A 57,143-nucleotide genomic window follows, 5' to 3' on the forward strand; every position below is an offset into this window, starting at 1 on the left:
GCCCCGTTGGTAATCTGGGCCGTCAGCACACCAGAGGACGCCACCACCAAGGTGGGTTTCTCGACCCGCTCCCGCGCAAACGAATCCACAATTTCCTGAAGCGGCAACCCCAGGCTGGCTGCGACGGCAATCCGGAGGGGTTGCGCCCCCACCGACAGGCAAACCGACCAGGCGCACACCAGCGGCGCAAACAGTCGAAAAAGCCTCATAGCATCTGGGGCAAAACCGCGAAGATCAGATGTACGCATCAGTCTTCATCTACGTCGATTACTTCGTCGAATAGCGCCAGCAGATCTTCGTTCGGCTGCTGGCCTTTCCGGGCCTGAAAATAGTCGCAGAACAGCGCTTTCAGATCCTTCGACAAATCGACTTTTTGCGTGGGCTCTTCTTCGCCTTCGGCCGTTTGTGTCCGCAGCTCGGGAATCAGGCTGACGATGCCGTCGTGCGAATCGTAGAGCGCTTTTTTGGTCGGGGCATCCAGGTAAGTATCGCTAACCAGCGTCAGTTCCAGAAAGGTGTCGGGGTTTTCGGGCAGCCACGCCAGCGCCGCTTCCGGCGACTCGAACCGCTTCCGCAGCAACTTTCGGCCTGCCTGCAACCGAATCGACTGGGTTTGCACCGGCCGACCAGGCTCAGCGTCGATCAGCACCACAAATTTGGGTTGATTGGCTTCGCTGAAACTGTAGGCCAGCGGGCTGCTGCTGTACACCACCGGGCAGGGCTGTTCGGCGACGGTCTGGTAGCGATGCAAATGCCCCAGCGCCACGTATTGCAACTGCGGCGGCAGGTTTTCGGTGTAGATGGCCTGGGCCCCTCCCAAATGCAAAATGGGCTTTTCGTCGTCGGGTTCTTCGGGGGCGGGGCCGTCTTTCTGCATAAAATACAGGTGCGCGACCATCATGTTGACCCCGTGTGCGTCGCAATAGGCATCGGCCAGCTGTTGCCAGGTGTCTTGCAATAGGGTACGCAATTCGCTTTCCTGATCTTCCGTTCCCAGAAAACGCCGCATCAGCGCTTCGTTGGCGTAGGGCGTCAGCAACAGGCGCAACGGATAGTCGAAATGCGGCAATTTCAGCTCGACAAAGCCGGGGGCAGAACGCACCACCGACACGCACCCGTCCCGCTCCGAGCACGTCACCGTGGTGGTGGGGCGACCGGCCAGCACAATGCCACAGGCCCGGGCCAGCGGATCGGGCGCCTGAATGCCATCAGCCGAATCGTGGTTGCCTGCAATGGCGACGACCGCGCGCTTCCCCCCCGCCGACAGCCGATGGATGGTGGCATAGAAGAGTTCGCTGGCCTCGTTCGAAGGCTTGAAGTTGTCGTACAGATCGCCGGCAATCAGCACGGCGTCGACCGCCTCGCGCTCGGCAAGCTGGCAGATTTCGTCCAGCACCGCCCGCTGCTCTTCCAGGCGGCTGTACTCGTTCAGCTTTTTTCCCAGGTGCCAGTCGGCGGTGTGGAGGATTTTCATGGGCTTTTGCAGATTCGTCTCCAACGAAAATACACAGCCTTTTGCGGATTTGCCCGAAAAATCCGTTCCGTGCCGGCCTCGGCCGAAACAGGAAAAATCCCGGCCATCGAACGACGACCGGGATTTCGATTGAGAAAACTAGCTTGCTTTGACTTATGAAGAAGTTGAGTTGAGAGAGCCTGGTTACGGAATCATGGCAATGTTGCCGATGGTGTGGATCACGCCGTTGCGCGAAGCAATGTTGCTGGTCAGGATCGGCGCACCGTTGATGTACACCTGATCGCCTTTGCGGCTGACGCGCAGCTTTTTGCCCTGCAACGTTTTGAGGTGTTGCCCGTCTTTCAGTTGGGCGACGTCGATCTGTCCGGGCACAATGTGGTAACGCAACAGGTCCGTCAGGATTTCGTTCCGGTCTTCCATCATTACGTTGAGGTAACGCTCCGGAATCATGTCGAACGCTTCGTCGATGGGCGCAAAGACCGTAAAGGGTCCATCCTGGTTGTTCAGGGTTTTGCCCAGGTCGGTGATCATCAGCGCTTCGCGGAAATAATTCAGATGTTCGTTGACGACTACATTAACGGTAATGGACTTGGTGGGCTCCATCACCATTTCTTTGATCGGCATATTTTCTTTGACGTATGGCATGCTGCTGGCAACAACTTGTGCACGGGCCGGAATGGTGGAAGCAGCGACTATACCTGTCAGCAACAGGGCGGAGATGGTTTTCTTAATCATGGTTGTCATCGTTTTGGTTCAGAAAGAGGGTTTCAAGTGCTTGTGGGGTGGGTTATCCCCGAAAGCATGAACCAAAGGTATACGACGTTTTTGGGCGTTCCTGGGGGTTTGGGATAAATGGGAACGCCTTCATATGAACGGAACCTGCCCGTGCCGACGTGATGAGTGGTAACCTGAGTACACAGGTTGTTAAGAGCGCTAAAACGCTGACCAGAGGAATAGGATATGGAGGAACGGCGGGCCTCCCCCGTCTGCTCCCCCACATTCCGGCCGTAATGGCTCAGTAATAGCCGCGGTACTCGTGATCGAGGCGTTTCATCGGCGGAACTTTCAGCGGGATTTGCATACCGTCGGTAGTCTCCAGCCAGTTCCACAAGTCCTGCTTTAGCCCCAGGGCAATGTCCTGGTGTTGCGGGCTTTTGATCAGGTTGTTCACCTCGTCCGGGTCGGTCTGCAGGTCATACAGTTCGTTCGGGTCCCACACGCCCCAGTTGTAGATGTACTTGTACCGCCCCGTCCGCACGGCAAAGATGGTCGGCGTCTGCGGGAAAGCGCTCTCCCAGTAATATTCGTAGTACATCTGATTGGGCCAGTGGGCTGTGTCGCCCTGCAGCACCGACAGAAACGATTGTCCGTTCATGTTCTCGGGTGTCGACAGGCCCGCCGCAGACAGGATCGTCGGCCCGACATCTACCCCCTGAACTACCGACTCGACAGTGGTGCCGGGCTGGATCAGGTCAGGACAGCGCGCCAGCATCGGTACGCGCATGGACGCTTCGTAAGCCGTACGCTTGTCGATGATGCCGTGCTCGCCGAACTGGAAGCCGTTGTCGCCCATGTAAATGACCAGGGTCGATTCCGCCAGCCCCTCCTGATCCAGGTAATCCAACACCCGCCCGATGCTGCGGTCCATGCTGTAGAGCGTTTCGCAGTAGCGGTAGAGGATGGTATCCATGTTGAACTGACCGTGGTAGGCGTAATCGACGCCGTGCCAGCTGTAGCGCTGCCGCTTGAGCCACTCGGGCATGTCATCGTAATTGACCCCCTCTTCGTCCTGAATGTGGCCCGGCTTGGTGTAATTGATCGAGGCGGGATAGTCGATGTCGTTGCCGTGGTACTTGTAGTGATCCTGTTGCGCCGGATCGAACTCAGCATGAACGGCTTTGTGCGACAGGTAGACGAAAAACGGCTTGTCCTTGTCGCGCTGTTTCAGGAAATCGAGGGCGTAATCGGTCAGAACTTCCGAGATATAAGCGCTGTCGCCGTGCTGCACTTCCGAGCCATCGACGTTGATGGTCGGGTTGTAGTACACGCCCTGGCCCCGGAAACTCACCCACCGGTCGAAACCCGGCCGCGGTTCGTTCCGGTCTTCGCCCATGTGCCACTTTCCGAAAAAGCCCGTCTGGTAGTTGGCCTTTTGCAGATACTGCGGAAAGAACGTGAGGCCGTCCGGCACGGGCGCGGAGTTGTCGACCACCGTATGGACGTGCGCATACTGCCCGGTCAGGATCGACGCGCGACTCGGCGAGCAAAGCGCCGTCGACACGAACGCGTTTTTCAGGTGCGCGCCTTCGCGGGCGATGCGGTCCAGGTTCGGCGTCTCCAGCCACGGCACCATGTTGTTCATGAAACTCATGAAATCGTACCGATGGTCGTCGCTCAGGATGAAGATGACGTTGCGGGGCGCACCGGCGCTGGTCAGCGGAGCGAGTTGTAGCGAATCTGTTTCACCGGCCGCAGCGCCGCCCGACTCCGATTGGCAGCCACTCAGCCAGCCAACGGATAAGAGCAGAAAGAAAAGCGGCAATGGGAAACGGGACGGAAGAGAGGGGTAGAGAGGTTGCATACGAAAAAGGTGAAGCGGAACATGGGGCAGCGGCACCCCTGCAGGTTGCTCAATATTAGAGATTCTGCCCCGAAATGTGCGACCGCCGCCCAAGAAATTCCGTCGGCGAGGGCGCTGCCGGAATCTTTTCCGCTTTGCAAAGCGCATGGGGCTGTCCGTTCTGGGAACAGGGCTTAACTTTGGCCATGCTTACACGATCTGCTCGCTTCTGTTGTTTTTGGCTGCTCTGCCTCGCCCCCCTTTCCCTGCGGGCTCAGGCTTCTTTGCTTCAATCCGGCCCGATGGTCGGCTACTCCGAAATGCGCGAAGTGGCCCTGTGGGTACAGACCACCACGGCTGCCGACGTCCGCTTCGAGTACTTCGATCAGGCGGAGCCGAAAACCCGCTACCGCACGCCGACCCAACGCACAGAACCGCAAGTGGCCTACGCCGCCACGCTGATTGCCGACCGGGTGCTGCCCGGCAAAACCTATACGTACGAACTGTTCATCAACAACCGGAAGGTGACGCGCCCCTATCCATTGACGTTTCAGTCACAGCCGTTGTGGCAGTGGCGTACCGATCCGCCCGATTTCACGTTTGCGACCGGCAGTTGTGCGTACATCAACGAACCCGCCTTTGACCGCCCCGGCACGCCCTACGGAAGCGACTACGAGATTTTCCAGGCGATGTACGAGACCCACCCGGCGTTTATGCTCTGGCTGGGCGACAACACCTACCTGCGCGAACCCGACTGGAACACACGCACGGGCGTACTGCACCGCTACACACACACCCGTTCGTTGCCCGAGATGCAGCCGTTCCTGGGTTCGGTCCACCAGTACGCCATCTGGGACGACCACGATTACGGCCCCAACGACGCTGACCGCAGCTTTGCCTACAAAGACCTGACGAGCGAGGTATTCCGTGCCTTCTGGCCCAACCCGAACTACGACGTCATCAACGAAGGCGGCATTACGGGCACGTTCGAGTGGGGCGATGTTCAGTTCTTTCTGCTGGACGACCGCTACTTCCGCACGCCGAACGACCGTTACGTGGGCGAACGTCACATGCTGGGCAAGGCGCAGATCGACTGGCTCATCGACGCGCTGGTGGGGAGCCGCGCCCCGTTTAAATTCATTGCCGTGGGGGGCCAGGTGCTGAACCCCGCGCCCATGTTCGAGACGATGGCGATTTATCCGGAAGAGCGCGAGGAACTGTTGCGCCGCCTCCGGGAGGTAAACGTACCCGGCGTGATTTTCCTGACCGGCGACCGCCACCATACGGAAATGAGCAAGCTGGAACGTCCCGGCACGTATCCACTCTACGACCTGACCACCTCGTCGCTGACCGCCGGCGTGGCCCCGCCTGCCAAGGATGAAAACAACTACCTGCGCGACCCCGAAAGCCTGCTGGTGGAACACAACTTCGCGCTGCTGTCCGTCACCGGGCCGCGCACCGACCGGATGCTGACCATCCGCATCCTCGACAAAGAAGGAAAGGAACGTTGGAAGAAAGAGATCAAAGCCAGCGAACTGCGTCCGTAGCGCCGCTCGTCACCGTCGTTTGCCTCTGCCACAACCACGCTCCCTTTGTCAAAGAGGCGCTGCGTTCGGTGTGGGCCCAGAGCTACGCCGCCATCGAACTGATTGTGGTCGACGACGGCAGCCGGGACGAGAGCGTGCGGGTGATCGAAAAAGAACTGCGCGACGAACCCTACGCTCATTTTCTGCACTGGAAAGAAGGCATCGGGAACTGCCGAGCCTTTAACAAAGCGTTGGCTCTTTCGACTGGCAACTATGTGATCGATCTGGCCGCCGACGATGTGCTGCTGCCCGACCGGGTAGAAAAACAGGTGGCGGCCTTCGAAGCGCTGGACCCGAACTGGGGCATTGTATTTTCGGACGCGGTCCTGATCGACGAACGCTCGCGGGTTACCGGCTACCAGTACGCCCGCGACAAACAGGGCAACCTGAAAAAACCGGTGCCGCAGGGCGATGTCTATCAGGCACTGCTGGGGCCGTTTTTCCTCCTCTCCCCGACCGTGATGTACCGCCGCGATATTTTGGAAGAGCTGGGTGGGTACGACGAAACGCTGCACTACGAAGATTTCGACATCCTGATCCGCACCGCGCGTCGCTATCTTTTCTATTACCTCGACGAGCCTACGACGATGAAGCGGCGTGTCAAACACTCGCTGTCGTCCCGTTTCTACCACCGCCGCCGTAACGATCTGCTGGAGTCGACGCTGCGGATTTGTGAGAAAGTGTACGCGATGAACCACACGCCCGACGAGCACGCCGCGCTGGCCTACACCGTCCGCTATCACCTCCGGCAAGCGTTTTACACCGAAAACTTCGCGTTGGTGGAAGGCTACTTTGCTTTGTTGGAACGCACCGGCCACGTCGATCCGCTCAGCCGCCGCCTGAGGCAACTGGCACGCTGGCGACTGCCCGTCTGGCCGCTCTACCGGCAGTACTTACGGCTGCGCAAACAGCTCTGATCAAACCCGATCCCGTCGGTTTTCCTACTTTTGCCGCCATTCTTTTGCCCTATGCTCTATTCGTTCATCATCCCCGTTTACAACCGCCCCGACGAACTCCTCGAACTGCTGGAGTCGATTACGCAACAGACGCACCAAAATTTCGAAGTCGTCATCATTGAAGACGGCTCCGAACAATCGTCGGAAGCGGTCGTGCGGTCGTTTCAGGACCGGCTGGACATTGCGTGGTATCCGACGACGGGTCGCATCGGGCAGGGCTTTTCGCGGAACCTGGGGTTCACCAAAGCCAAAGGCGACTACTTCATCATCCTCGATTCGGACACCACCATCGACCCCGATTACCTGGAAAACCTGGATCGGCACCTGAACGAACACGAACTGGATGCCTTCGGCGGGCCGGACCGGTCGCCCCGCGTCGCCACGCCGGTGCAACAGGCCATCGACTACTGCATGACGTCGCCCTTCACCACGGGCGGCATTCGCGGCCGGAAAAATCAGGTCGACAAATTCTACCCCCGGAGTTTCAACATGGGCTTTTCGCGCGAAGTGTACGAGGCAACGCAGGGCTTCAACCTCCCCTACCTGGGCGAAGACATTGAGTTGAGCACGCGCATCATGGAAAAGGGATTCAGCACCGGCCTCGTGCCCGATTCGCCCGTTTACCACAAGCGCAAAACGTCGTTTTTGAATTTCTACAAACAGATTCACTTTTTCGGGCGGGCGCGGGTCAACCTCTACAAGCTGTTTCCCCACACGCTGAAACTGCCGCACTTGTTCCCGGCTGTCTACCTATGCTACTTCGGCACGGCGGCGGTGGGCACGGTTATTCTGACGCGCAAGGGCCACCGGAAGGGCGCGCTTCTGCTGGCGCCCTGGGCACTGTACCAACTCCTCATCTTCACGCACGCGACGATGACGAAGAAAAGCCTCAAGGTCGGCCTCCTGAGTACCATCGGCGTCAATGTTCAGATGATCGGTTACGGGGCCGGTTTTATTCAGGACTTTGTGAAGCGGGTGGTGCTGAAAAAGAAGTAGCGTAGCTTTTCCTTCACTTTTTCCTCTCCCACTCATCCGGCTGTTTCGCCGCTCTTCCCATTAGGTGTGCAAAAGTGAATAATATCCATTTCTTTCACTTTTGCACATCATACGTTCGCGCCATGTCCCGCATTTATTTAGGAGAACTCGAAGAACTGATTCTGCTCATCGTCGCCATGTTGCAGGGCGAGGCCTACGGCGTCGCGGTGCAGACGGAAGTAAAAGAGCAAACCGGTCGCGCGGTCAATATCAGCGCGATTCATGCGGCCCTGCGGCGACTCGAAGCCAAAGGCTACCTGCGTTCCGAATGGGGCGACGCCACGGCCCAACGCGGCGGGCGACGCAAGCGCCTCTTCGTGGTGACCCAGGGGGGTGTCCATGCGCTGCAAACCCTGCGCGACATGCGCGTGCAGTTGTGGAACCAGATTCCCGGTCTTTCGCCCAACCTTTCCATCTCATGAAACGCGTACCCAACCAACCCAAGCCGGCCGCACCGCAGCCGGCTGCACCCCGCTGGGCCGACCGTTTTCTGTCGTGGTACTGCCGCCCCGAACTGCTGGAAGAGATTCAGGGCGATGTGTACGAACTCTTCGATCAGCGCCTCGAGACCACAGGCCTCGCGGCTGCCCGGCGTGGGTTTGTGTGGGACGTGCTGCGTTCCTTTCGCCTTTCTACCATTCGTCATCCCCTTCCCTCTTTCTCTCCTGCCATGTTCAGAAATCACCTCCAAGTCACCGTGCGCCACCTGCGCAAACAGAAATTCTACACCGGCATCAAAGTGGTGGGCTTCGCCCTCGGCCTGGCGTGTTGTCTGCTGATCCTGCTGTTCATCCGGCACGAACTGGGATACGACCGCTTTTACCCCGATGCGGACCGCCTCTACCGGGTGATCGCCGAGTACCGACAGGGCGACCGAAGCGGCATTGCCGCCTTTACCACCACGCCCCTGGCCGAAACACTGGAGCGCGACTATCCGGAAGTAGAACGAGCGGTGCGCGTCGCGCCCGGTTTTTACGATGCGGGCAGCAGCCTGATTCACCTGGAGGGCGAAACGCAGAATGTCTACGAAGAAGGATTTATGTACGCCGATCCGGCTTTTCTCGACGTCTTTAGCTTTCGGATGCAACAGGGCAACGCCGCTACCGCGCTCACCGAACCCTACTCGGTGGTGCTGACCGAACAGATGGCCGAGAAATACTTTCCTGACAAAAATCCGGTCGGGCAGGTGCTGATCCTCAACAATAACGCCGAACGGCCCTACCGGATCACGGGCGTGATGGAAAACGTGCCGGAGCAATCGCATTTCCGTTTCCAGTTCGTGCTCTCGATGAACAGCGTGGGCGACAGTCAGTTGCCGAACTGGGGCTACTCAAATTTCTTCACCTATGTGCGGCTGCAACCCGAAGCCGATGCAAAGGCACTGGAGGCCAAACTGCCGGAAATCGTGCACAAGTACATCGATCCCGACGGGGAAGCCGCCAAGGCCGGAAGATCGATGCGGTTTATGTTGCAACCTGTTCCGGAGGTGTACCTGTATTCCAGCGGTATTTTCGACAACGGCTACTTCAAGGTGGGGGACATTCAGTACGTCTGGCTGTTTGCGGCCGTGGCGCTCTTCGTGCTGCTCATCGCCAGCATCAACTTCATCAACCTCTCGACGGCCAAGTCGGCCAACCGCGCCCGCGAAGTCGGCATCCGCAAGGTGTTGGGCTCGGTGCGCGGCCAACTGGTTTCGCAGTTTCTAACCGAATCCGTCTTGCTGAGCGTCATCGCCTTTGCCGCGAGTCTGCTGCTGGCACAACTGGCGCTGCCCTTCTTCAACCGCCTTGCCGATCAACACCTGTCGCTACCGTTCGGGGAACTCTGGTTTATTCCTGGCTTGCTGCTGGCCGCCCTTGCGCTGGGCCTGCTGGCCGGGGCCTATCCTTCCCTCTTTCTCTCTTCTTTCCTTCCTGCACAGGTCCTGAAGGGCAAGCTCAGCCAGGGGGCCCGGAGCGGGCGGTTGCGTTCGGCGCTGGTGATCGTCCAGTTTACGACGTCCATCGTGCTGATCATCGCCACGTTGGTGGTGCAGCAGCAAATGCATTACATCCAGGACAAAAAGCTGGGCTTCGAGAAAGACCAGACCCTGATTCTGGAAGATACTTACGCGCTGGGCAACCAGATTCAGCCCTTCAAAGAAGCCCTGAAAAATCTTCCGAACGTCGCCCATGTCACCGTCACGGGGTTCCTGCCCGTCGCGGGATACGACCGCAACAATACCTCTGCCTGGCCCGAGGGGGGCCATCTACCCGAAGCGGAAGTGGGGCTGGCCAAGTGGTATGTCGATCACGACTACATTCCAACGCTGGGCATGCAGATGCTTGAAGGGCGCAACTTTTCGCTCGACTTCCCTTCGGATTCGCAGGCCATCATCCTCAACAAAAAAGCGGTGGCGATGTTGGGCTGGGATGACCCCATCGGCCAACGCGTCAGTTCGTACACTTACCTGGACGACAAAACCGGTGAGCTGCTGCACAAGACCTATACCGTGATCGGCGTGGTGGAAGATTTTCATTACGAATCGATGAAACAAGACATCGCCGGTCTGAGTCTGGTCCTTGGCGGTAACACCGGCGCGACGGCGCTCAAAGTCCACACCGAGGACATGGCGCAACTTCTTGAAGACGTGCAACAGGTCTGGCAGTCCTTCGCGCCCACCGAACCCTTCCGGTATCACTTCCTGGACGAACAATTTGCCAACATGTACCGGACGGAGCACCGGGTCGGGCAACTCTTCGCCATCTTCGCCGGGCTGGCCATTGCGGTGGCGTGCCTGGGGTTGTTTGCCCTGGCGGCGTTCATGGCCGAGCAGCGCACGAAAGAAATCAGTGTCCGGAAAGTGCTGGGCGCGTCTGTACACAGTCTCTTTTTCCTGCTGACCCGGAATTTTGTGGTGATGGTGCTGGTGGCGTTGGCTTGTGCCATCCCCCTGGCGTGGTACCTGATGCACCGGTGGCTCCAGGACTTCGTCTACCGCACCACCATCGGCTGGGAAGTATTCGCCGTGGCCGGGCTGGCTGCACTGGGCGTTACCCTCCTGACGATCAGCTACCAAGCCATTCGGGCGGCGTTCCTGAACCCGGCCGATACGTTGCGGTCGGAATAGTCGGTTTTTACGGCGTTCCGGCTTTCGCCTGACGGGCGATTTCCACGTCGTGGGCGACGGCGGGGCGCAAATTGGCCCAGTGGAACCGCAGGTGGTCGTTTTCCTGCCACGGCCGGTTGTCCTGTTCGCTGAAGTGGACCAGCGGCATGTCCTGGTAGAGAGGACGGGTGATGGCGATGACAACATCCCAGTAGCCCAACGCTTTTTCCAGGTGTTGAATGGCGGTCTGTTGGTTCTTCGCACCGCCCTGCATGCGGTACGTCTGCAACGCCACCGCGCCTCGTAATTTCTCCGCGAAGTACAGCCCCAGGTTGGCCCAGGCCTTCACGTCGGCGACTTCCTGCACAAACGCGGGATTATCGGTACCGTTCAGGCCTTTCACCTGCGCCAACGCCTGTCGGCAGTCGCGTTCCAAGTCATCGGCCAATTGCGGCGGCGTCACCCGTTCGTTCGAAAATACGCCCCCGGCCGTCAGCGTATCCACGTACGCCTGCACCGACACGTAGGCCGGGTCGAGCGGCGGTTGCCGGATCTGCCAGTCGACCGAGATGTACTCTTCACGGTGCGCTTCCTGGTTCAGGGCCATGAACCCTTCGCTGTAGAGCGTAAAATCCCACGTGCAGTCGAACGACGCGGCGAGGCGGAGCGGCGTTTTTCCGGCCAGGGCACTCGCCTCGAACAAGGCGTTGCCGGGCTTGCCGTACCGCCGGACAAACGCGGCGCGGAACACCGCATCGGGCGTGTCGTCGTTGTAAAGGAGTCGTCCCCAGAGCTGGTAATACAGCCACTGCCGCTCGAAGGCGTACCGCCAGTTGGTCTTCACCCCGGGTCGGGTAAAGTAGTCTTTGGCCGGAATGTAAGTTTCGGAACCGATGAAGTAGCCCCCGACGTAAGGCGGGGAGTTTTGCCGGATGTGGGTACGGATGAAGTCGGGCACGCCCCAGCGTAGACAAAAGAAATCTTCGTTGCGGGCCGTCCAGGTGATTTTGTAATCGGTCGGCAAGGGGTCCCAGTACGTGCCGTAGATTTTGCCGCCGTGGACTTTGATCAGCTTGGGCGTCGAGAGTGGGTGTGACCAGTTGAATTTCAGGTCGGCCCAGACCGGCCCTTCGATGCAGGGCAGTTGCGACTCACGCTCGACGCTGCGGCGGGTGATCTGTTCCATTTCGACCGTCGTCGCGCCCAGCGAACCCGTATTGCCCGAAAACGGAATCCGGTGAATCAGTTTCGAGGTACGGTTGGCGTCGCACATCCCCGCGATGATCGTTTCGGTGATCCAGTCTTCTCGTTCCTGCGGCGTCATGCCGCCCATGCCCTCGCCCAGCGTCAGCCCCATGCCCGTCAGGTCCGGGTACTCTTCCAGCAGTTGCGTCACGCACGCGCGGGTGTAGCGTTTGATGATGTCGGACGTGTCGCCCCGCACAAAAAAGTGGTGCTCCAGGTTGTCCATCGCCACGTGATGCGCCTTGGCAAATTCCGGCGTCACGAAGATGTTGAACGGCATCACGTACGTATCGATTCCCCGCTCCCGCGCCATGCGAAAAATACCGCCGAACAGTGTTTTCCAGTCGGCCATCTCCACCTCGGTCCAGGGACTCGCCTCCGGAAAATCCTTGGGTCGGATCATGAACGTGTAGGGGTGTAGGTTCCAGACCGTGAGAGCATTCAGCCGGTTTTCCGCCATCATGTCGAGAAAAGCTTCCCAGAATGCCAGGTCGCGGCAGGTTTCCTGGTGCTGCGTCAGTGCATAGCTGTGCCGGTAGGTATCCCAGGGCAGGTCGAACTTGACGGCGCGGAACGGCAGCTTCGCCGTTTCGGAATGCGCTGCCACATCGCCCAGGGCCATGCCGTTCTGCAACGCTTCCACCAGCGACAGGCATCCGTAGACCAGCCCACGGCCATCGCCGCCGGTGATCTCTAGTTGATTCCGGTCCGGACGCAGCACAAACGCTTCCGGAGCCAATTGTGTGGAATCGACCTGTAAGGTGATGGCGAACGCACCTGACACCTCAACCGCATGTCCATTGGCTTGTAGGGCCTCTTGTACACGGCGCGCCGCATACTCCGCCTGCAACACGTCCGTGGCGCGGTGAATCACGACCGATTGCGCGTGCAACGCCTGGGCAAACAGGAAACAAAGCAGGAGCGTGGGATTACGTAGGCGGCACATAGAGGGTAAGTCGTCGTTTCCGGCTTCAGCCCCGGCATCCGGCACCGGAGGCTTTCTTAGCAAGAGAGGAAACGCGAACCGAAGTTACTAGGCCCCCGCCCAATTTTCATTCCGGTGGCCGCAACCTTACCGCTTGAACGGCTGCGCCGGATTGCCCAGCACCGTTTCTTTCGCGGCGACATCGGCCAGCACGACCGACCCGGCCCCGATGCGTGCGCCCTTGCCAACGGTTACGCCGGGCAAAATCACTGCTCCTGCCCCGACAAATACTTCGTTTTCCAGTTTGGCTCCGGCTCCGATGGTGCTACCCGCGCCGACCTGCACAAAATCGCCCAGCTCGACTTCGTAGTCGAGGGTGGCGTTGGCGTGAAGGATGCAGTGTTGTCCGACTTTGGCGAAGGCGTTGAGCGTGGTGCCGACACTAAGGAGATTGCCGTGCCCGAGGTAGGCCGAGGGGGCCACGTACGCGCGCTGGTGAATGGCGTTGGTCGGCATCACGTGCCGTTTGTCGTTCAGCATTTTCACGAGTCCTTTGCGCAGCGCGTTGTCGTCGACGGCCACGAAGGCTTCGCATTTGTGGCCGATCAGCTTCAGAAATCCCGCGTCGTCGGTCTTGCCCAACACGGAAACTTCGCCGATCTGCTGACCGTGCAAGGCCTTATCGTCGTCCAGAAAACCGTAGATGACAATACCGTTGCTTTCGAAAATTTCGAGGGCGACTTTGCCGAGGCCACTGGCCCCGAAAATGATGACGGGCTTTTCCATAGGCCGCAAAGGTAGGAAAAGGGATGTTGCTTCACGTAGTTGCGCTCATTACGAGCCGAACATCAGCGATAGCGCTAAAATAAGCCCACCCGGTTGTAGAAGGTCCATGATAAGGGCTGACTCGTACGAGAGCTGGCTGCCGTCCAGGGTTTCGTAGGCCCGATCTCGCAACGAAAAGGCGTAGCCGAATTCCACGCCCAGGCGGGTCGTCTTGCCTAAAGACCAAAAGTACAATCCCGACAAGTTGAAGGTAGCGGTGGGTTTCAGCCGCAAAGTCACCTCACTCCCCTGGCGGTAGGGCCCGTTGAGTGTATCCAGTTCTGTTTCGAATTTCGGAAGGCCGGTGCAGTACGAAACTCCGGCGTTGAACGCCAGTTTTGAGGGATACGACGGATAAAAACGTACGCCACCGGTCATTTTATATCCCCAACTGCCCAGCCCCAGGCCACCCGCCACAGTCAGTTTGTTGGCGAAGCGGTACTCGGCCTGCGGTCCGATCAACCCTACCGGCCCGTTAAAACCCGTTCCGAGTCCGAGGTAAAAGTCAGGGGCGGTGAAGAGCACGGTTTGGCTACGCGCTTCGTCATAATACTGCGCCTGCGCCGGATTGCTACACCACAGCGCGCATACACTCATCAGCAGCAACAAAGAATAATACGTCCGCATACGTTCCGAAATTTGGTGGCAAGGTAGAAGAAAGCGAGGCGTGGTTTTTTACCAAGTTATCGATTTTACCACATCCTTTCTACCCCCTCCTGAATTATTCGGATACCAGCCGGCCGCCCCGGATGCGCAAGACCTGCTGCGTCCGGTGGGCCAGGTCCACATCGTGCGTTACCAACACCAACGTGGTGCCCGCCTCGCGGTTCAGTTCGAACAAAAGTTCTTCTACGCGCTGGCCCGTTTCGGCATCCAGGTTGCCGGTCGGCTCGTCGGCGAAAAGAATCCGCGGCGCGTTGGCAAACGCCCGGGCGATGGAAACCCGCTGCTGCTCTCCACCCGACAGTTGGGTCGGATAATGGTGCCGCCGGTCCTGCAAGCCCACGCGTTCCAGCAACGCCACGGCACGCTTTTCCGCACCACGTTCGCCCCGCAGTTCGATGGGCACCATCACGTTTTCGAGGGCGGTCAGCGAGGGTAACAACTGAAAATTCTGGAACACGAAACCCACGTACCGGTTGCGCACGTCGGCGCGCTCGTCTTCAGTCAGGTCGTCGAGCTGAATGCCGTTGAGGTAGACCGACCCGGTCGAAGCGCGGTCCAGCCCGGCACAGAGTCCCAGCAGCGTGGTTTTGCCGCTACCCGACGGCCCGATGATGGCCGCAGAAGCGCCATCGGCCACCGAAAATGAAATATCTTGTAACACCGTGAGCTCCCGTTGGCCGGAGCGGTAGGTTTTTCCCAGTTGATTGACTTGTAGCATAAGGGTTGGTCAAACGTCCGTGCGCCGCGTTGCGTGGGCGCCCGGGCTAAATTACATATCCGAGCCGGTGTGCCGTGGCTTCTACTAGCGGGCGAACCTGTGCTATTTCTTCGGCCGTCAGGTTTTCCTGCCACCGCCCCACTTTAACGTGATGGTCGTTCCGCGAATACGGTCGCGACGTTTGCGCTTCCACAAACCGGTGGTTGTTCGTATTCTGCACCCGTTGCGCCCAGGCTTCCAGCGCTTCCAGATGGGCATCGGCCCGTAGGCCTACATCACGACACACTTCAGAAGCAAACGCAAGCGGGTCGGCAATCATCGCTTCGAATCGCATAATTTTGGCCCGATCGGCAACCCGGGCGTAGCCTTCGGAGTTGATATAATGCCAATGGTACGCGCAGCGTTCCAACAGCGGACGCGCCAGCCACGCCTGCCAGTCGGGTGGTTTCGGGTGGTGGCCCCATTTTTGGGCAATGCCCACACGCAGGGAACAGATGGCATCCAACGGATGGCGCACCTGCCAGTACAGTTGCTGCGGAGGCGGCACCAGCGCATCGAGCGCTTCGATCGGAAACGACAGGCCGGGTGAGGCGGGATACGTTGCATGTGTCCTGGGCACTTTGATCGCCTGCGGCGTCTGGAAGTCGAGGTGCGGCACCTGATCAACGAACGGTTCGCTGTGGTACGTGTAATAGGGCAAGTGCTCGAAAAGCTCTCCGAAAATGGAAGTGCCACTGCGGCCACAGCCCAGAATCAGAACGTGGCGGAGGGAAGTGGGCGAATGCACGTCAGAAGAAATTAGGAAGATGAACGTGAAAAATAGAGATAAAAAAAATAAGGTCGCGGGCTACGCGCCGCTAAGCTTTGCTTTTTTACTGGTCCTTTTGATGGCCTGCCAGTCGGAGTCGACGAGCGAGACCACCGCCGCCGAGGCGACAGCGCCTGCCTCGACCGAAACGGCTGCCGCGCCCACCGCTGCCCAGAAAACAATCGTGTTTTTCGGCAACAGCCTGACGGCGGGCTATGGACTGGAAGCCGATCAGTCGTACCCCAGCCTCATCCAGCAACGCATTGACTCGCTGGGCTGGCCGTACCGTGTGGTGAACGCCGGGTTGAGCGGAGAAACCACGGCGGCGGGTCTGAACCGCCTCGACTGGGTGTTGCAGGATTCGGTCGACATATTTGTGCTCGAACTGGGCGCAAACGATGGCCTGCGGGGCATTCCACTCACCGAGACCCGCAGCAACCTGAAGAACATCATCAACCAGGTGCAGCAGAAGCACCCGGATGCGCAGATCGTGCTGGCCGGGATGCAGATTCCCCCGAACATGGGACCGGAGTATACGGCGGAGTTTCGTCAGATTTTCCCCGCGTTGGCCGAAGCCGAAGGCGTGCACCTCATTCCGTTTCTGCTCGACGGCGTGGCGGGTGATCCGGGCCTGAACCTGCCCGACGGCATTCACCCCAACGCCACCGGTCAGTACCTTGTCCGCGAAAACGTTTGGTCGGTGTTGGAACCGCTGCTTCGCCCCACCGCTTAATTCTCTGCCTGTGTCTACTTCTGCTGAAACTTCTAGCGCTGGCCTGATGCGCTACTCTTCGCTGGCGCGCCCGGTCGACTTTCGAATCTGGACCAACGCGGTCGTTGTCGTGGCGGCCCTGGTGGCCGTTGTCGGCGGTACGCTCTACGAAGTCTGGCAGCACCAGCCTTTGCAGGACGGTTTGCAAAAAGGTATTGCGCTGGGCGGCAGCGTGTTTCTGGGTTGGGCGCTGGCCCGTGAACTGGACCCCGACCACGATGTGTCGGGGCTGGTGGCCGGGGGGCTGGCCGCAGTGGGGTATTTCGTGTGGGGAGGGCCGCACTTTGCCTGGCTCATTCTGCTGCTGCTCTGCCTGCGCATCATCAACCGCATCACCGGGCTGCCCATGCGCCGCACCGACGTGCTGCTCGCCGTGCTGGCGGGCCTCTGGGTACTGTACCGGGGCGAGTGGATGGCCGGACTTCTGCTGGCGCTGGCGTTCCAAAACAACAGCCGACTGCCCGATCCGCAGCCCGAACACCGCTGGTGGGCGATGGGAAGTGTGGCCCTGGGGCTGCTTTCCTTGTTTCTGTTTCCGCTGGTGGGGGGCATCAGCAACGATTTCCCGATGGGCACGATCCTGACGGCGGTGGTAGCGACCGTCTTGTTCGTCCCCCTGATCATGCGCAGTCGGGAGGTGATCAGCCGGTGCGACGCAACGGCCACACCATTGCACCCCGCGCGTCTGCGTGCAGCACGGACCTCGGCGCTACTTATCTGCATGTTGATGTTGATCTGGTACGGGCAGGCCGGTTTCGTGCATCTTTTGCCGACCTGGGCCGCCATGGCCGGCACGGGCCTGTGGGGAATTTTTACGGCTTATCGCCCCGACGCCGGCCATCTCGCACGCTAATCCTTTTTCCCCTAAATTCCGTATGCCCAAATGTTCCCCTCCCGGGGCAACATTCACATCGCATTACGACTTATGGCTATACTAGGATCTGTGATTAAAGGGGTGATCCAACTGCGCGATACCCTGACCGGCGAAGAAGCGCCCTTTGCGGAACGCCAACGCAAGAGTTTGACCAATCTTCTGGAAAAGGCGAAAGATACCGCCTTCGGCAAACATTATGATTTTGCCTCTATTTTAAAAAGCGACAACCTGACGCAGGCCTTTGCCGAACGTGTGCCGCTGCACGATTACGATAAACTGCACGACGCCTGGTGGCACCGCAGCCTGGAAGGCGAAACCGACGTGTGCTGGCCCGGCAAAATCGAGTACTTCGCGCTGACGTCGGGTACGTCGGGAAGCGTCAGCAAGCACATTCCCGTCACCCAGGACATGATCGACGCCATTCGCAACACCGGCATCCGGCAGGTCTGGACGCTGGCGCACTACGATCTTCCGGCCGATTTCTTCGAGAAAGGCATCCTGATGCTGGGCAGCAGCATTGATCTGGAAGAGAAAGACGGATACGCGCAGGGGGAAATCAGCGGCATCAGCGCCCGCAACATTCCGGCGTGGTTCGACGGCTTCTACAAACCGGGGAAAGAGATCGCGAAAATCGACGACTGGGAAGAGCGGCTGCAAAAAATTGCCGAGGAGGCACCCAACTGGGACATCGGAGCGCTGTCGGGCATTCCGGCCTGGATTCAATTGATGCTGGAGCGCGTCATCGAGCACCACAACCTGAACAACATTCACGACATCTGGCCGCACCTGAGCGTGTACACCACCGGGGGCATTGCGTTTGAACCCTACCGGAAAACGTTTGAGAAGCTGCTGGCCCGCCCGCTGATTTACCTCGACACGTACCTGGCGTCCGAAGGCTTCATGGCGTTTCAGAGCCGCCCGAACGACCGCATGGCGATGGAGTTGATTCCCGACGAAGGAATTTTCTTCGAATTTATCCCTTTTGGTTCCGACACGTTCGACGACGCGGGCCTGCCCCGCGAAGGTGTAAAACCCGTTCCGATCGAGGAAGTGGATACCGAAACCGATTATGCCCTGGTCATTTCGACCTGTGCGGGCACCTGGCGCTATCTGATTGGCGATACGATCAAATTTACCGATCCGGAACGTGCGGAAATCATCATCAGCGGGCGCACCAAGCATTATATGGACGTGGCCGGGTCGCACCTGTCGGTCGATAACATGAACGACGCCATGCGCCATCTTGAAGAAAAACACAACCTGACGATTCCTGAATTTGCCATCTCGGCCGAACCGTTCGAGGAGCATTTTGCCCACCGCTGGTTTGTCGGCACGGAACAGGACGTCGACAAAGAAACGCTGCGCGAATCGCTGGATGCGTTTCTAAGCGAGAAAAATAAAAACTACCGCATGGCCCGCGAAAAAGCCCTGAAACAGGTATACGTGGAGGTGGTGAAACCGGAGGTATTTTACGAGTGGCTGGAAAAGAACAAGAAGAAGGGGGGACAGATCAAAATGCCGCGCGTCCTCAAAGGCGACCAACTCGACGACTGGCGCGAATTTGCCGGTTTTACGGCCCCGGCAACGCAGCAATAACTTCCAATTTTGCTTTGCCTTGAACAGCGCGGAAAGAGAACGAACGTTTGCTTTCCGCGCTCGTTTTTTTAAAGCATTTCTCAATTCAAAGATTACGGGTTATACGATTTTCTGGCAATTGCAACGAATAGAACCAGCATGGCAAACGAAAAAATGATGTATGCTAGCACAAGCCTCTTCTCCCATGTCTTGATGTCGTCGCCATGCTTGCTGACGATGATTCGGTATCGTTTGCCGAACAGGAAAATGAAGTAGTTGACTGCATACACAGAAATGAAAATTGCAGCCCACGCTGAACCGACAAACTCTTTCTCAAGCGGATAAAAATACAAGCCTCCTACACCGGCAATGACAAGAAGGATGGTAAAAAAAGACATTACATGAACAGCCTGAAAAGCCGGGCTTTTTATTTTGATAGAGACACTATACTTGTAAATGATGCTAAATAGTCGGAAGTAGATACGTATAGGATTCATCGACGAGAATGACTTGAACACTTCTACCCAAAAGTAGCTTTCCTCCTAAAGAGATTTTCTTCCTATTCCCTCGCCTTCTTACACCATTTAGCTTCTTCTCTGCCGCAAGTTTAGCGGCGCGAAGCAGAGCGTAACCGCGGTAGCACGCCGCTTGCCATAGGTCGAACTTTAAGCTCTCAACTTTCAACTCTAAACTCTCTTCTCATTCATACGAAATGCGGAAGCGGCTGAGGTCCGGGGTGTGGGCACGGGGGCGGGTGCGCTCGTAGTCGTAGAGGGTGCGGCCGAGTTCGCCCAGGAAGGGAAAGCCGATGGTGTCGTAGGCATAGTCGCCGTCGTTGAAGATGCCATTTTCGTTCACCAGCACCACAGCCGACAACAGGAACTCGAGGTTGTTCTCAAAGTCGACGACGTAGGCGTTGTCAATCAGGAATCCGTAGGCATCCCCCACTTTATTGAAAACGCGGATTTGGCCGTCGAGCGGCGTTTTACGATCTCCAAACTGCAGGAACTTGACGTAGCTGTCGTGGTACGGTGGGTTCTCGTACTTCGGATACCGAGACTCGCGAGGAAACTCCGACATCGCTTGGTAGACGAACCGGTAATCGTCGTCGGTGAGTTGGAAACGCGCTTGTTCCGGAACTGACTCGGGAAACAACAATGCCCGGAGGAGTCGCTGTTGTTCCTCCAGGGGGTAAAAGTTCAGGCCGGAAAAATCTTTCGGTTCCATCACTACGTGGCCTTCGATCATCTCGCCTTTGCCTTTCAGGATCGGCGCGGGTGCTTCGTAGACGCGTTGGCTGGTCACGAGCGGTTGTTCGTAAAGCAACTGCTCATCGGCATCGTAAAAGCGCACCGGGTTGGTCTGGCGGCTCTGCTCCGGCGTGCGGGCCACTTCCAGCCGGTGGAAAATCCGCGTGTCGGTGTAGCCTTTCGCGTGGAGGCGTTCGTTGAGCGGTTCCTGTCCGATGAACTCGTAGAGGCGGTTGTAGGCGTCGTTGTCGCTCACCAGCAGAATTTTCCGGACGTAGTGCGCCACGGACGGCAACCCTGTCGCCGAGGTCGTGTCTTCGTAGACCGCCGTTTGCCCCACCGCCCCGCTGTCGGTTAGCATCGTGCTGTATTTGTCCAGACCGGGAATGGCGAGTTGGTTCAGCTTTTCGAGGGCGAGCAACGCGGTGGGCAGTTTCGCCGTGCTGGCAGGGTAGAAGTAGCGGGTGGAATCGACGTTCAGGCGGTATGACCTGAACGTCGGGCGGTTCGCTGCGTCGCGGTCGATCTGCGTGTAGAGGATCTGGTATTCAAAATGTTCGGGCTGGCGTAACACCCGCTCCAGGACGGGCGAGTGGCGATTGCGCAACAACCGGATTAACAGGTCATTGCCCGGCGTGTCGGCCCCCGATGCCGCATGGTACGAAGAAGAACAGGCAGAAAGTCCCACAAGCAAGAAGAGAAAGATTCGACTTAGTAGCACTATTTAAATAAAAAATATGTCATATATTAACCAAAAGTCGCCGGGATGTCTCTCACCCTTATCGCATCCGGTGGCGCAAGAAATGACGCGAAGAAGAAGCTGCGCGCCGGGTGGGGCTCCATCTTCACACAACCTTTCATAACTTTGTAAATCATCCACGGACCTACGCGCTTGGCGCAGCATCCGCTTTTTCAGACTGCCATGAAGTATCCTGAATATAAGAATCCTGATTACGCGCAGATCGGGCAAGATATCCTCCAATTCTGGAAGGAGAAAGACATTTTCGAGAAATCGGTTTCCAGTCGTGAGGGCAACGCGGCCTACACGTTTTACGAAGGACCGCCCTCGGCCAACGGAACGCCGGGCATTCACCACGTGATGGCCCGGACAGTGAAGGACCTGGTGTGTCGGTACCAGACGCTAAAGGGCTTTCAAGTAAAGCGCAAGGGCGGTTGGGACACCCACGGCCTGCCCATCGAAATTCAGGTGGAAAAAGAGCTGGGCATCACGAAAGAAGACATCGGCAAAACCATTTCGGTTGAAGAGTACAACGCCCGGTGCCGCGAGGCGGTGATGAAATACAAGGGCCAGTGGGACGACCTGACGGAGAAAATGGGCTACTGGGTCGACTTGCACGATCCGTACGTGACCTTCGAGTCCGATTACATGGAGACGTTGTGGAACCTGTTGAAGAAGCTGTACGACAAGCACCTGCTGTATAAAGGCTACACGATCCAGCCCTACTCCCCGGCGGCGGGGACGGGTCTGTCGTCGCACGAGCTGAACCAGCCCGGCACCTACCGCGACGTGAAGGATACGTCGGTGGTGGCGCAGTTCAAGGTGGTGCGGAACGAGAAATCGGACTTCCTCTTCGACGCCCCTTCAGAGTCGGTGTATTTCCTGGCTTGGACGACTACACCCTGGACCCTGCCAGCCAACTCGGCATTGGCCGTGGGCGACAGCATCGACTACGTTCGCGTCCGGACCTTCAATCCGTATACCTACGAGCCGGTCACCGTCATTCTGGCCGCCGCTCTCATGCCGCAGTACTTTTCTTCGAAAGCCGAAGGGCTGTCGCTGGAAGACTACAAGCCGGGCGACAAACAGATTCCGTACCTCGTGACCGGGACCTACAAAGGTCGCGAACTCCTGGGCGTGAAGTACGAACAACTGCTGCCTTACGTTACGCCCGAAAAACCTGCGTTCCGTGTCATTTCCGGCGATTACGTCAGTACAGACGACGGTACGGGCATTGTGCATATTTCGCCGACCTTCGGGGCGGACGACTACCGCGTCGCGCAACAGGCCGACATTCCGGCCATCCTGGTCGATTACCCTGACGGCAGCAAGGGGCCAATTGTAGACAAACAGGGCCGGTTTACGCCGGAAATCACGGACTGGGCCGGAAAATACGTGAAGAATTACGACGGCCAGGACGAAAACGACCCGAATTACAAGTCGACCGATGTACTGATCGCCATCAAACTCAAAGAAGAGAACAAGGCGTTTAAGGTCGAGAAATACGAACACAGCTACCCGCACTGCTGGCGGACCGACAAGCCCGTGTTGTATTACCCGCTCGATTCGTGGTTTATCCGCACGACGGCTTACAAAGACAAGCTCGTGAAGCTGAACCACACCATCAACTGGAAACCCGTTTCGACGGGCATCGGGCGGTTCGGCAACTGGCTGGAAAACCTTGTGGACTGGAACCTGTCGCGTTCGCGCTACTGGGGAACGCCCCTGCCGATCTGGCGCTCGGAAGACAACCAGGCGGAGGTCTGCATCGGTTCGTACAAAGAACTGCAAAAGCATCTCGAAGAGGCGTTAGCAAGCGAGGCACTTTCGGACACGCAACGGGCGAACAACGAGGCCGCACTGGAGCGACTCCGTGCCGGTGAATTCGACCCGCACCGCCCGTTTGTGGACGACATTACGCTGGTGAGCAAAGAAGGGACGCTGATGTTCCGCGAGCCGGACCTGATCGACGTGTGGTTCGATTCGGGTGCGATGCCTTACGCGCAGTGGCACTATCCGTTCGAGAACGTCGAGTCGTTCGCCCAGAACTTCCCGGCCGATTTCATCGCCGAAGGCGTCGATCAGACGCGCGGCTGGTTTTTCACGCTGCACGCGCTGGCGGGGATGCTGTTTGACTCCGTTGCCTTCAAAAACGTGATTTCGAACGGCCTGGTGCTCGACAAAAACGGCAACAAAATGTCGAAGCGGCATGGCAACGCGGTCGATCCCTTTCAGACGCTGGCTACCTACGGACCGGACGCCACGCGCTGGTACATGATTTCGAACGCCTCGCCGTGGGAAAACCTCAAATTCAACCCCGACGGCGTGCAGGAAGTGCAGCGTAAGTTCTTCGGCACGTTGCACAACACCTACGCGTTCTTCGCGCTCTACGCCAACCTCGACGGCTTCACCTTTGCCGAGCCGCCCGTGCCGTTGGCCAACCGTACGGAAAGCGACCGCTGGGTCATCTCGCGCCTTAACACGCTGATCAAAACGGTAGAACGGGCGATGGACGAGTACGAACCCACCCGGGCGGCCCGCGCCATTCAGGACTTCGTGAACGACGACCTGAGCAACTGGTACGTGCGCCTGAATCGGAAACGTTTCTGGAAACAGGACTACAATGAAGACAAACGAGCGGCCTACCAGACCCTCTACACGTGTCTGATGACGGTCGCGCAACTGGCCTCGCCCATCGCCCCTTTCTACGCGGAGCGGTTGTACCAGGACCTGAACGGTGAAGCGCGCTACGGTGCGGAGTCGGTGCACCTGACCCGTTTCCCGAAGGCCGACGAGAAGGCCATCGACCAGGCGCTGGAATTCCGCATGTCGCTGGCGCAACGCGCCTCGTCGCTGGTTCACTCCATCCGCAAGCAGCACAAGCTGAAGGTACGTCAGCCGCTGTCGCGCATTCTGATTCCGGTGCTGAACGAGCAGGTGAAAGAGCAGCTTTCGGCCGTGGCCGAACTGATCCTCTCAGAGGTAAACGTGAAGAAGCTAGAGTACATCGACGATACGTCGGGCGTGCTGGTAAAGCGGATCAAACCGAATTTCCGCAAGCTGGGCAAGCAGTTTGGTCCGAAGATGAAAGACGTGGCGGCGCTGATCAACGGCTTTAACCAAGACGACATCCGCGACTTCGAGCAAAACGGTGGCAAGGACATCGACGTGGACGGACAAGCGTATCGCCTCACCGAAGAGGACGTCGAGATCACGTCGGAGGACATTCCGGGCTGGATCGTCGCCAGTGAAGATGGACTGACCGTCGCGCTCGACCTGGCCCTGACCGACGAACTGAAACAGGAAGGGATCGCCCGCGACTTAGTCAACCGTGTACAGAACATGCGGAAGGACATGGGCCTCGACGTGCAGGACAAAATCCGCATCGCCATCGAAAAATCGGACGAGCTGGTCAACGCCGCCCTGACGGCCAACCAGGAATACATCTGCACCGAAACCCAGGCGTTGGAACTCAACCTCCTCGACCGGGTAGAAGGTGCACAGTCCGTCGACATGGACGACATTCAACTGCAAATGCGCATCGAGGGCGTGTAGTCTTTTTTAAACCTTTGTAAACACCCCGCTTTTGCGAAACTGCAAAAGCGGGGTGTTTTTGTTATGTCTAAAACAGACCTGTTCTCTGCAGCAAACAAGGCATTTCTTCTTTCAGGAGTATGAAAGGCAATTACGAACGTGCTAGCCGTACCACTTTTACTATGACGACGCCAACGTAACAGTGGTACGGCGACAAACTGAAATTCATCCCCGCAACACCCTTGCCGTCACCCACAACTGACCGACGTGCCGCTGGGTATGTTCCGCTGCATGAACCAGCAAACCGATCACCGTAGAAGGCAACTGCGCCCGCCCTACTCCGCGCGGTTCGGTCAAGGTCGACTCGTCCGTAGCACGGAGTTGCGCCAATGTTTTATCCACCTGCGTTTCAAAGTTGCTGACCAATTCTTCCACGCTGATCTCGGCCGGTACGCCTTCGTTGTGCAGATACGCTAGTTGTGTTTCGGTCAGCGCTTCGCCACGGGCGTAGGTCAGCAGACGATCCAGCACGCCCGTCAGATGCCGCAAATGAAAGCCGACCGATGCGACGCCCGCGAGCCGTTCCCACAATAAAGCGTCCGGAAATTCGTCCAGATAGCGTCGCACTTCCTCGCGCGATTGCAACAGGGCATGCGCCACGGGCTGGAGCAGCGCGGGTTGATCAGGTAAGGGGCCACGGAGCCATACCTCCGGAAGGGATGAAGTTGCCATAAACAATGCGTTTTAGGGGCGAACAATGGTTAAGAAAAACGAGCGCACTCACGTTGGGTAAGCAACCCTCGGATCTCAGACAACGAAGTTGGCAAGAAATGCGGTCAGCAGACAAGGGTGTTTCTTTCAGATCTTCCTAATTTGCCGTAAAATCCAACTAGCCCACCACCAATCTTTTAGAGAATTTGAAACGAATTGCATTACTCGGCTCGACCGGTTCCATTGGCACGCAGGCCCTGGAAGTTATTGCCGCGCACCCCGACCAGTTTTCGGTCGAGGTCCTGACGGCCGGGCACAACGCCGCGCTGCTGATTACCCAAAGCCAACAGTTTCGTCCCAACGCCGTGGTCATCGGCAACGAAGCGCACTATGCTACGGTACGCGAAGCGCTCGATCCGCTCGACATCAAGGTGTACGCTGGCGAAAAAGCGTTGGCCCAGGTGGTGGAGATGGATACGATCGATCTGGTGCTGACGGCGCTGGTGGGGTATGCAGGCCTGTTGCCGACGTTGCGCGCCATCGAGGCCGGAAAGAGCATCGCGCTGGCGAACAAAGAAACCCTGGTGGTAGCAGGGGAGCTGGTCACGGGCAAAGCGCGAGAAAAGGGCGTGAACCTCTACCCCATCGATTCCGAACATTCGGCCATTTTTCAGTGCCTCGCCGGGGAGTGGCACAATCCGATCGAAAAAGTGATCCTGACTGCTTCGGGAGGGCCGTTCCGGGGCAAATCGCGGGAAGAACTCGCCCGCGTGACCAAAGCCCAGGCGCTGAAGCACCCCAACTGGGACATGGGCGCGAAAATCACGATCGATTCGGCGACGCTGATGAACAAAGGGTTGGAAGTGATTGAGGCGCGGTGGCTGTTCGGGGTGCGTCCCGACCAGATCGACGTGGTGGTGCATCCGCAGTCGATCATCCACTCACTCGTGCAGTTCCGTGACGGCAGCATCAAAGCGCAGCTGGGGCTGCCCGACATGCGGTTGCCCATTCAATACGCGCTGGGGTATCCGGAACGGCTACCGGCCGAGTTTCCCCGCTTCAACTTCCTTGACTATCCGTCTCTTACTTTCGAAGCCCCTGACAAAACGGCATTTCCCAACCTGCAACTGGCTTACGAGGCACTCGCCAAGGGGGGTAACCTGGCCTGCATCGTCAATGCTGCCAACGAAATTGCGGTGGCCGAGTTTTTGCAGGAAAGGATTGGTTTTCTGGAGATTTCCGACATCATCGCTACCTGTATGGAGCGCGTCGCGTATATTGCTCACCCTTCGTTGGAAGATTATGTGCAGACAGACCAAGAAACACGTCGACAGGCACGCCAGTTAGCGATTCGGTCCATCTCCTCATAAAAATCGTGTGCAATCGAATCAACTACCGCCTTTGGGCGTTATCATCAGACGAGTTTAAGCATTAAGTTGTAGATGGAAATTCTTGTTATGGTCGGGCAGCTCTTGCTCGGCTTATCCATCCTAGTAGGATTACACGAACTGGGACACCTGCTGGCCGCCAAGTTGTTCGGCATGCGGGTCGAAAAATATTCTATTGGCTTTCCACCCAAAATTTTCGGATTCCAGTGGGGCGAGACCGAGTACTCGGTCGGGGCCATTCCGCTGGGCGGATTTGTGAAGATTTCGGGCATGATCGACGAATCGCTCGACATGGAACAGATGCGCGAGGAGCCCAAACCGTGGGAGTTCCGTGCCAAACCGGCCTGGCAACGCCTTATTGTTATGATGGGCGGCATCATCGTCAACATCATCACGGGCATCGTGATTTTTATCGCGCTGATTTATGCGAACGGCGATCGCTACCTGCCGACCAGTGAAGTCAAATACGGCATCTATGCCAGCGAATTAGCTCAGGAAATCGGGCTGCGTACGGGCGATCAGATCATCGCCATCAACGGTGAGTCGTTCGATCAGTTCGACGACGTGATGGGCCTGGATGTGCTGCTGGGAACGGACAGTTACTATACCGTCCGGCGCGATGGACGCGTGCTTGATATTCCGATTCCGAACGACCTGATCGAGAAGTTGTCGGACCGCAGTGCCCGCGAGGGACTGGTGGTGGCACGGGAGCCGTTCACGGCGCGGGAAGTCCCCCCCAATTCAGAAGCGGCCCGTGCGGGGCTTCAGGCGGGCGACCGCATCGTGCAGATCAACGAGCAGCCCATTCAGTTCTTCCACGAGTATTACATGATGGCCGATTCGTTGAAAGGCCAGCCGGTCAACCTCCGGGTTTTGCGCGGTAACGATACCATTCCGATGACCGCCAGTTTCTCGGAGAAAGGGCAACTCGGATTCATTGCGCAGCCCGAGTTCAAACGCGACACGATTTTCTACTCCCTCGCTGAAGCCATTCCGCTTGGCACCGAACGCGCGTTCAACGTGGTGTGGGCCAACATCAAAGGCTTCGCCAAGATTTTCCGCGGCGAAGTATCGCCTAGCAAAGCCATCAGCGGGCCGGTTGGCATGGCCGAGATCTACGGCAGCAGCTTCGACTGGACCAAGTTCTGGGGTATCACTGGCTTTATTTCGATGGTCTTGGCATTTATGAACTTCCTACCCATTCCGGCACTGGACGGTGGGCACGTGATGTTCCTGACTTACGAAATGATTTCAGGCCGGAAACCTTCGGATAAATTTCTGGAAAATTCCCAAAAAGTGGGCATTGTCCTCCTGCTGGGCCTCATGGCGTTTGCTATTGGAAACGACATCTTTAAGCTGGTCACCAATCCATGATGACCTTGGTTTCGCATCTGATCGGCTCACAGAGAACAGCTTCTTTTCTTTGTGGGCTGATCTTGTTTTTGGCCCTGTGGTCGCCTCCCCAAGCGTTTGCCCACGACTTCCATGCCACTCTGGCGGAAGTGCAGTACAATCCGCAGACGCGTTCGCTGGAAGTGTCGTTACGGCTTTTTACCGACGATCTGGAAAAGGCGCTGGACACCATGTATCCCAGCCAAGGGCCTTTCCGCCTGAACGAAGCGGACGTCTACCTGTCAGCGTATCTGAAAGAACACTTCCAGGCCTATACCTCGGGCAAACAACTGCTGGAACTGCAATACGTGGGACAGGAAGTAGCGGTGGACGTTACGTGGCTGTACTTCGAGTTTCCCTGTGGCGACCAGCCGCCAACTCGCGTCGTCAACTCAGTATTGACGGAGCTCTACGACGATCAGAAAAACCTGGTCAATCTCACTTACCAGGGCAACAAGCAAAGCTACGTGCTGACCAAAGGCGAAACGGTGGCTTCACTCCGGTAAAATCTGCGGGCAAAGGCGTGGCGGTCGCCTCCATTCCGTGTACCTTTGTTCTATGCGCTTTGCAGACATCATCGGATTCGACGACGTAAAATCGGCTCTTTTGCAGGCCATTCAACAGGGACACGTTGCACACGCCCAGTTGTTTGCCGGAAATGAAGGAAGTCCCAACCTGGCACTGGCGTTGGCCTATGCTACCTACCTCAACTGTGAGGACCGACAACCAGACGACTCCTGCGGACGTTGCCCCTCCTGCGTAAAATTCAATCACCTGGTCCATCCCGATCTGCATTTTGTGTTTCCGTCGGCTACATTGAAAGGTGTAGAAAAAGACCGGCAGGCCGCCGAAATCACGAAGCGCTGGCGCGAGTTTGCCAAAACTCATCTCTACGATTGCCTTTCCGACTGGTCGGAATTCATCGGATCGGACAACCGCCAACCCAACATCTCGGTCGAAGAAAGCCGCAACATTGTCCGCAGTCTGAGTTTAAAGGCTTTCGAAGCGGAATACAAAATCCTGCTGATGTGGTTGCCGGAATGCATGAACATCCAGTCGGCCAACGCCATTCTGAAAATCCTGGAAGAGCCTCCTGCCAAAACGTTGTTTCTGCTGGTCAGCCATAACCCTGAAAAGCTACTGATCACCATCCTATCGCGCACGCAAATGGTCCGCATCCGTCCGTTCGAAATGGATGAGTTGGTGGCGTATCTGGTACAGCATCAGTGGTGCGATGAGACGAAAGCGCAGCTGGTTGCCCCACTGGCCGAGGGCAACCTGAGTAAAGCCCTGCAACTCAGCCAGGAAAAAAGCAACAACTACCACGCCATGGTAACGCAATGGCTACGGCTGTGCTACGGACGGAAGTTCCAGGAATTGGTTGACTACACCGAAGAATTTCAGAAGCTGGGGCGGGAAGCGCAAAAGAGCTTCTTACATTACGGGCTGGCCTTATTGCGAGAGGTGTTTATCCAGCAACTGGCAGCCGAAGGCTTGCAGCGGGTGGGTGGCGAGGCGCTCGACTTTGCTCAGAAATTCTCCCGTACACTTGGACCTTCCGAAACCGAACAGGTCAGCAAATGGCTCAACGAGGCCTATTATCACATCGAACGCAACGCGAATCCCAAGATCGTGATGCTTGATACCTCATTGCAAATTTCCCACCTCATGTTTCAGGCCCGGCAGGAAAACAAAGAATCTGTGTAAGAAAAGGGACGATTTGGTAGGTCTTAACGGTGCGGGAGCACGATTTTCATCTCCGTACCCTGCCGAACCTTACTTTTGACCTTCAGTTGCCCGCCTAATTTCTCGACACTCGTCTTTACAATAAACAGTCCCAGCCCGCTCCCATTCGAGTCCTGGTTGCCGCGGTAAAACATATCAAACGCCCGCTTTAGCAGGTGTTTGTCCATTCCCTGGCCATTATCTTTCACTGTAATGACGACAGCACCTTTCTGCTGCCGCGCACTTACGTAAATGAGCGTACGGCAACAGCCTCGGTACTGCCGGTACTTGATGCTGTTTTCAACCAGGTTTTGTAGTACTGAGCGGACCAGTTTCTCGTTGGAGGTAAGCACCAGTTTGTCGTCGATCTGGAGGTTGAGAGTCACCTCTTCGCGACCCGGATACGTCTCTAATGCGCTAGTAACTTCCTGAACCAGTGCAGAAAGATTGAAGGTTTGTAGCGAAAGTTCTGCCTGGCTGGTCATACCAATTTCCAAAAGGCCCGACAGCGTGTTGTTCAACTTTTCCGCACTTTTCTTAATGAGCGACAGGTAGTACTGGAGGTTGGTCAGGTTGTCGGTTTCTTTCTCTACAATCTGGAACAACCCCAACATACTGGCCAGCGGTCCCTTCAAGTCATGAGAAGTGCGGTAAATTAGGGTTTGCAATTCCTCATTTCTTTGATTTAAGGCACTGGTTGTCAGCAACTTTTCTTTCAAGTCTTCGGCAATCATCAGGTAACCCGTCGGCTCCTGTTGGTTATTTTTGAGTACGAACAAAGAGAGCGTAACGGGCAGGTTCTCCTTGCTCAGCAACTTAAAAGAAGTCTCTATATCCTGTAGCGCTTCTTTGCTCTGTATCAGTGTTTTGAGGCGATGCACAAACCTGGCTTTTCGTCCATCAAATAAAACATTGATGGGTTGCCCAATCAGATCCGGCTCCGAACATTTGAGCAACTCGCATGCTTTGGGCGTAACCTGTTGAATCACAAAACTGTCGTCAAAAATGAAGAGCATGTCTACAATGCTTCGCAACACGCTATCCAGGTAGTTCTTAGAAATCGTAGTCGCCTGCAACTCTTCGCTCAACATGTTGATGCCCGAAGCGATCGCGTCAATTTCGTCGAACCTATTAGAAACAGGGGCTATATGCCGGAAGTTACCCTCGGCAAGGTGCAGCAAGACTTGATTGATTTGCTCAACCTGATACTGCTTAGCGAACTCGCGACTAATATTTTTGACCGCAGGGGTGAGTAGTTCCGGTTCCAGTTCCATAGTGTGTGGTGTCATTATACGTACTGTTTTAGCCAAGAAATGGCTTTGGCCTCTTCGGTAAACATCTTGTGGGGGATCGCAGGCCGGTGGTGGTGGAAAATGAAAGTAATAAGCAATTTGCTTACTACATTAGAACAGACAATGGCAATCGCTTTTATGTCTTTTAAGCCTCTTTCTTTACTAAAGAGATATTCTCGTGCAGGTTTATCAATCCCTTTTATTCTCGCATTTTTGATAAGCACAGGCACTTGAATATTCCCGTAAAATTTCTGTCGTTCGGAAACGATGCGTTGTGCGTCTTCAAGGCGGATATGAATATTAGGCTTATACTGAACGAAAATGATATCATCGCTTAATTCCGACACAAAGTATTCTGTCTCTAAATGCATATACTCTTGAGAGTTATCACGAATACGGTGCTGCTGCCACACCGTCTTTTTTGTTAGAATAAACCTAAATTCCTATTACCTAAAACGCACTGTCACAATGCTTTCAGAGGCATTGTGCTGCTTACTTATGGGGCTTTCGCGCCCATGAGCATGACACGTTGCGTCTAAAATAAAGTATATGCAAAAGAAGGTGGGTCAGAAATCTCCTGTGTATAAGAGCGTTACGAACCAACACGCCAGGTTAAGGTCCACCTCACTTTTTAAGAGATCTTTTTGATCCAATTGGTAGCATCCTGCACATTCCCAAACAGTTGAAAGGGATATTTAGGTGCATGAAATTTCAGAAAGAAATTCCCGATGGTGCGTGTCACCGGATTACTAATTACGACTGCCAAGGCGGTTAAATCTTCTCCGGCCTGGCCGGAAGAAAAGAACTCACGTGCCTCCTTAGGAATCTTCTTGACTGCAGAAATATCCGCAATTGCCGGCGTAGGCTGCCCACCTGTAAGCTGATGACGAAAGGCAGTCGCCGTTTTAGCAATCTCAAGACTTACCTCCTCTACCTTATAGCGCCCATATAAGATACCGTCTTTTAACTCAAAAGCGACAGTATCGTTCTCAAGTCTTAAATCATTCATAGGAGTTAAAATTATTACGTCAAAATTATTTTAAGTCTTCGAATATTTTTTTTATTCATCCCCGCAAAACTTACATGCTACAGAAGCATAGATCAAATCAACAAAATATGAAAATATCTATAAATAATATTGCCAAGATAGCAAGCAAAACCGAATTATCTCTATGGCTAAATCACGGCATAACCACATGCTCGATACGATTGGAAGTATCATATTAAACGCAAAAAAGGAAAAACTGCTCCATTTATACGCTGAAGGCGAGTATTTTGACGGTAGGCACATCCAGGTGCAGGGGAAACACCTCTTCCACTTTGGGACAACCGGCTACCTCGGTCTGGAACAAGACCAACGCCTGAAAGATGCTGCGATTGATGCCATCCAACGGTACGGTACCCAATTCCCCCTTTCCAAAACGTATATCTCCTTTCCGATTTATAAAGAGTTAGAGGAAAGCCTCCGTCAGATCTACCAACGCCCCATTGTAGTGACGAAGAACAGTACGCTGGCGCACATTGGTGTCATTCCGACGATTGTCCGCGATGAAGATGCCCTGATTCTGGATCAGCAGGTACACGCCAGTGTACAGAATGCAAGCCAACTTCTGAAGCCTCGTGGTATCCCCGTGCAGCTTGTGAAGCACAGCGACATTGGTATGCTGGAGGATACGATCAAGAGTTTGCGTGACAAGCACCAGAAAATCTGGTACGCAGCCGACGGCGTTTATTCGATGTACGGCGACGTAGTACCGCTGCACGAACTTCTTCCTCTTATGGAAAAGTATCCGCAGTTACACCTCTATATCGATGACGTGCACGGCATGAGCTGGGCAGGTCGTAACGGTGCCGGCTACGTAATGAGTCAGCTGGGCGAATTGCGCGAGCGTATAATTCTGGTAGGCACCCTCAGCAAATCGTTTGGTGCCAGTGGCAGTGTCGTGGCGTTTGGCGACGAAGATCTGTACGAAGCATTCCGGATTTTCGGAGGGCCGCAGACCTTCTCTGCCCAGCTGGAACCTTCGAGCGTAGCAGCGGCGCTGGCTTCCGCCAAGATTCACCTTTCGGACGAAATCTATGAATTGCAGCGCGATCTGGCCGAAAAGGTAGCGTATTGCAACGAATTGATCCGGGCTACCGACCTGCCGTTGATTCAGGAAAACGTATGTCCGGTCCACTTCATCGGAGGAGCCCTGCCCGCCGTTTCCTACAACTTTGCACGGCGCCTCATGGACGATGGTTTCTACATCAACGTGGCGACATTCCCGGCCGTTCCGGTTAAAAACACAGGCATTCGCTTCACCATCTCACGACACAACCAGAAGGAAGACATCCGGCAGCTGGTCGAAGCGATGACCCACCATTACCCCATCGCGCTGCAGGAAGAGGGATATTCTATGAATCAGGTACGTAAAGCGTTCCGACTCGCTCCCCTCAAGGCTGCGTCTGCCACACCGCAAACGCCTGCGCCAACGCTGCGTGTGCAGCTTGCTTCTTCCATCAACGAAATTGAACCGGCGGAGTGGAATGCTCTTCTGGGCGAGCGTGGTGCTTTCGACTGGAACGCACTGGCGTTTTACGAGCAGGCTTTTTCAAAGCAGCCTAACCCTCATCACAACTGGAAGTTTATCTACCTGTTGATCCGTGACAATACCCAAAAGGTCGTACTGGCTACGTTCTTTACGGTGGCGTGGTGGAAAGACGATATGCTCGCACCGGCCGCTGTTTCGGAACAAGTGGAGAAAATTCGCGCCGAGAATCCGGACTATCTGGTTTCACAAGTCCTAAGCATGGGTTCGCTCATTACGGATGGTGAACATCTGTATCTGGACAAGCGCCATCCGCAATACAAGGAAGCGCTAAAAACCATGAACCAGGAAATTGAGCAGCTGAGGCAGCAGTACAACTGCAGCACGGTTGCGCTCCGCGACTTAGACGCTGAGGACGAAGAGTTAAACACGGTTCTTCATGCCCAAGGTTACCTGCAAGTGGACATGCCGGAAGGAACGGTAGTTGAGTCGCTCGACTGGCAAGATCAGGAAGATTATCTGCAGCGTCTCTCCACAAAATCGCGTTCGCATGTGAAGAAAGACGTACTGAAGTACAAGAAATATTACAAAATTGAGGTAAAAAGCCAACTTACTGACGAGGAACTAACGTCTGCATACGATTTATATAAAAACGTAAGCGCCCACAATTACGCCTTAAATAACGTGGAATTTCCCTTGTCGCTGTTTCAGGACATGAACCAAAGTCCTCATTGGGAAGCCATTACGTTTCGACTCAAAGGTGAACACACGCTAGAAGGTCGGGATATGCTGATCGGCGTTTCGTTTAGCTATAAAACCTCTGAAGGATATTGTGGCGTACTCCTGGGCATGGATTATCGCTACTCAAAAGAGTACAAAGTTTACAAACAGATTCTGTTTGAGAACATTATGCGAGCGCAGGCATTGGGCAAAAAGCGCATCTACCTGGGTCTAACGTCTGCACAGGAGAAGCGCAAGTACGGCGCCACCCTGAAGCCACGCCTGGCCTACCTGCAAACGCAAGACAACTACAAGCTTGAGTTAATTGAGTCGCTGGCCACAGTGCAATAAGGCTGAGAACCAAGGTTATAAAAAGCGTCTTGAAGCATGAACTTCAAGACGCTTTTTTAGTTTACCAACGAACCCCTTCTGGCGCTTCAGCAAGATGTTTCAGCACCTGGTTGCGTTGCATTAATAAGCGCCGCATATACTGCTCCAAAAACAAACCATCTGCGAAGCGGCCTACCATGCCAAAGGGGGTGGTATAGTCGAACACATCGCGCATGCGAGTTCCACCTTTGTGCGCTTCAAAAAAATGGTCATGATCAAAACGATGAAAGGCACCTTGCTGCATCGAATCGCGAAAGTAATGAGGAGATTCATACTGCGTGATGCAGGAGGTCAGGTGCTGCCATATCCCCAAGTGCTTAGCACGCCAGGTCACACAGTCGTGCAACGCTAACAGTCCCGATGTTTTGCCCGCAACAGCTTGCTCTTTTCGGTTTTCCATTGAAGCGGTGTGTGCATCAACCGATCGGGCAAGGTCAAATACTTGCTGGCAAGGGGCCTGAATAAACGTCTCTAATCGAATGATCGGCATCCCCCTATGTTTACGTCATTGCTCCTACCATACGCCGAAACAAAGTACGCAGCTTAGGCTCCGCGTCTCTGGCCGCTTGTAACACCTCGGCAATGGATATTTTCTTGAGCTTGCCGGGTGCACACAGGTCGGTAATGACCGATACGGCCAATACGGGCAGGTCCATATGCCGCGCGACAATCACTTCAGGAACGGTCGACATACCGACGGCATCGGCGCCGATGGTGCGTAGAAACCGGTATTCCGCCGGTGTTTCCAAATTAGGTCCGGGCACACTCACATAGACACCTTCCTGCAAAGGAAATCCTTCTTCGTGGGCCACACGGTGCGCCAGTTTCCGTAAATCTTGATCGTATGCGTCGAGCATATCAGGGAAACGCACGCCCAAGGTGGTATCGTTGGGACCGCGAAGCGGATTATCCGGCTGAAGGTTGATGTGATCGCTGATGACCATCAAATCGCTCAACTCGTGGTCTGGGTGCAAACCACCCGCAGCGTTAGAAATGAGCAGCACACGTATGCCGAGGAGTTTCATAACCCGCACCGGGAACGTCACCTGCGGCATCGAATAGCCCTCGTAATAATGAAAGCGCCCCTGCATAGCGACCACAGGTTTTCCCGCCAGGTGGCCAAACAGCAAGCGCCCCGTGTGGGTTTCTACCGTAGAAACAGGGAAATGAGGAATCTGCTCGTAAGGAATGGTGGTGCTTATCTCAATATCATCGGCGAGGTGCGTAAGACCGGTCCCGAGGATGATCCCAACTGCAGGAACATGGGCAGTGTGTTGACGAATGTACTCTACCGCGGCGGCTAGTTCTGGTTGCATGCGTACCCTTTTAGTCCCCAAGGTACACAAGCCAATCCAGTGCAGGTTAGCGTTCGCGATCGGCTGCGATCATTTCCCGGTACTTCAGTAATTGTGACGACTCCCCGACGGCACCTTTCCGCACGCCAATGACAAAGCTACCATCGGGCGCAAAGTAAACGTACCGACGCAGCAAGGCCATTTTCCCTTCGCCAAACAGACGGGTTTCTCGCGCCACATCCCCATACACTTTGTCCAGTTCCCAGAGGCGTACATGGGCAAACGCGCCCTCTTCCGCCTCGGCAAACAAGAGGCGAACCGTTTCGGTCGTAGACACGTCGCTCACAAACGAAAGCGTATTTAAACCGTCGGCGGCACAACTCTGTTGGATTTTAGCAATAAATCGCTGCCAGTGGCTTCTCCCGGTTTGATCGACCGCGATGACCAATACACCCTCGGCAAGGGCCTGTAACTTTCCGGGCGCAACCCGATCAGGGCGTCGTATGCCGAGCCCCTCGTACGAAAGGCCGGGTCCTTCCACAAAGCGCTTTTCCAGCATTAGATAGCTGTCCCCATCCGCCTCGTGCTTCCACTCTACCAGTTCTACATGGCGCCAATCTTTCGTGCCGGCGTCTCGTTTCATTTCGTCCGACAAGGCCACAACGTTTTCCTGTATTTCGCGCGTTTCGAAGTTGAATCGTGCCAACGTAATTCCCGTCAGCTGATGCCGGTGGCGATTGACGGCAGCCACTTGTAGGGTACGGGCCTCGTCCAGATGAATCCGAAAGTCGTTTCGCTCCTCAGAGCTGGCCGCCAGTTGCATTGAATCAGCCGCAGTTCCATCGGCCGGAAAGTGCATAACCCATAACGCGCCTTTAGAGTCGGCATTCGCCATGAACATATCGCCTTCGTCATTTAACGCCAGTTCGTGATGAGTGAGTCCCGGTGCTACGGGCAATTCCACCTGTCGCAACGGGGCCAGCTTGCGGTCAAAGAGGGTACCAACAAAACGTAGCTCGGGCTGGCTATAATCGAATAGCCCCGTCAGCATCAGATGCTGATCTGGCGAAAAAAGGGTAGTAAACTGATAGGTAACGGGCGTGGTAAAATCCGGCTGACCCGATGCTGCACACAGTTCCTCAAAGCTTTCCCGTACGAAAGCGGTAGGATTTGCCCAGGCGCCGACCGCAGCCTGTACCAGTTCTTTACGCCACGCGATCTGCCCATACAAAGGCTCGAAGCCAATGGCTTTCAGACGCGCTTTGTGGTTGGGCAAATCATGTTCTGAAAGCAGAAGCACTACTTCTTTGTGATTGAAGAACAGACGATGTACTTCTTCTTGTCCAGATAGTTGCAAATCGGTAGCCCACATGAGTTGCAACGAAGAACCGTAGCACTCCAGGCGATAAGAAGAAGACCCGACGACACCCCCTTCTACCTTGGCCAGTGCCACCAATTCGCCATCGGGCAATCCGGCCACCAACGCAGGGGCTTCTGGCTCCAGATGGGGCGATCCTAACGAAAACGTGGCTGAGCGGTGTAAAAACTGCGCAGCAACCCGTTCGGAGGAAAGACCGGCCAGGGAGGTGAATAGCACGAGAAAAATGACGATGCGTGACATAATAGGCGACTGTTTATCAACTCAGTGATAAAGATATTCACTCGTAACAACAAAAAACCCGGACTTTTGGTCCGGGCTTGTAAGGTTGATGGGCGAATAGAATTCATCACAACAACATATCACCTGAGGCTCAATCTCTTACGCGATTATCCATTGAAAAATTCTTTCATCCGCTCGAAAAAGCCTTTGTCGCTCGCGTCGGGCGTAGGGTTGAAATTGGGCGCATCGCGCAGCTTTTCCAGAATCTCAGTTTCCTCACGCGTCAGTTGCTGTGGCGTCCAGACGTTAACGTGAATCAACTGATCGCCGCGACCGTAGCCGTTCAAATCACGAATACCCTTCCCTTTCAGGCGCAAAATCTTACCGCTCTGTGTACCGGGATCAATCTTGATGCGCACTTTGCCGTCGATCGTCGGCACTTCCATGCTCGTGCCTAACGCCGCGTCTACAAAGCTGACAAACAGGTCGTATACCACGTGGTTGCCATCCCGCTTCAGCACTTTATCTTCGATCTCCTCGATCAGAATCAGTAGATCGCCGGGAACGCCGCCGCCGGGGGCCATGTTGCCTTTACCGGACATCGAAAGTTGCATGCCATCGCTGACCCCGGCTGGGATCTTGATGGTCAACAGTTCCTCACGCGGCTCCAAGCCGGAGTTGTCCACCCCCGGAGGACGGCTGTCGATCACCTGACCACCACCGTGGCAGGTAGAGCATGTCGTAGCCGAGACCATCTGCCCCAGCATGGTGTTGACAACCTTCCGCACCTGGCCGGTACCCTGGCAGGTAGGACACGTTTTGAACGTAACCCCCTCGGCCGTCACCAGACGGTTTACTTTGATTTTCTTTTCAGTACCGTGCGCGATCTCTTCCAGTGTCAGCTTCAGTTTGATGCGCAGGTTCGAGCCCTTTTTACGTCTCGATCCGCGGCCACCTCCGCCAAAGAAAGCGTCGAACGGACTTCCACCTTCGCCAAAGATGTCACTGAACTGGCTGAAAATGTCGTCCATGCTCATGCCACCGGGGCCTCCCCCACCGTTGACGCCCTGATGCCCGAACCGGTCATAACGCTGGCGTTTTTCGGTATTGCTGAGCACTTCGTAGGCTTCGGCGGCTTCTTTGAACTTGTCTTCTGCCGTAGGATCGTCCGGATTTTTATCCGGGTGATACTGGATCGCGATTTTCCGGTACGCCTTCTTAATCTCGTCCGGCGCCGCGGTTTTGCTCACTCCCAGTACGTCGTAATAGTCTCGTTTCGCCATTTCTTATGAACCTGTCACCACTTTAGCAAATCGAATGGGCTTCTCGTTCAGCACGTAGCCTTGCTCGATTACGTCAATTATTTTTCCTTTCAACTCTTCCGAAGGGGCGGGGAATTGCGTAACAGCGTCGTGCAGCTCGGCATCGAACGTATCGCCCTGTTTCACGTCCATCGACTTCAATCCCTTCTGTTCCAGGGTCTTTTGCAACTTATGGAAGACCAATTGTACCCCTTCTTTCACGGCATCGAGATTCGAGGCCGCATCGGCCGCTTTCAGGGCGCGCCCGGCATCGTCCAACACAGGCAACAGAGCACTCATCAGACCCTCGTTGGCCGTCATGGTCAGGTCTAGCCGCTCACGAGCACTCCGCTTCCGGAAGTTCTCAAAGTCGGAATAGAGGCGCAGGTACTTATCTTTAAGCTCAGAAACTTCTTGCTTGAGCGATGCTACCTCAGACTGCTCGCCATGCGCTTCACTCGATTCCGACGCTTCCCGACTTTCTGTCGCGTTTGTGTCAGCCTCCTGTTGTGATGCTGTCGTAGGGGTTTCTTCTTCAGAAAGAAATTCTGCTTTTTCTTCAGCCATATAACTACAATCGGTTTTTGTCTCTATCAATTATCGTAACTCTATCAATGATGTTGCCACGCGAAAGCACTATGACAAAGTGACACGTTTGCTGTGCAGCGTTTGCCAGAGTAAGTCTTTTAGAGGCGTGAGTCCCTGTTGCGCCACCGACGAAATAAAGAGCGCAGGCACACCTTCCGGCAGTTCGGCTTCCATTTCTTCGCGCAGTTCGTCGTCCAGCATGTCCGACTTAGAAACCGCCAGGACGCGTGCCTTGTCCAGCATTTCAGGATTGTACTTTTCCAACTCTCCGAGCAAAATGCGGTATTCGGCGGCGATGTCGGGACTGTCGGCCGGAATCAGGAACAGCAGAATGGCGTTGCGTTCGATGTGGCGCAGGAAGCGAATGCCCAGCCCGCGCCCTTCGGCAGCACCTTCGATGATGCCGGGAATATCGGCTACCACAAACGACTGATCGTCGCGATACGCCACGACGCCTAGGTTGGGCTGCAGGGTTGTAAACGGATAATCGGCGATTTTGGGACGCGCCGCCGACAGCACCGACAGCAGCGTCGATTTCCCGGCGTTAGGAAACCCGACCAGGCCGACATCGGCTAACAGTTTCAGTTCCAGCACCACCCACGCTTCCTGCCCGGGCTCGCCCGGCTGGGCATAATCGGGTGCCTGGTTCGTCGAGGTTTTAAAGTGATCGTTCCCTAATCCACCGCGTCCACCGGGAACCAGAATGACCTCCTGGCCGTCTTGCGTGATTTCCAGGAGGGTCTTTCCCGTCTCCGGATCTTTCGCAACGGTGCCGAGGGGCACTTCCAGCACCGCATCTTCGCCTTGGGAACCGGTGCGATGCGCGGCTTCGCCGGGCGCGCCGTCGCCGGCAATAACGTGCTTACGGTATTTCAGGTGCAACAGCGTCCACAGTTGGGCATTCCCTTTCAGAATCACGTGGCCACCACGGCCACCGTCTCCCCCATCCGGACCGCCCAGGGGTACGTGTTTCTCCCGCCGGAAGTGTCGGGACCCGGCCCCTCCGTGTCCGGAGCGGCAATTGATTTTTACGTAATCGATGAAGTTACTCGTCATACTTTTTTGTCATCCAGGCAGATGGCACGCCGCAGGGCGCTCGCGCCACGCAGCAACGTTTCTATCAGGCCTTTTGGGAGCCGAATAGTTCCCCGCCCCGCCAAATGCCCGGCCTATTGCCTACTTCGTTCAGAAAATCAAATAAAAGTCGCGCAGCAAACGCCGGTATGCGTCCGTGTAGTGCTGCGCAGCGGTTCGTACATAAAGCGTTTCTTCCTGTACCCCCCTCCGGTCCCGGCAGAAGAGTTGCAGATGGCGCAGGCAAGGCGCTTCTTCGCGTTCGTGCAGGTAGAGCCGCTTGACCGGAAACCAGCCGTGTTCCCGAAGCAAGGTCGCTACAGAGACGGCCTCGCCTGGAGGGAGTAGCACGGCCAGGCGCCCCGCCGGTTGCAGCAGGTCAGTTGCCAGTTGCGCCAATGTGGCCAGCGGAAGCGTATCGCCGTGCAGCGCCGCACGTCGGGCGGTGCCTGGGCTGCGCAGGGAGTTTTGGTAGAAAGGCGGATTGCTGACGATCAGGTCATAGCGGGTGGACGTACGCGCGGCAAAGGCCTGAATGGATTCCGCATGGACCTGAATGCGCTCTGCCCAGGGCGAATGCCGTACGTTGTCGCGCGCTTGCGCTGCCGCGTCTGCCTCCAGTTCGACAGCATCGATGCGGGCCTGCGGTGCGCGCTGTGCCAGCATCAGAGCCAGCAGACCCGTCCCCGTTCCGATGTCGAGCGCTGTCGCCACGTTGTCGACCGGTGCCCACGCCCCCAACGTACACGCATCGGTACAGACCTTCAGCGCACACCGCTCCTGTTCAACCCGAAATTGCTTGAACTGGAAAAACGTGTTTTTCTGCCGTTTCGGAGCGGGGGCTGGGTTCATGCCACAGTTGCTTCAAATCCCTTGTCGGGCTTCAGGTTGGGTTGCAGGGCCGCCGCCACGGCCAGCTCGTCGCACCGTTCGTTTTCGACGTTGCCGGCATGGCCACGCACCCATTTGAAACGCACTTTGTAGTTCTGCGAAAGGTGCCAGAAGCGCATCCAGAGGTCTTCGTTCTTCTTGCCCTTGAATCCTTTGGCAATCCAGTTTTTGAGCCATCCCTTTTCGACGGCATCGGCCACGTAGCGCGAATCCGTATAGATCGTTACGGGCGCGCCGGGCCACTTTAGCGCCTCCAGGGCGCGAATCACCGCCAGCAGCTCCATGCGGTTGTTGGTCGTCAGGCGGAACCCTTCCGAGAGTTCTTTCCGGTGCTGTTGGTATTTCAACACCACGCCGTAGCCCCCCGGCCCCGGGTTGCCCCGCGAAGCGCCGTCGGTATAAATCGTGATCATCCGAAATGCAAATTGGTTTTAAAAAGTTTGATAGCGATGGCCAGCAGAATGATGCCGAACACCTTGCGCAGGATGCTGACTCCCGCCCGACCGAGGCGCTTTTCCAGCCAGCCCGACGTCCGCAGCACGAGGTAGACCAGCGCCAGATTCAGCACGATGCCCACCAGGATGTTCAACACGGCGTATTCGGCCCGGAGTGCCAGAATCGTGGTCATGGTGCCCGCCCCGGCAATGAGCGGAAATGCCAGCGGCACCACCGACCCCGCCCCCATTTCGGCATCGGAACGGAAAATGTCGATGCCCAGTATCATTTCCAGCCCGATCAGGAACAACACCAGCGCCCCGGCAATGGCAAACGAGTCGACGTCTACCCCGAACAGGCGTAGAATCGATTCGCCCAGAAACAGGAAGACGATCATGATGATGCCCGACGCCAACGTGGCTTTGCCCGCGTCGATCTCTCCGATTTTCCGCCGAAGGTCGATGATGATGGGAATGGCTCCGATGATGTCGATGACCGAAAATAAGATCAACGTGACTGAAATGATTTCCCGAAAAGAAAACATACCGCGTACTTTTGGTGCAAAGCTATCAAAATGTCCCGGGGCGGTTCCGTTTTGGGGCAGCGTACCCAATTTGTTACTTTTTGAACCTCCTGAACATGAGTCTTTTCAAAGAATTTAAAAAGTTTGCGTTTCGTGGTAATGTGATCGACCTGGCCACCGGTGTCATCATCGGGGCGGCCTTCGGAAAAATCACCACGTCGCTCGTCGACGACATCATCATGCCCCCTCTCGGGCTGCTGATCGCCAACATCGACTTTACGCGCCTGGCCTTCGTGCTGAAGCCCGCCGTCACCAACGCCGTCGGGGAGGTAACCGAGCCCGCTGTGCTGATTCGTTACGGCAATTTTATCCAGATCATCGTCAACTTCTTCATCATCGCCATTGCCGTTTTTCTGTTCCTGGAATTTATCGAACGACTCCAGCGTAAAGAAGAAGAAAAGCCCGGCCCCACGCCCAAGCCGAAACCGACGGAGCAGGAGAAATTGCTGGCCGAAATCCGGGATTTGTTGCGCGACGGGGCCGATCCGCAAACGGCCGTAGCGCCGAAGACCGATCCAGCTAACCCAGCGTAAATCCATGAAAAAGGGCATTTTCTGTACCGGCCTTTTACTTTTGTTGGGGTGCGCCCTGATGGTAGGCTGCGACGGCATGAACTGCGGCAGCGGCACCTCGACCTATCCTGACGTGCAAGGGGTGTCGGGCATGCCGGTGCGGTTGGAACTGGTGAACGGGACGTTATCTACCATTGAAACGGCCGTCCGAGATACCCTGCGTTTCGATGTGATGGGCCTTCAACTCACTACCGAAAAGCGGTGGCTCTCGCTTCGGAAAAAGGCCGCAACGTCAATCTTACCCATCGCTTATGCCTGCGACCCGGTGCCGCCGGAGTTTCGCGAGCGATTGGCAGGCGTTTACGTGTTCAGCGATACGGACTACGACGCCTTTTCGCCCGCGGGCGATACGCTGAATCCCGTTTTCGACGTGATGTTCACGTCATTTGCGGAAGAAAACCTGCGCCCTACGGACCTGACGACCTTTCTGGCCAGCCAACCGCTTGTTAAAGACGTACTCTACCTGCGCCCGAAATCGCCACCGGCACACGCGGGCACGCACCGATTCACAGTACACTTCTACCTGACCAACGGCGAATTTTACGAGGTCGTTCTAGACCCGGTCACCATCGGCGTATGAGGCTCGCCTACACTCCGCACGACAAATTCCGGTGCATTCCTGCGGCATTTCGCGGTATCTCAGGTGTCGCATCCCCATATTTGTAGCCGCCCTGCATGGGCCGTTTCATACGACTGTATTCCCCGATTGACCTGTCCTTATGAGAAAACTTCTGGTTCTGCTGACGCTGCTTCCCCTTCTTCAGGCTTGCCAGACCAGCGATGCTGAACACAACGCGTCCGATCCGCCCGCTCCTACCAAGAATCTGGCGCAATACGTCAACCCAATGATCGGCACCAGTCGGATGGGGCACACGTTTCCCGGAGCAACGGCGCCGTTCGGGATGGTGCAGTTGAGTCCGCAGACCAACTTTGAGCCGTATCTCGAAAATGGGACTTACAATCCCCTGACGTACGAATACTGCGCCGGGTATCAGCACAAAGATTCTACGATCATCGGCTTTTCGCACACCAACTTCAGCGGCACCGGTCACGCGGATCTGGGCGATTTTCTGGTGATGCCGACGGTCGGGCCGCTGGTGCTGGAACCGCTGAAAACCCACGAGGGCAGCAAAGGCTTTTACTCCACTTTTTCGCACGACCGGGAAACCGCCGCGCCGGGGTATTACCGGGTGGCGCTGGACACCTACGGCATCACGGCCGAACTCACCGCCACCGAGCGGGTGGGCTTTCATCAATACACCTTTCCGCGGTCGAGCGACGCGCATATCCTTCTGGATCTGGTCTACAACGTCTATCACCACGATCATAAAAACGTCTGGACGTTCGTCCGGGTCGAGAACGACTCGCTCGTAACCGGCTACCGGCAAACGCACGGTTGGGCCCGTACGCGCATGGTGTTTTTCGCCATGCAATTCTCGAAGCCGTTCACGAGCTACGGCCACGAGAAGTACGACACCATGACGTACAACGGGTTTTACCGCCGCTTCAACGAGACGGAAAACTTTCCCGAAATGGCCGGCCACAACCTGCGGGCGTACTTCAACTTCGATACAGAGGAAGACGAGAAAATCAAGCTCAAATTTGCCCTGTCGTCGGTCAGCACCGAAGGTGCGCTAAAAAACCTGGCGGCCGAAATTCCACACTGGGACTTTGAAAAAACCCGGCAGGCGACCACCGATCAATGGAACCGGGAACTGGCGAAAGTGGAGGCCGAAACGATCACCGATTCGGGAATGACGACGTTCTATACGGCGCTGTACCACACCATGCTCAGCCCGATTCTTTACGAGGATGTGGACGGGCGCTACCGCGGGCTGGACCAGAACATCCACACATCCGACGATTTTACCAACTACACCGTGTTCTCGCTGTGGGACACCTACCGGGCGCTCCACCCGCTGTTCAACCTCCTGCATCCGTCGCGGAACAACGACATGATCAAGTCGATGCTGGCGCACCACGACCAGAGCGTCCACCACATGCTGCCAATCTGGAGCCACTACGCCAACGAAAACTGGTGCATGATCGGCTACCATGCGACTTCCGTCATTGCCGACGCCGTGGCGAAACAGGTGGGCGATTTCGATAAAGCGCACGCGCTGGAAGCGGCCGTCAACACCGCCCACGTGCCGTATTTCGACGGGCTGGGCGACTACATGCAGTACCAGTACGTGCCGGAAGACAAGAGCCACTCGTCCGTTTCCAAAACCCTGGAGCTGGCGTACGACGACTGGTGCATCGCGCAACTGGCGAAAGCCGTGGGCGATCCCGAAGTAGAAAAAGAATTTAGCCAGCGCGCCACCTATTTTCACCACGTGTACGACCCCAGCATCGGTTACATGCGCCCCAAACTGGCGAACGGACAGTTCCGCGCCGACTTCGATCCGCTGGATACGTACGGACAAGGGTTCATCGAGGGAAATTCGTGGAACTATGGCCTGTACGTACCGCACCAGATCGATACAATGATCGCCATGATGGGCGGGAAAGAGCGTTTCAGCCAACACCTCGACTCGCTGTTCACGATGGAACTGGACGACAAGTACATTGAGCACAACGAGGACATCACGCGCGACGGCATCATCGGCAACTACGTGCACGGCAACGAGCCGTCGCATCACGTCGTTTACCTCTACAACTGGGCCGGGCAGCCGCACAAAACGCAGGCCCGCGTGCGGATGATCATGGACGCCATGTACGGCCCTACGGTCGAAGGCCTCGGCGGCAACGACGACGCCGGACAGATGAGCGCCTGGTATATTTTCAGTAGCTTAGGCTTTTATCCGGTCACGCCCGGCTCCAGCGACTATGCGCTGGGGAGCCCGTTGGTGAAGCGCGCGGTGCTGCACCTGGAAAACGGCAAAACGCTGACCATCACGGCGCAGAACCAGAGTCAGGAAAACGTGTACGTGAACCGGGTACTGGTAAACGGCCAGCCGTGGGACGATTTTCGAATCTCTCATGCCGACCTGATGCAAGGCGGCGAAATTATTTTTGAGATGAGCAACCAGCCGACACCTCGCTAGATAACCTTTAACCTTTACTACTGTATGTGGCAACGTGTGCCCCGTTTTTTGCGCAGCTTTTACTTCATCGCGTCTCTGCTGTTCGTGATCTGGATGGTCTTTTTCGACCGCAACGACCTGATTTCGCAGTTGGAACTTCGCAGCAAGCTCACCGAGCTGGAAGACCAGAAAGCGTATTATCTGGAGCGCATTAAGGAAGTGGAGAAAGACCACAACGAGTTGATGAGCGACTCGGATCTGCTCGAAAAGTTTGCCCGGGAAAAGTATTTCATGAAGCGTCCCAACGAAGACGTCTACATCGTGGTCGAAGAGGCCGAAGAGTGATGGCTCAGGCGAGTTCGCGCTCCGGATGCCAGAACAGCCGCGCAAAATCTTGCACCTGATCGTTTTCTACGCGCACGCCTTCGGCTTCGAGTTGCTCCTGCATGCGGGTGGGCGTCTGGAAATGGTGCTTGCCCGACAAAACGCCTATCCGGTTGACCACGCGGTGGGCCGGTACATCACCGATGGCGTGTGCCTGATTCATGGCCCACCCGACCATCCGGGCACTTCCTTTCCGCCCCAGATACGCCGCGATGGCCCCGTAACTGGTCACGCGACCAGCCGGAATTAACCGGACCACGTCGTACACATCCTGAAAAAAGCTATCGTGTTGGCTCATCGGACAAAATCGGTGATGGCGATTTGCTGCTCGCAGAAATCGTACTCATACGTCTGGTTCGAGGCGATCAGCACCAACCGGTGGGGACACTGCGCTTCGATCTCGCGTCGGTACCACGCAATGCCCTGCGCATCGAGGTTGGCCGTAGGCTCGTCGAGAAACACCATCGGGGCGGTAGAAAAAAGCGCCAGTCCCAGTTTCAATCGCTGTTTCATGCCCGAGGAAAGTTCGTAGACGGCTTTCCGGCGCGCACGCTCCAGATACACCCGCTCCAGGAACTCCTGCGGATCGGTCAGCGTCAGGGGTTTGAATTGCGTGTGGAAGTGAAACAGCTCCTCCAGCGTAAACTCTTCGATCAGGTCCAGGTAGGGAGCCGCCAGCGCCAGATGCTGGAAAATGGCCTCACTCTCGAGCGTTTTGCCGTCGAGCTGGTACGAAACGGTACCGTCCGAAGGCGGCATAAATCCCGACAGCACCTGCAAAAACGTTGACTTGCCGGACCCGTTCGGCCCGATGACCGCACAGGGACGCCCCGTTTCAAACCGATGAGAAATCCGATGAAAAATCCACTCTCGCCGAAAGCGCTTGCCTAACGTGTGGGTTTCGATGCGGGCGAGGGAAGGCAACAGAAGAGCAACAGGCTAGAGGTGAAAAAGCATGGCCTAAAAACCGTTTCCGTTCGAGCTGCTGCGGCCGTATCCTTTCATAATACCGCGGTCGGACGTGCGCAGGAAATTCAGGACTTCGTCGCGCTCACGCGAGGGAGCCATTTCCACTTCGATCTTTTCCATCGCCTTGGCATTGTTGAGGCCGCTCAGGTAGATGATGCGGTACAGCTCCTGGATTTCGTTGATCTTCTCGTTCGGAAATCCGCGTCGCCGCAGCCCGATGGAGTTGATGCCACAGTAGCCCAGCGGTTCGCGCGCCGCTTTCGTGTAGGGCGGCACGTCTTTTCGCACCAGCGAACCGCCGGAAACCATCGCGTGTGCACCGATCTTCACGAACTGGTGCACGGCCGAGGTACCGCCCACAAAGGCATAGTCCTGCACCTCGATGTGCCCACCGAGCTGCACGGAGTTGGCAATGATTACGTTATCGCCGATCACACAGTCGTGCGCAATGTGGACGTAGGCCATCACCAGGCAATTCGACCCGATGGTGGTAGAGTTCCGGTCCAGCGCGGTGCCTTTGTTCAGCGTGACGCATTCCCGGATCACCGTATTGTCGCCAATCACTACCGTCGAAGGTTCTCCTTTGTATTTAAGGTCCTGCGGCGCGGCCGAAATCACGGCACCGGGATAGATTTTACAATTTTTACCGATGCGTGCACCGTCCATAATCGTCACGTTAGGACCAATCCAGGTCCCTTCTCCGATCACCACATCGCCTTGGATGGTAGCAAACGGTTCTATGACGACATTAGGGGCGATTTGCGCTTCAGGATGAATAGAGGCAAGAGGTTGATTCATGGATTACTTTCTGACAATACTGGCCGAGATAACCGCTTCGCAAACCAGTTTGTTGCCGACATAGGCACGTCCGTGCATTTTGGCAATACCGCGCCGGATGGGCGCCAGGAGTTCACATTTAAATACCAGCGTATCGCCCGGAGTCACGATCTTCTTAAAGCGGCAGTTGTCAATCCCCAGGAAATACGTCCAGTAGTTTTCAGGATCGGGAATGGTGTTCAGCAAAAGAATACCTCCCGTTTGCGCCATCGCTTCGATTTGCAGCACCCCCGGCATCACCGGGTTGCCCGGGAAATGCCCCGCGAAGAACGGTTCGTTGATCGTCACGTTCTTGACGCCTCCCACGGAGGTCTCGTCGAGGTGAAAAATTTTATCGACCAGCTGAAACGGATACCGGTGCGGCAACACTTTGGCAATCTGGTTGCTGTTGAGCACGGCCGGCATTTTCGGCTCGTAGTCCGGGATCTGCTTCTGTTCGAGTTCGTTCATGCGCTTTTTCAGCTTCCGGGCAAACGCCACGTTGGCCGCGTGGCCAGGGCGGGCAGCCAGAATCTGCGCCTTCAGCGGGCGGCCAGCCAAGGCCAGGTCACCTACCAAATCGAGTAGCTTGTGGCGGGCGGGCTCGTTTTTGTAACGCAGTTCGACGTTGTTCAGGATGCCCTCCGACTTAACGGCCACCTTGGGCTGGTTGAACAGCTGCGCCAGCGAATCGAGTTCTTCTTCTTCTACCACCCGGTCCACCACCACAATGGCGTTGTTCAGGTCGCCGCCGCGAATCAGGTTCTGCTTGTGCAGCGCTTCGAGTTCGTGTAGAAAGCAAAACGTCCGGCAGGCGGCAATTTCGTCCGAAAATTTCTTGATGTCGGTCAGCGAAGCGTGCTGGCTGCCCAAAACCGGCGAGTTGTAGTCGACCATCACGGTCAGGCGGTAGTCGTCGAGCGGCAGCGCGGCAATCTCCACATTACGCGGCTCGTCTTTATAAAAAACGCTCTCGGTAATTTCAAAGAAGTTGCGCAGGGCGTGCTGCTCCTGAGTGCCGACTTTTTGCAGGGCTTTGACAAATTCCTGCGAGCTTCCATCCATGATGGGCGTTTCCGGTCCATCCAGTTGAATAAGCACGTTGTCGATTTCCAGACCGACCAGGGCGGCCAGCACGTGCTCGACCGTGTTGATCCGCGCACCGTTTTTCTCAATGGTGGTTCCCCGCGAAACATCCACGACGTAGTCGACATCGGCTTCCACGACCGGCTGGCCGTCAAGATCGACGCGCTGAAACTTGATACCGTGATGCGTAGGAGCTGGTAAGAACGTCATCTGGACAGGCGCTCCCGTATGGAGGCCGACCCCGGCGATCTCTACTTTATCCTTAATTGTGTGTTGCTTGGTATTCATTAGGCTGGACTTCCCCCATCGGAAGTGGGCAAATTTAGAAGTTTTTCTTCGAGATTTTCAATGCGTTGGAGCAATTCGGGGAGCTTGCGGAACAGGGCCGAGGCCTTTAGATACGGCTTTAGGGCAAAGGCCGGCGAGCCCATCACGGCCGTATTTTCTTCTTCAATGGACTTACTGATGCCCGATTGCGCGCCGATTTTTGTGCCGGCCGCCAGCGTCAGATGGCCCGCCAGGCCGACCTGTCCCCCAATCACGGAACGGGCACCTACCTTAGACGACCCCGAAAAGCCCGACTGCGCGGCGGTTACCGTATGTTCGCCGATTTCGACATTATGCGCCACCTGAATCAGGTTGTCGAGCTTAACGCCCCGCCGAATGAGCGTCGAGCCCATCGTGGCCCGGTCAATCACCGTGTTGGCTCCGATGTCAACGTGATCTTCCAGCACGACGTTCCCCACCTGCGGAATGGCGCGGTAGCTGCCGTCGGCCTGCGGGGCAAAGCCGAAGCCGTCGCTCCCGATGATGGCACCGGGTTGTACGGTGCAATGGTTGCCGATCACCACGTCCTGGCACACCCGCACCCCAGCATACAGGATGGTATGGTCGCCGATGGTCACTCGATCGCCGATGTACACGTGCGGGTAGATCTTGACGTGGCGCCCGATGCGGACGTGCTGTCCGATGTAGGCAAACGCGCCGCAGTACAGCCCGTCTCCGTACGTAGAGTTTTCGCCGATGAAGCTGGGCTGTTCAATGCCTTGTTTCTGCAACCCCACCAGACGCTGGTATTCTTCCAGTAGCGTCGTGAAGCTGGAGTAAGGATCGTCGACCCGGATCAGCGTGGTCGGCGGGGCCTGCCGCAGTTTCAGATCCTGCCGCACCAACACCGCGCTCGCGTGGGTGTCGTACAGGTACGGTTCATACTTCGGATTGGCCAAAAAAGCAATGGCTCCCTCCTGCGCTTCCTGAATTTTGCCCACCGTCCGGATACGAGCCTCCGCGTCTCCTTCTACGGTTCCTCCCAACAGGTCGGCTATTTGTTTGGTAGTCAGTTCCATGTGTGCGTGTCTTGCTCAGTATCCGAACCCGGGGTGTGAATCCTCCGACAGAGGCAAAGAGAGCTCCGCCAAAGCTCAAATTGCCTCAAATATAGAACATCTTTCGGGGATGGGGGTGCTTCCTCACGCGAAGGCCAGCGGACCCGCCTCTCGGGGCCAGCAGAGGAAATATTTTCGGACAATGCCGCTGAACGCCCGGAGGTTCTGCAGGTCGGACGCTTCTACAACGTCGATCACCTCACCGGATTTGCGCAGCAGGCGAATGGAGGCGGCCTTGGGTTGATACGCCGCATTGGAAATGTTGCCGTGCAACACCAGATACGAGAGATCGGCTTCGCTCACGCCCAGCTTCGCTTGCACCTGCTTTTGCAGTTGCGCGATCAGTTCCGGCGCAAACGGTTCGTTCGACAAACGCACCCGAAACAACTGTCGTTCCATCAGGGCCCGGCTCAGCAGCGCCAGCACCTGGTCGTTCGACTGGCTCCAGACTTTGACACTGGTCCACAGGTCGAAATCGTCGAGCGAGACAAAGGCGTTGAACGCATCGGGGTTTTGTTCCATCTCGTCCCACCGCACGTCCTGGCTCAGAAAAAACTGCAAGGCGGGGCTGGCAAACAAGGTTTCGCCGGCCTGTACCAGCTCGCGGGCCCGGCGGATGATCTGGATCATCATCTGCTCAGCGCTGACGGTCGTTTTGTGCAGGTACACCTGCCAGTACATCACGCGGCGCGCGTTCAGAAAACTTTCGATCGTGTAAATGCCCTTTTCTTCGACCACCAGTTCGTTCTCGTGCACGTCGAGCATCTTCAGGATGCGAATGGCCCCGATGCTCCCCTCCGACACCCCCGTGAAATAACAGTCACGCTTCAGGTAATCGAGGCGGTCTACGTCGAGTTGGCTGGAAATCAGCTGGTGAAAAAACCGACGCTCGTACTGGTTCGTAAACATCTGGATGGCCATTTCCAGCGCGCCGTTCAGTTCGCGGTTCAGGTGGTGCATGATGAGCAGCGACACCCGCTCGTGGGGAATGTTGTGCAGCAGGCTGTGTTCCAGCACGTGCGAAAACGGCCCGTGTCCGATGTCGTGCATCAGAATGGCGGCCTGCGCGGCCTCGTGCTCCAGATCCCAGATCAGGTGGCCTTTCCGGCGGAGGGTTTCCAGCGCCACTCCCATCAGGTGCAGCGCGCCCAGCGCGTGGTGAAAGCGGGTATGGAGCGCACCGGGGTAGACAAAATCGGTCATGCCCAGTTGCCGGATACGCCGCAGGCGCTGAAAATACGGATGTTCGATCAGGTCGAAAATCAGATCCGACGGAATGGTGATGAACCCATAGACCGGATCGTTGATAATTTTACGTTTGTTCAAAATAGCTCTCGAAAAATGGCCCGCCACGGGAGCACAAAGGTAGGCAGCGCGCGCCGTTCGCAGCGAACATTCGGGCGGTGACCTATACCAGACCGTGCCAGGGCGGCGTTATCGTAACGCGCAGGCCGCTGCAACGGTTTACAAGTTGCACCGTCCGCAGAAAAATGCGCTGGCCGACCGGTGCCCTCCGGCTCAACGAACGAGTCGAGCGACAAGCGGTATGATCTTTGTCCGCTTTGCAGGCGTGCCGAACCAGCAAGCCGACCTAACCTGCGCGAAGAAGCGCGTTGCGCTGTAACTTTCAATCGCTTAGGTCTGTACCTAGTTACGTCCGCCAACAACACATTCTTAGTTTTTAAACGAAATTCACCATGCAAAAATACCACATCCTCTGGGCCGACGACGAGATCGACCTGCTCAAACCCCACATCCTGTTCCTGAACAACAAAGGCTACGAAGTGACGCCGGTCAACAGCGGTGCCGACGCACTCGAACAGGTCGACGAGCAAAACTTCGACCTCGTGTTTCTGGACGAAAACATGCCGGGCATGACCGGGCTGGAAACGCTGGCGCAAATCAAGTCAACACGTCCGCATTTGCCGGTGGTGATGATTACGAAGAGTGAGGAGGAGCACATCATGGAGGATGCGATCGGGCAGAAAATCGCCGATTACCTGATCAAGCCGTTGAACCCGAACCAGATTCTTCTGTCGGTTAAAAAAATCCTCGACAATCGTCGCCTGGTCTCGGAGAAAACGAACATGAGCTACCAGCAGGATTTTCGGACCTTGAGCATGGCGTACCAGGACCGGATCGACCACGAGGAGTGGGCCGACATCTACAAAAAGCTGGTCTACTGGGAGTTGGAGATCGACAACACCGAAACCAAAAGCATGCGCGAAGTGATCGACATGCAAAAGGACGACGCCAACAATAACTTCGCGAAGTTTATCGAAGACAACTACGAGGACTGGCTGAACGATGCCGACGCCGACCGGCCGCTGTTGTCGCATCAGCTGATGAAGAAAAAGGTCTTTCCGCTGGTGAAAGACAAAGAACCGCTGTTTTTTGTGCTGATCGATAACCTGCGCTACGACCAGTGGCGTGTGTTGCAGCCCATCATCAGCGAGTATTTCGTGACGGAAGAAGAGTCGCACTACTACTCGATTCTGCCGACCACCACGGCCTACGCCCGGAACGCCATTTTTTCGGGCATGATGCCGAGCGACATGGCCAAGTACCACTCCAACCTGTGGGTGGACGATATTGACGACGAGGGCAAGAACAACAACGAAGAAGAATTCCTGAAAATCCAGCTGCAGAAGAACAAGCTGTCGCACCTACGCACGTCGTACCACAAGGTCATTACGGCCAACCAGGGCAAAGACGTGCTCGACAAGCTCAACAACCTGATGCAGAACGACCTCAACGTAGTGGTCTACAACTTTGTCGACATGCTGTCGCACGCCCGCACCGACACCAACATGGTGCGCGAGCTGGCCCCCGACGAGTCGGCCTACCGGTCGCTGACACGCTCCTGGTTCGAGCATTCGTCGCTGTTGGACTTCATCCGTCGCTTGGCCGATAAGGGTGCGCGGATGGTCATCACGACCGACCACGGCACCATCCGCGTAAAACGGCCGCACAAAATTGTCGGCGACCGCAACGTGAACACCAACCTGCGTTACAAACAGGGTAAAAACCTGGGATTCGACGAAAGCAATGTGTTCGTGGCCCGCAAGCCCGAGCGCTTCTACCTGCCGAAACCCAACGTTTCGACGGCCTATGTATTTGCCATGCAGGATTACTTCTTCGCGTACCCCAATAATTACAACTATTACGTCAATTATTACCGCGATACGTTCCAGCACGGTGGAGTATCGCTCGAAGAAATGATTGTGCCTTTTGTGGTACTAAAGGCCAAATAACTCGCTGGCTCTCTAGCGTTTACACTTAAAAAGCGGTCGTTCCTACAAGGGGCGACCGCTTTTCTTACATACCTAAGAATGTCAGTGAGATGATCGTTCAGAACGCCCGACCCGGCGTTAATTTTGATCACCTTCGTCGCTGCCTCCACGCTGGGAAAAAGCGCCGCCGAAGGGTTACCTGTTGCCAGGGCTCCTCCATTCAACCGGCACTTGTGCTCCAAAACGATTGACCTGCGTTGTGCCTGGCAACCTTACCGTTGTGTTGAAGAATGTTTGAAGAGATGAACGAACGCAAGAAAGCGGAACGGACGTTGGTCATGTCCCTCACCGCTACGGACGAAGGCCGAATGGAACGGGAAGCCGAGGCCCGTTTTACCAAAACGCAGGGCATCATTACCGCCCTGATCGGCACCTTTCTGGCCTTGTCCCTCATGGCCTTTTCCGACGAGTTTGAAGCGCCGACGTTTCTGTACGTGGCGGCCAGCGTCCTGGTGCTGTACGGCGTGGGGCAAGCCCTCCGTGGCGTTCGTCAGACCAAAGTTGCCCGCCGAACGCCCGCTCCCGTCGAGGCCGATGCCTGATTCTCTTACGAAACTACCGGTTTCGCTTCCTCTTGTTTCCGCAATGCCGTTTTCAGCGCCCGATGCCAGGCTTCGTAGGCCGCTTGCGTCGCGTCGCGTTCCGAAGCTTTAGGCTCAATGGTTTGCGTCGCCTGCAACCCCGTAAACGCTTCGGGTAGCGCCGCATACACCTTGGCCCCTACACCCGCACCACGCGCCGCGCCCTGCGCACCGTCGGTATTGTAAAGCTCCACCACCGCCCCGGTCACGTTCGCGAACGTTTGCCGGAACACCGGACTCAAAAACATGTTGGCATCGCCTGCCCGCACGGTATCGACGCCCATGCCCATGCTTTTCATCACTTCCATGCCGTAATTGAGCGCGAACACAATGCCTTCCTGCGCCGCGCGCAACAGATGCCGCCGGTCGTGCCGGTTGAAGTCCAGTCCCAGCACTTGCCCGCCTACCTGCTGGTTGCTCAGTACCCGCTCGGCCCCGTTGCCGAAGGGCAACACGCGGACCCCCTCGGCCCCAACAGGCACTTCGGCCGCGAGGCGGTTCATGTCCGGATAGCTGATGTCGCCCGCCAGCAGTTTGTTCCGCAGCCAACTGTTCTGAATGCCCGTGCCGTTGACGCACAGCAACACCCCATAGCGCGGCTGCATGGGCTGGTGATTTACGTGCACGAACGTATTGACCCGCGACTGCGCATCGTAGCGCGCGTCGTCGTTGATGCCGTACACCACGCCGGAGGTACCCGCCGTAGCGGCCACTTCGCCGGGATTCAACACGTTGAGCGAGAACGCGTTGTTGGGTTGATCGCCCGCCCGGTAGGCTACCGGAATGCCCGCCCTGAAGCCCAGTACGCTCGCCATTTCTGCCGAGACTTCGCCCTGCGGGCCGAACGTGGGTACCAGCGTCGGCAGCATGTCGGTCGAAAGGCCGTAATGGTCCAGCAGATTGGTGGCGATTCCGCCCTCCCGGAAGTTCCACAAAATGCCCTCCGAAAGGCCCGAAACCGTCGTATTGATCTCGCCGGTCAGGCGCATGGCCAGGTAATCGCCGGGCAACATAATTCTATGAATCTTCGCGAAGACCTCCGGCTCGTGGTCCTTCACCCATTTCAGTTTCGAAGCGGTAAAGTTGCCGGGCGAGTTCAGGAAATCGCTCAGGCACACCTGCGGTCCTAATTCCTCAAAGGCCTTTTCGCCAATGCCCACAGCGCGGCTGTCGCACCAAATGATGGAAGGCCGCAACACCTTGTGCTGCTGGTCGACCACCACCAGGCCGTGCATCTGGTACGAAATGCCGATGGCTCCTACTTCCTGCAAGTTGACTTTGGTACGCAACTGGGCCGTGGCCTCCTGCACATACCGCCACCACAGTTCCGGATCTTGCTCGGCCCAGCCGGGGCGTGGCGAAGCAATGTCCATTTCCTGACCGGGTGCAGAGGCAGAAGCCACCAGACGACCCGTGGCGGCGTCGATCACACTGGCTTTGATGGAAGAACTACCGAGGTCGTATCCGAGAAGAAGCATAGCAATACGTAGAAGTGTAGGTAAAATTCAGGCGTGGAAATTAAACAGTTTTACGGACTCTTTGCCCAGAAGCACTGTTCCAGGCAAAGCATTCTGCCTTACTAAAGGGCACGCCCCCACGCGCCTTACTCACTTCTTCCCGAAACGCCATGGGTCGGGCAGCGGCAGAATCAGAGTTTCGCGCCGATGCTCAGGCTGAGGATGCGGTAGGGCGAACCGTCTTGTTGTTCTAGCACACTCCGCAGGCCGTATTGATAGCGCAGGTCGAGGGTCAGAAACCAGAGGTCCAGCCCAACGCCCGCCTGTAAATCCGCCTGCGTGCGGTTGATGTCGTCGATGTCCACGTCGATGGTATTGGGCCGTACGTCAAATATTTGCGCGACACCCAGCCCCGCCATAATCCGCAGAGAAGAACTTTCGTCTTCGCTGGTGATCAGCTTCAGGCCACCCAGAATCGGAAACTGAATGGAATTCATGTTCACCACGTCGCGCTCGGTGGCCAGGTTGTTGATCTGCGCTTCGAGCTGCGTCGAGAGGCGAGAAAAGTTGGCTTCTACCTGAATGAACCCGCGCCCGCCGTACCGCACAAATCCGCCGTACTGGTAACCAACGCGGGCGTTCGAGTTGGGAACGGCCAGCGACGAAATATTGGTCCCGATCTGGGCACCGACGTTAAATTTCTGCGCAAAAGCCGGGGTTAAAAGAAGAAAGAAAAGAGAGGTCAGGATTAGTTTTTTCATGAGTAAAATCAAAAGCATGACAAATCGCCTCTACCAGAGGGCGTTGCTTTTTTATACGCAAAGAAATTTTTTTGGTCTTTTCTGCGCCTGACTTCTTGGCCGACGCCACCCCAGACGGTGCCCGACTCCCTACCCTCCTAGCGCTCCAGTTCCTGCAGAAGAACGTCGAACCGATGCAACAGCGGATCGAATTTCCGGCGGGCCGCCTGTTGGTTCAGCTTCCAGATGTAGTAATACAGCACCGTCGAAAAGGCAATCGGGAACAGC

The 57,143-nt window shown here is 56.3% G+C and carries 53 protein-coding genes (2 of these 53 only partly in view); 20 read left to right on the forward strand and 33 right to left on the reverse strand.

Annotated features, from left to right (window positions below; translation table 11 throughout):
- The 4 genes from modA to BLR44_RS19185 all read right to left on the reverse strand — a co-directional run.
- A protein-coding gene (modA, locus tag BLR44_RS19170) for a molybdate ABC transporter substrate-binding protein (RefSeq protein ID WP_176956121.1) crosses the window boundary here: on the reverse strand, positions 1 to 209 show its beginning. It extends 541 nt beyond the left edge of the window; only the first 209 of its 750 coding nucleotides appear in the window; its start codon is at positions 207 to 209; its stop codon lies off the left edge, out of view.
- A gap of 38 nt (positions 210 to 247) precedes the next feature.
- Positions 248 to 1,474: a metallophosphoesterase family protein gene (locus BLR44_RS19175; RefSeq protein WP_089685400.1), complete on the reverse strand. Its 1,227-nt coding sequence runs from the start codon at positions 1,472 to 1,474 to the stop codon at positions 248 to 250.
- A 183-nt stretch (positions 1,475 to 1,657) separates the two neighbouring features.
- Positions 1,658 to 2,209, reverse strand: a complete 552-nt coding sequence (locus tag BLR44_RS19180) for a fasciclin domain-containing protein (RefSeq protein ID WP_176956122.1) — start codon at positions 2,207 to 2,209, stop codon at positions 1,658 to 1,660.
- Positions 2,210 to 2,489: 280 nt separating this feature from the next.
- On the reverse strand, positions 2,490 to 4,055 hold the full coding sequence (locus tag BLR44_RS19185) for a sulfatase family protein (RefSeq protein WP_089685402.1): 1,566 nt from the start codon (positions 4,053 to 4,055) through the stop codon (positions 2,490 to 2,492).
- A gap of 185 nt (positions 4,056 to 4,240) precedes the next feature.
- On the opposite strand from BLR44_RS19185, the gene BLR44_RS19190 reads away from it, so the two are divergent.
- The 5 genes from BLR44_RS19190 (at position 4,241) to BLR44_RS19210 (ending at position 10,720) form a co-directional block, all read left to right on the forward strand.
- Positions 4,241 to 5,581 carry an alkaline phosphatase D family protein gene (locus tag BLR44_RS19190; protein ID WP_089685063.1) on the forward strand — a complete coding sequence of 447 codons (1,341 nt, stop codon included), beginning with the start codon at positions 4,241 to 4,243 and terminating at the stop codon, positions 5,579 to 5,581.
- Complete coding sequence (locus BLR44_RS19195) at positions 5,542 to 6,537, forward strand: glycosyltransferase (protein ID WP_089685067.1); 996 nt, start codon at positions 5,542 to 5,544, stop codon at positions 6,535 to 6,537. The genes BLR44_RS19190 and BLR44_RS19195 overlap by 40 nt, the downstream gene beginning before the upstream one ends.
- 51 nt (positions 6,538 to 6,588) lie before the next feature.
- Positions 6,589 to 7,572 carry a glycosyltransferase family 2 protein gene (locus BLR44_RS19200; RefSeq protein WP_089685070.1) on the forward strand — a complete coding sequence of 328 codons (984 nt, stop codon included), beginning with the start codon at positions 6,589 to 6,591 and terminating at the stop codon, positions 7,570 to 7,572.
- A 122-nt stretch (positions 7,573 to 7,694) separates the two neighbouring features.
- Entirely contained in the window at positions 7,695 to 8,033 is a 339-nt protein-coding gene (locus BLR44_RS19205) for a PadR family transcriptional regulator (protein ID WP_089685074.1), read from the forward strand.
- The gene (locus BLR44_RS19210; protein WP_089685077.1) at positions 8,030 to 10,720 is read left to right on the forward strand and encodes an ABC transporter permease; all 2,691 of its coding nucleotides are present in this window, start codon (positions 8,030 to 8,032) and stop codon (positions 10,718 to 10,720) included. The genes BLR44_RS19205 and BLR44_RS19210 overlap by 4 nt, the downstream gene beginning before the upstream one ends.
- Before the next feature lie 7 nt (positions 10,721 to 10,727).
- On the opposite strand, the gene BLR44_RS19215 is transcribed toward BLR44_RS19210, so the two are convergent.
- The 5 genes from BLR44_RS19215 to BLR44_RS19235 all read right to left on the reverse strand — a co-directional run bounded on the left by BLR44_RS19215 (position 10,728) and on the right by BLR44_RS19235 (position 15,865).
- Positions 10,728 to 12,890 carry a glycoside hydrolase family 20 zincin-like fold domain-containing protein gene (locus BLR44_RS19215; RefSeq protein WP_089685080.1) on the reverse strand — a complete coding sequence of 721 codons (2,163 nt, stop codon included), beginning with the start codon at positions 12,888 to 12,890 and terminating at the stop codon, positions 10,728 to 10,730.
- A 126-nt stretch (positions 12,891 to 13,016) separates the two neighbouring features.
- On the reverse strand, positions 13,017 to 13,655 hold the full coding sequence (locus tag BLR44_RS19220) for an acetyltransferase (protein ID WP_089685085.1): 639 nt from the start codon (positions 13,653 to 13,655) through the stop codon (positions 13,017 to 13,019).
- A gap of 48 nt (positions 13,656 to 13,703) precedes the next feature.
- A complete protein-coding gene (locus tag BLR44_RS19225; RefSeq protein WP_089685087.1) occupies positions 13,704 to 14,321 on the reverse strand; it encodes a hypothetical protein in 618 nt (205 codons plus the stop codon).
- Positions 14,322 to 14,415: 94 nt separating this feature from the next.
- The gene (locus BLR44_RS19230) at positions 14,416 to 15,078 is read right to left on the reverse strand and encodes an ABC transporter ATP-binding protein (protein ID WP_089685090.1); all 663 of its coding nucleotides are present in this window, start codon (positions 15,076 to 15,078) and stop codon (positions 14,416 to 14,418) included.
- Positions 15,079 to 15,124: 46 nt separating this feature from the next.
- A complete protein-coding gene (locus tag BLR44_RS19235; RefSeq protein WP_089685093.1) occupies positions 15,125 to 15,865 on the reverse strand; it encodes a sulfotransferase domain-containing protein in 741 nt (246 codons plus the stop codon).
- Positions 15,866 to 15,884: 19 nt separating this feature from the next.
- Here BLR44_RS19235 and BLR44_RS19240 point away from each other — a divergent pair, with 19 nt between their 5' ends.
- The 3 genes from BLR44_RS19240 (at position 15,885) to BLR44_RS19250 (ending at position 19,128) form a co-directional block, all read left to right on the forward strand.
- Positions 15,885 to 16,619, forward strand: coding sequence for an arylesterase (locus tag BLR44_RS19240; protein WP_410493103.1), 735 nt, complete (start codon positions 15,885 to 15,887; stop codon positions 16,617 to 16,619).
- Between the two features lie 46 nt (positions 16,620 to 16,665).
- Complete coding sequence (locus BLR44_RS19245; RefSeq protein WP_089685096.1) at positions 16,666 to 17,511, forward strand: hypothetical protein; 846 nt, start codon at positions 16,666 to 16,668, stop codon at positions 17,509 to 17,511.
- 72 nt (positions 17,512 to 17,583) lie between these two features.
- Positions 17,584 to 19,128: a GH3 family acyl-acid amido synthetase gene (locus BLR44_RS19250; protein ID WP_089685100.1), complete on the forward strand. Its 1,545-nt coding sequence runs from the start codon at positions 17,584 to 17,586 to the stop codon at positions 19,126 to 19,128.
- Positions 19,129 to 19,220: 92 nt separating this feature from the next.
- Here BLR44_RS19250 and BLR44_RS19255 read toward each other — a convergent pair whose 3' ends face one another.
- Positions 19,221 to 19,604: a hypothetical protein gene (locus BLR44_RS19255; protein ID WP_218127124.1), complete on the reverse strand. Its 384-nt coding sequence runs from the start codon at positions 19,602 to 19,604 to the stop codon at positions 19,221 to 19,223.
- 202 nt (positions 19,605 to 19,806) lie between these two features.
- The gene (locus BLR44_RS19260) at positions 19,807 to 21,045 is read right to left on the reverse strand and encodes a serine hydrolase (protein ID WP_245706119.1); all 1,239 of its coding nucleotides are present in this window, start codon (positions 21,043 to 21,045) and stop codon (positions 19,807 to 19,809) included.
- A gap of 234 nt (positions 21,046 to 21,279) precedes the next feature.
- Between BLR44_RS19260 and ileS the strand changes: the two genes are divergently transcribed.
- Entirely contained in the window at positions 21,280 to 24,651 is a 3,372-nt protein-coding gene (gene ileS / locus BLR44_RS19265) for an isoleucine--tRNA ligase (protein WP_089685406.1), read from the forward strand.
- Between the two features lie 204 nt (positions 24,652 to 24,855).
- On the opposite strand, the gene BLR44_RS19270 is transcribed toward ileS, so the two are convergent.
- Positions 24,856 to 25,362, reverse strand: a complete 507-nt coding sequence (locus tag BLR44_RS19270) for a DinB family protein (RefSeq protein WP_089685110.1) — start codon at positions 25,360 to 25,362, stop codon at positions 24,856 to 24,858.
- A gap of 185 nt (positions 25,363 to 25,547) precedes the next feature.
- Here BLR44_RS19270 and BLR44_RS19275 point away from each other — a divergent pair, with 185 nt between their 5' ends.
- From BLR44_RS19275 to BLR44_RS19290, 4 genes are all read left to right on the forward strand, one after another.
- On the forward strand, positions 25,548 to 26,711 hold the full coding sequence (locus tag BLR44_RS19275) for a 1-deoxy-D-xylulose-5-phosphate reductoisomerase (protein ID WP_089685112.1): 1,164 nt from the start codon (positions 25,548 to 25,550) through the stop codon (positions 26,709 to 26,711).
- 72 nt (positions 26,712 to 26,783) lie between these two features.
- Positions 26,784 to 28,103 carry an RIP metalloprotease RseP gene (gene rseP / locus BLR44_RS19280; protein WP_089685115.1) on the forward strand — a complete coding sequence of 440 codons (1,320 nt, stop codon included), beginning with the start codon at positions 26,784 to 26,786 and terminating at the stop codon, positions 28,101 to 28,103.
- Positions 28,100 to 28,627, forward strand: coding sequence for a DUF6702 family protein (locus BLR44_RS19285; protein ID WP_143017376.1), 528 nt, complete (start codon positions 28,100 to 28,102; stop codon positions 28,625 to 28,627). The genes rseP and BLR44_RS19285 overlap by 4 nt, the downstream gene beginning before the upstream one ends.
- A gap of 52 nt (positions 28,628 to 28,679) precedes the next feature.
- Positions 28,680 to 29,828: a DNA polymerase III subunit gene (locus BLR44_RS19290; protein ID WP_089685119.1), complete on the forward strand. Its 1,149-nt coding sequence runs from the start codon at positions 28,680 to 28,682 to the stop codon at positions 29,826 to 29,828.
- A 23-nt stretch (positions 29,829 to 29,851) separates the two neighbouring features.
- Here BLR44_RS19290 and BLR44_RS19295 read toward each other — a convergent pair whose 3' ends face one another.
- From BLR44_RS19295 to BLR44_RS19305, 3 genes are all read right to left on the reverse strand, one after another.
- Positions 29,852 to 31,120, reverse strand: a complete 1,269-nt coding sequence (locus BLR44_RS19295; RefSeq protein WP_176956123.1) for a PAS domain-containing sensor histidine kinase — start codon at positions 31,118 to 31,120, stop codon at positions 29,852 to 29,854.
- Positions 31,121 to 31,134: 14 nt separating this feature from the next.
- Entirely contained in the window at positions 31,135 to 31,509 is a 375-nt protein-coding gene (locus tag BLR44_RS19300) for a DUF7793 family protein (protein WP_089685123.1), read from the reverse strand.
- A gap of 260 nt (positions 31,510 to 31,769) precedes the next feature.
- Positions 31,770 to 32,147, reverse strand: a complete 378-nt coding sequence (locus BLR44_RS19305; RefSeq protein ID WP_089685124.1) for a DUF7793 family protein — start codon at positions 32,145 to 32,147, stop codon at positions 31,770 to 31,772.
- Between the two features lie 163 nt (positions 32,148 to 32,310).
- Here BLR44_RS19305 and BLR44_RS19310 point away from each other — a divergent pair, with 163 nt between their 5' ends.
- Positions 32,311 to 34,740, forward strand: a complete 2,430-nt coding sequence (locus BLR44_RS19310; RefSeq protein ID WP_089685126.1) for an aminotransferase class I/II-fold pyridoxal phosphate-dependent enzyme — start codon at positions 32,311 to 32,313, stop codon at positions 34,738 to 34,740.
- A gap of 61 nt (positions 34,741 to 34,801) precedes the next feature.
- Here BLR44_RS19310 and BLR44_RS19315 read toward each other — a convergent pair whose 3' ends face one another.
- From BLR44_RS19315 to BLR44_RS19355, 9 genes are all read right to left on the reverse strand, one after another.
- Positions 34,802 to 35,269 (reverse strand): SRPBCC family protein, encoded by a 468-nt coding sequence (locus BLR44_RS19315; RefSeq protein WP_089685128.1) that lies wholly within the window; start codon positions 35,267 to 35,269, stop codon positions 34,802 to 34,804.
- A gap of 10 nt (positions 35,270 to 35,279) precedes the next feature.
- Positions 35,280 to 36,095: a purine-nucleoside phosphorylase gene (locus tag BLR44_RS19320; RefSeq protein ID WP_089685130.1), complete on the reverse strand. Its 816-nt coding sequence runs from the start codon at positions 36,093 to 36,095 to the stop codon at positions 35,280 to 35,282.
- Positions 36,096 to 36,141: 46 nt separating this feature from the next.
- Complete coding sequence (locus BLR44_RS19325; RefSeq protein ID WP_089685132.1) at positions 36,142 to 37,695, reverse strand: hypothetical protein; 1,554 nt, start codon at positions 37,693 to 37,695, stop codon at positions 36,142 to 36,144.
- Between the two features lie 146 nt (positions 37,696 to 37,841).
- On the reverse strand, positions 37,842 to 38,957 hold the full coding sequence (gene dnaJ / locus BLR44_RS19330; RefSeq protein ID WP_089685134.1) for a molecular chaperone DnaJ: 1,116 nt from the start codon (positions 38,955 to 38,957) through the stop codon (positions 37,842 to 37,844).
- A gap of 3 nt (positions 38,958 to 38,960) precedes the next feature.
- Positions 38,961 to 39,542 (reverse strand): nucleotide exchange factor GrpE, encoded by a 582-nt coding sequence (locus BLR44_RS19335; RefSeq protein WP_089685137.1) that lies wholly within the window; start codon positions 39,540 to 39,542, stop codon positions 38,961 to 38,963.
- Positions 39,543 to 39,611: 69 nt separating this feature from the next.
- Positions 39,612 to 40,619, reverse strand: a complete 1,008-nt coding sequence (obgE, locus tag BLR44_RS19340) for a GTPase ObgE (protein ID WP_089685139.1) — start codon at positions 40,617 to 40,619, stop codon at positions 39,612 to 39,614.
- Positions 40,620 to 40,748: 129 nt separating this feature from the next.
- Positions 40,749 to 41,489, reverse strand: a complete 741-nt coding sequence (locus BLR44_RS19345) for a tRNA1(Val) (adenine(37)-N6)-methyltransferase (protein ID WP_089685140.1) — start codon at positions 41,487 to 41,489, stop codon at positions 40,749 to 40,751.
- Positions 41,486 to 41,941 carry a ribonuclease HI gene (gene rnhA, locus BLR44_RS19350; protein WP_089685142.1) on the reverse strand — a complete coding sequence of 152 codons (456 nt, stop codon included), beginning with the start codon at positions 41,939 to 41,941 and terminating at the stop codon, positions 41,486 to 41,488. The genes BLR44_RS19345 and rnhA overlap by 4 nt, the downstream gene beginning before the upstream one ends.
- Positions 41,938 to 42,507: a MarC family protein gene (locus BLR44_RS19355; protein ID WP_089685144.1), complete on the reverse strand. Its 570-nt coding sequence runs from the start codon at positions 42,505 to 42,507 to the stop codon at positions 41,938 to 41,940. Before BLR44_RS19355 ends, rnhA begins: the two co-directional genes overlap by 4 nt.
- 95 nt (positions 42,508 to 42,602) lie before the next feature.
- Here BLR44_RS19355 and mscL point away from each other — a divergent pair, with 95 nt between their 5' ends.
- The 4 genes from mscL (at position 42,603) to BLR44_RS19375 (ending at position 46,489) form a co-directional block, all read left to right on the forward strand.
- Entirely contained in the window at positions 42,603 to 43,079 is a 477-nt protein-coding gene (gene mscL / locus BLR44_RS19360) for a large-conductance mechanosensitive channel protein MscL (protein WP_089685408.1), read from the forward strand.
- 4 nt (positions 43,080 to 43,083) lie between these two features.
- On the forward strand, positions 43,084 to 43,698 hold the full coding sequence (locus tag BLR44_RS19365; protein WP_089685147.1) for a hypothetical protein: 615 nt from the start codon (positions 43,084 to 43,086) through the stop codon (positions 43,696 to 43,698).
- 139 nt (positions 43,699 to 43,837) lie between these two features.
- Positions 43,838 to 46,165 (forward strand): GH92 family glycosyl hydrolase, encoded by a 2,328-nt coding sequence (locus BLR44_RS19370; RefSeq protein WP_089685148.1) that lies wholly within the window; start codon positions 43,838 to 43,840, stop codon positions 46,163 to 46,165.
- Between the two features lie 24 nt (positions 46,166 to 46,189).
- Positions 46,190 to 46,489 (forward strand): FtsB family cell division protein, encoded by a 300-nt coding sequence (locus BLR44_RS19375; protein ID WP_089685150.1) that lies wholly within the window; start codon positions 46,190 to 46,192, stop codon positions 46,487 to 46,489.
- A gap of 4 nt (positions 46,490 to 46,493) precedes the next feature.
- Here BLR44_RS19375 and BLR44_RS19380 read toward each other — a convergent pair whose 3' ends face one another.
- The 6 genes from BLR44_RS19380 to BLR44_RS19405 form a co-directional block, all read right to left on the reverse strand.
- Positions 46,494 to 46,826 carry an MGMT family protein gene (locus BLR44_RS19380; protein ID WP_089685152.1) on the reverse strand — a complete coding sequence of 111 codons (333 nt, stop codon included), beginning with the start codon at positions 46,824 to 46,826 and terminating at the stop codon, positions 46,494 to 46,496.
- Positions 46,823 to 47,452 (reverse strand): ABC transporter ATP-binding protein, encoded by a 630-nt coding sequence (locus tag BLR44_RS19385; protein ID WP_245706115.1) that lies wholly within the window; start codon positions 47,450 to 47,452, stop codon positions 46,823 to 46,825. The genes BLR44_RS19380 and BLR44_RS19385 overlap by 4 nt, the downstream gene beginning before the upstream one ends.
- A 36-nt stretch (positions 47,453 to 47,488) precedes the next feature.
- A complete protein-coding gene (gene lpxA / locus BLR44_RS19390; protein ID WP_089685154.1) occupies positions 47,489 to 48,295 on the reverse strand; it encodes an acyl-ACP--UDP-N-acetylglucosamine O-acyltransferase in 807 nt (268 codons plus the stop codon).
- A 3-nt stretch (positions 48,296 to 48,298) separates the two neighbouring features.
- Positions 48,299 to 49,687, reverse strand: a complete 1,389-nt coding sequence (locus BLR44_RS19395; RefSeq protein WP_089685156.1) for a bifunctional UDP-3-O-[3-hydroxymyristoyl] N-acetylglucosamine deacetylase/3-hydroxyacyl-ACP dehydratase — start codon at positions 49,685 to 49,687, stop codon at positions 48,299 to 48,301.
- The gene (gene lpxD, locus BLR44_RS19400) at positions 49,687 to 50,745 is read right to left on the reverse strand and encodes a UDP-3-O-(3-hydroxymyristoyl)glucosamine N-acyltransferase (RefSeq protein WP_089685158.1); all 1,059 of its coding nucleotides are present in this window, start codon (positions 50,743 to 50,745) and stop codon (positions 49,687 to 49,689) included. Before lpxD ends, BLR44_RS19395 begins: the two co-directional genes overlap by 1 nt.
- Positions 50,746 to 50,868: 123 nt before the next feature.
- Positions 50,869 to 52,110 carry an HD domain-containing protein gene (locus tag BLR44_RS19405; protein ID WP_089685159.1) on the reverse strand — a complete coding sequence of 414 codons (1,242 nt, stop codon included), beginning with the start codon at positions 52,108 to 52,110 and terminating at the stop codon, positions 50,869 to 50,871.
- A gap of 371 nt (positions 52,111 to 52,481) precedes the next feature.
- Here BLR44_RS19405 and BLR44_RS19410 point away from each other — a divergent pair, with 371 nt between their 5' ends.
- Positions 52,482 to 54,038 carry a T9SS response regulator signal transducer PorX gene (locus BLR44_RS19410; protein ID WP_089685161.1) on the forward strand — a complete coding sequence of 519 codons (1,557 nt, stop codon included), beginning with the start codon at positions 52,482 to 52,484 and terminating at the stop codon, positions 54,036 to 54,038.
- Positions 54,039 to 54,319: 281 nt separating this feature from the next.
- The gene (locus BLR44_RS19415) at positions 54,320 to 54,619 is read left to right on the forward strand and encodes a hypothetical protein (RefSeq protein ID WP_143017378.1); all 300 of its coding nucleotides are present in this window, start codon (positions 54,320 to 54,322) and stop codon (positions 54,617 to 54,619) included.
- A 5-nt stretch (positions 54,620 to 54,624) separates the two neighbouring features.
- Here the strand turns inward: BLR44_RS19415 and BLR44_RS19420 are convergent, their stop codons facing one another.
- The 3 genes from BLR44_RS19420 to BLR44_RS19430 form a co-directional block, all read right to left on the reverse strand.
- Entirely contained in the window at positions 54,625 to 56,136 is a 1,512-nt protein-coding gene (locus tag BLR44_RS19420) for a xylulokinase (protein ID WP_089685166.1), read from the reverse strand.
- A 170-nt stretch (positions 56,137 to 56,306) separates the two neighbouring features.
- Positions 56,307 to 56,876: a porin family protein gene (locus BLR44_RS19425; RefSeq protein ID WP_176956124.1), complete on the reverse strand. Its 570-nt coding sequence runs from the start codon at positions 56,874 to 56,876 to the stop codon at positions 56,307 to 56,309.
- Positions 56,877 to 57,013: 137 nt separating this feature from the next.
- Positions 57,014 to 57,143, reverse strand: partial view of a hypothetical protein gene (locus BLR44_RS19430; RefSeq protein ID WP_089685170.1) — the final stretch only. Its footprint extends 449 nt past the window's final position; only the last 130 of its 579 coding nucleotides appear in the window; the start codon falls outside the window, past its right edge; it ends in the stop codon at positions 57,014 to 57,016.

The sequence above is a fragment of the Catalinimonas alkaloidigena genome (assembly GCF_900100765.1).
Lineage (GTDB): Bacteria > Bacteroidota > Bacteroidia > Cytophagales > Flexibacteraceae > Mooreia > Mooreia alkaloidigena.

What these genes read in the sequence shown, in the direction of transcription:
- BLR44_RS19175 (WP_089685400.1), bottom strand. Translation starts at nt 1,474, where the DNA reads ATGAAAATCCTCCACACCGCCGACTGGCACCTGGGAAAAAAGCTGAAC.
- BLR44_RS19180 (WP_176956122.1), bottom strand. Translation starts at nt 2,209, where the DNA reads ATGATTAAGAAAACCATCTCCGCCCTGTTGCTGACAGGTATAGTCGCT.
- BLR44_RS19185 (WP_089685402.1), bottom strand. Translation starts at nt 4,055, where the DNA reads ATGCAACCTCTCTACCCCTCTCTTCCGTCCCGTTTCCCATTGCCGCTT.
- BLR44_RS19190 (WP_089685063.1), top strand. Translation starts at nt 4,241, where the DNA reads ATGCTTACACGATCTGCTCGCTTCTGTTGTTTTTGGCTGCTCTGCCTC.
- BLR44_RS19200 (WP_089685070.1), top strand. Translation starts at nt 6,589, where the DNA reads ATGCTCTATTCGTTCATCATCCCCGTTTACAACCGCCCCGACGAACTC.
- BLR44_RS19205 (WP_089685074.1), top strand. Translation starts at nt 7,695, where the DNA reads ATGTCCCGCATTTATTTAGGAGAACTCGAAGAACTGATTCTGCTCATC.
- BLR44_RS19210 (WP_089685077.1), top strand. Translation starts at nt 8,030, where the DNA reads ATGAAACGCGTACCCAACCAACCCAAGCCGGCCGCACCGCAGCCGGCT.
- BLR44_RS19215 (WP_089685080.1), bottom strand. Translation starts at nt 12,890, where the DNA reads ATGTGCCGCCTACGTAATCCCACGCTCCTGCTTTGTTTCCTGTTTGCC.
- BLR44_RS19220 (WP_089685085.1), bottom strand. Translation starts at nt 13,655, where the DNA reads ATGGAAAAGCCCGTCATCATTTTCGGGGCCAGTGGCCTCGGCAAAGTC.
- BLR44_RS19225 (WP_089685087.1), bottom strand. Translation starts at nt 14,321, where the DNA reads ATGCGGACGTATTATTCTTTGTTGCTGCTGATGAGTGTATGCGCGCTG.
- BLR44_RS19230 (WP_089685090.1), bottom strand. Translation starts at nt 15,078, where the DNA reads ATGCTACAAGTCAATCAACTGGGAAAAACCTACCGCTCCGGCCAACGG.
- BLR44_RS19240 (WP_410493103.1), top strand. Translation starts at nt 15,885, where the DNA reads ATGAACGTGAAAAATAGAGATAAAAAAAATAAGGTCGCGGGCTACGCG.
- BLR44_RS19245 (WP_089685096.1), top strand. Translation starts at nt 16,666, where the DNA reads ATGCGCTACTCTTCGCTGGCGCGCCCGGTCGACTTTCGAATCTGGACC.
- BLR44_RS19250 (WP_089685100.1), top strand. Translation starts at nt 17,584, where the DNA reads ATGGCTATACTAGGATCTGTGATTAAAGGGGTGATCCAACTGCGCGAT.
- BLR44_RS19255 (WP_218127124.1), bottom strand. Translation starts at nt 19,604, where the DNA reads ATGAATCCTATACGTATCTACTTCCGACTATTTAGCATCATTTACAAG.
- ileS (WP_089685406.1), top strand. Translation starts at nt 21,280, where the DNA reads ATGAAGTATCCTGAATATAAGAATCCTGATTACGCGCAGATCGGGCAA.
- BLR44_RS19270 (WP_089685110.1), bottom strand. Translation starts at nt 25,362, where the DNA reads ATGGCAACTTCATCCCTTCCGGAGGTATGGCTCCGTGGCCCCTTACCT.
- rseP (WP_089685115.1), top strand. Translation starts at nt 26,784, where the DNA reads ATGGAAATTCTTGTTATGGTCGGGCAGCTCTTGCTCGGCTTATCCATC.
- BLR44_RS19285 (WP_143017376.1), top strand. Translation starts at nt 28,100, where the DNA reads ATGATGACCTTGGTTTCGCATCTGATCGGCTCACAGAGAACAGCTTCT.
- BLR44_RS19290 (WP_089685119.1), top strand. Translation starts at nt 28,680, where the DNA reads ATGCGCTTTGCAGACATCATCGGATTCGACGACGTAAAATCGGCTCTT.
- BLR44_RS19295 (WP_176956123.1), bottom strand. Translation starts at nt 31,120, where the DNA reads ATGGAACTGGAACCGGAACTACTCACCCCTGCGGTCAAAAATATTAGT.
- BLR44_RS19300 (WP_089685123.1), bottom strand. Translation starts at nt 31,509, where the DNA reads ATGCATTTAGAGACAGAATACTTTGTGTCGGAATTAAGCGATGATATC.
- BLR44_RS19305 (WP_089685124.1), bottom strand. Translation starts at nt 32,147, where the DNA reads ATGAATGATTTAAGACTTGAGAACGATACTGTCGCTTTTGAGTTAAAA.
- BLR44_RS19310 (WP_089685126.1), top strand. Translation starts at nt 32,311, where the DNA reads ATGGCTAAATCACGGCATAACCACATGCTCGATACGATTGGAAGTATC.
- BLR44_RS19315 (WP_089685128.1), bottom strand. Translation starts at nt 35,269, where the DNA reads ATGCCGATCATTCGATTAGAGACGTTTATTCAGGCCCCTTGCCAGCAA.
- BLR44_RS19320 (WP_089685130.1), bottom strand. Translation starts at nt 36,095, where the DNA reads ATGCAACCAGAACTAGCCGCCGCGGTAGAGTACATTCGTCAACACACT.
- BLR44_RS19325 (WP_089685132.1), bottom strand. Translation starts at nt 37,695, where the DNA reads ATGTCACGCATCGTCATTTTTCTCGTGCTATTCACCTCCCTGGCCGGT.
- dnaJ (WP_089685134.1), bottom strand. Translation starts at nt 38,957, where the DNA reads ATGGCGAAACGAGACTATTACGACGTACTGGGAGTGAGCAAAACCGCG.
- BLR44_RS19335 (WP_089685137.1), bottom strand. Translation starts at nt 39,542, where the DNA reads ATGGCTGAAGAAAAAGCAGAATTTCTTTCTGAAGAAGAAACCCCTACG.
- obgE (WP_089685139.1), bottom strand. Translation starts at nt 40,619, where the DNA reads ATGACGAGTAACTTCATCGATTACGTAAAAATCAATTGCCGCTCCGGA.
- BLR44_RS19345 (WP_089685140.1), bottom strand. Translation starts at nt 41,489, where the DNA reads ATGAACCCAGCCCCCGCTCCGAAACGGCAGAAAAACACGTTTTTCCAG.
- rnhA (WP_089685142.1), bottom strand. Translation starts at nt 41,941, where the DNA reads ATGATCACGATTTATACCGACGGCGCTTCGCGGGGCAACCCGGGGCCG.
- BLR44_RS19355 (WP_089685144.1), bottom strand. Translation starts at nt 42,507, where the DNA reads ATGTTTTCTTTTCGGGAAATCATTTCAGTCACGTTGATCTTATTTTCG.
- mscL (WP_089685408.1), top strand. Translation starts at nt 42,603, where the DNA reads ATGAGTCTTTTCAAAGAATTTAAAAAGTTTGCGTTTCGTGGTAATGTG.
- BLR44_RS19365 (WP_089685147.1), top strand. Translation starts at nt 43,084, where the DNA reads ATGAAAAAGGGCATTTTCTGTACCGGCCTTTTACTTTTGTTGGGGTGC.
- BLR44_RS19370 (WP_089685148.1), top strand. Translation starts at nt 43,838, where the DNA reads ATGAGAAAACTTCTGGTTCTGCTGACGCTGCTTCCCCTTCTTCAGGCT.
- BLR44_RS19375 (WP_089685150.1), top strand. Translation starts at nt 46,190, where the DNA reads ATGTGGCAACGTGTGCCCCGTTTTTTGCGCAGCTTTTACTTCATCGCG.
- BLR44_RS19380 (WP_089685152.1), bottom strand. Translation starts at nt 46,826, where the DNA reads ATGAGCCAACACGATAGCTTTTTTCAGGATGTGTACGACGTGGTCCGG.
- lpxA (WP_089685154.1), bottom strand. Translation starts at nt 48,295, where the DNA reads ATGAATCAACCTCTTGCCTCTATTCATCCTGAAGCGCAAATCGCCCCT.
- BLR44_RS19395 (WP_089685156.1), bottom strand. Translation starts at nt 49,687, where the DNA reads ATGAATACCAAGCAACACACAATTAAGGATAAAGTAGAGATCGCCGGG.
- lpxD (WP_089685158.1), bottom strand. Translation starts at nt 50,745, where the DNA reads ATGGAACTGACTACCAAACAAATAGCCGACCTGTTGGGAGGAACCGTA.
- BLR44_RS19410 (WP_089685161.1), top strand. Translation starts at nt 52,482, where the DNA reads ATGCAAAAATACCACATCCTCTGGGCCGACGACGAGATCGACCTGCTC.
- BLR44_RS19415 (WP_143017378.1), top strand. Translation starts at nt 54,320, where the DNA reads ATGAACGAACGCAAGAAAGCGGAACGGACGTTGGTCATGTCCCTCACC.
- BLR44_RS19420 (WP_089685166.1), bottom strand. Translation starts at nt 56,136, where the DNA reads ATGCTTCTTCTCGGATACGACCTCGGTAGTTCTTCCATCAAAGCCAGT.
- BLR44_RS19425 (WP_176956124.1), bottom strand. Translation starts at nt 56,876, where the DNA reads ATGAAAAAACTAATCCTGACCTCTCTTTTCTTTCTTCTTTTAACCCCG.